Origin of the sequence: Shinella granuli, from assembly GCF_004341885.1 — a bacterium.
Lineage (GTDB): Bacteria > Pseudomonadota > Alphaproteobacteria > Rhizobiales > Rhizobiaceae > Shinella > Shinella granuli.
In genome coordinates this window covers 57672-108412 of record NZ_SLVX01000022.1, presented here as the reverse complement: position 1 = coordinate 108412, position 50741 = coordinate 57672, and the positions used below count along the sequence as shown (strand labels likewise).

The 50741-nt window shown below is 66.7% G+C and carries 48 protein-coding genes, 3 pseudogenes and 1 riboswitch (1 of these 52 only partly in view); of the genes and pseudogenes, 38 read left to right on the top strand and 13 right to left on the bottom strand.

The window, feature by feature from the left end:
* Nucleotides 1–119 precede the first annotated feature (119 nt).
* The 11 genes from EV665_RS25500 to EV665_RS25450 all read left to right on the top strand — a co-directional run bounded on the left by EV665_RS25500 (nt 120) and on the right by EV665_RS25450 (nt 11017).
* Complete coding sequence (locus EV665_RS25500; RefSeq protein WP_245507827.1) at nt 120–659, top strand: Gfo/Idh/MocA family oxidoreductase; 540 nt, start codon at nt 120–122, stop codon at nt 657–659.
* A gap of 15 nt (nt 660–674) precedes the next feature.
* Nucleotides 675–1769, top strand: coding sequence for a mannitol dehydrogenase family protein (locus EV665_RS25495; RefSeq protein WP_133036209.1), 1095 nt, complete (start codon nt 675–677; stop codon nt 1767–1769).
* Between the two features lie 232 nt (nt 1770–2001).
* Nucleotides 2002–2589 (top strand): thioredoxin family protein, encoded by a 588-nt coding sequence (locus EV665_RS25490; RefSeq protein WP_133036208.1) that lies wholly within the window; start codon nt 2002–2004, stop codon nt 2587–2589.
* Nucleotides 2590–2626: 37 nt separating this feature from the next.
* Complete coding sequence (locus tag EV665_RS25485) at nt 2627–4252, top strand: FAD-binding protein (protein ID WP_133036207.1); 1626 nt, start codon at nt 2627–2629, stop codon at nt 4250–4252.
* Nucleotides 4253–4254: 2 nt separating this feature from the next.
* Entirely contained in the window at nt 4255–4584 is a 330-nt protein-coding gene (locus tag EV665_RS25480; protein WP_133036206.1) for a 4Fe-4S dicluster domain-containing protein, read from the top strand.
* A gap of 13 nt (nt 4585–4597) precedes the next feature.
* Nucleotides 4598–5434: an ABC transporter ATP-binding protein gene (locus EV665_RS25475; RefSeq protein WP_133036205.1), complete on the top strand. Its 837-nt coding sequence runs from the start codon at nt 4598–4600 to the stop codon at nt 5432–5434.
* 11 nt (nt 5435–5445) lie between these two features.
* Nucleotides 5446–6309 carry an ABC transporter permease gene (locus EV665_RS25470; RefSeq protein ID WP_133036204.1) on the top strand — a complete coding sequence of 288 codons (864 nt, stop codon included), beginning with the start codon at nt 5446–5448 and terminating at the stop codon, nt 6307–6309.
* A 52-nt stretch (nt 6310–6361) separates the two neighbouring features.
* Nucleotides 6362–7396: an aliphatic sulfonate ABC transporter substrate-binding protein gene (locus EV665_RS25465; protein WP_133036203.1), complete on the top strand. Its 1035-nt coding sequence runs from the start codon at nt 6362–6364 to the stop codon at nt 7394–7396.
* 152 nt (nt 7397–7548) lie between these two features.
* On the top strand, nt 7549–8979 hold the full coding sequence (locus EV665_RS25460; protein WP_133036202.1) for an MFS transporter: 1431 nt from the start codon (nt 7549–7551) through the stop codon (nt 8977–8979).
* Between the two features lie 36 nt (nt 8980–9015).
* Nucleotides 9016–9106: riboswitch (glycine riboswitch) on the top strand.
* A 149-nt stretch (nt 9107–9255) separates the two neighbouring features.
* The gene (locus EV665_RS25455; RefSeq protein ID WP_133036201.1) at nt 9256–10497 is read left to right on the top strand and encodes a D-amino acid dehydrogenase; all 1242 of its coding nucleotides are present in this window, start codon (nt 9256–9258) and stop codon (nt 10495–10497) included.
* Nucleotides 10498–10585: 88 nt separating this feature from the next.
* On the top strand, nt 10586–11017 hold the full coding sequence (locus EV665_RS25450) for a GlcG/HbpS family heme-binding protein (protein WP_064334631.1): 432 nt from the start codon (nt 10586–10588) through the stop codon (nt 11015–11017).
* A gap of 85 nt (nt 11018–11102) precedes the next feature.
* Here the strand turns inward: EV665_RS25450 and EV665_RS25445 are convergent, their stop codons facing one another.
* Nucleotides 11103–12587, bottom strand: a complete 1485-nt coding sequence (locus tag EV665_RS25445) for an MFS transporter (protein ID WP_133036200.1) — start codon at nt 12585–12587, stop codon at nt 11103–11105.
* Nucleotides 12588–12674: 87 nt separating this feature from the next.
* Between EV665_RS25445 and EV665_RS25440 the strand changes: the two genes are divergently transcribed.
* Nucleotides 12675–13250 carry a TetR/AcrR family transcriptional regulator gene (locus tag EV665_RS25440; RefSeq protein WP_133036199.1) on the top strand — a complete coding sequence of 192 codons (576 nt, stop codon included), beginning with the start codon at nt 12675–12677 and terminating at the stop codon, nt 13248–13250.
* A gap of 66 nt (nt 13251–13316) precedes the next feature.
* Here EV665_RS25440 and EV665_RS25435 read toward each other — a convergent pair whose 3' ends face one another.
* From EV665_RS25435 to EV665_RS25410, 6 genes and pseudogenes are all read right to left on the bottom strand, one after another.
* The gene (locus EV665_RS25435; protein WP_133036198.1) at nt 13317–13649 is read right to left on the bottom strand and encodes a hypothetical protein; all 333 of its coding nucleotides are present in this window, start codon (nt 13647–13649) and stop codon (nt 13317–13319) included.
* Nucleotides 13646–14539, bottom strand: a pseudogene (locus tag EV665_RS25430) (NAD(P)-dependent oxidoreductase); the annotation flags it as partial. The gene EV665_RS25435 and the pseudogene EV665_RS25430, both read right to left, overlap by 4 nt.
* The gene (locus tag EV665_RS25425; RefSeq protein ID WP_162853159.1) at nt 14530–15012 is read right to left on the bottom strand and encodes a gluconokinase; all 483 of its coding nucleotides are present in this window, start codon (nt 15010–15012) and stop codon (nt 14530–14532) included. The pseudogene EV665_RS25430 and the gene EV665_RS25425, both read right to left, overlap by 10 nt.
* A gap of 22 nt (nt 15013–15034) precedes the next feature.
* Complete coding sequence (locus EV665_RS25420) at nt 15035–15790, bottom strand: SDR family oxidoreductase (RefSeq protein ID WP_133036195.1); 756 nt, start codon at nt 15788–15790, stop codon at nt 15035–15037.
* A gap of 67 nt (nt 15791–15857) precedes the next feature.
* Complete coding sequence (locus tag EV665_RS25415; protein ID WP_133036194.1) at nt 15858–16889, bottom strand: L-idonate 5-dehydrogenase; 1032 nt, start codon at nt 16887–16889, stop codon at nt 15858–15860.
* Between the two features lie 10 nt (nt 16890–16899).
* The gene (locus EV665_RS25410) at nt 16900–17847 is read right to left on the bottom strand and encodes a 2-hydroxyacid dehydrogenase (RefSeq protein ID WP_133036193.1); all 948 of its coding nucleotides are present in this window, start codon (nt 17845–17847) and stop codon (nt 16900–16902) included.
* Between the two features lie 167 nt (nt 17848–18014).
* Here EV665_RS25410 and EV665_RS25405 point away from each other — a divergent pair, with 167 nt between their 5' ends.
* The 6 genes from EV665_RS25405 (at nt 18015) to EV665_RS25380 (ending at nt 24312) form a co-directional block, all read left to right on the top strand.
* The gene (locus tag EV665_RS25405) at nt 18015–19511 is read left to right on the top strand and encodes a sugar ABC transporter ATP-binding protein (RefSeq protein ID WP_133036192.1); all 1497 of its coding nucleotides are present in this window, start codon (nt 18015–18017) and stop codon (nt 19509–19511) included.
* A gap of 17 nt (nt 19512–19528) precedes the next feature.
* A complete protein-coding gene (locus EV665_RS25400) occupies nt 19529–20578 on the top strand; it encodes an ABC transporter permease (RefSeq protein ID WP_133036191.1) in 1050 nt (349 codons plus the stop codon).
* Nucleotides 20579–20627: 49 nt separating this feature from the next.
* On the top strand, nt 20628–21728 hold the full coding sequence (locus tag EV665_RS25395; RefSeq protein WP_133036190.1) for an ABC transporter substrate-binding protein: 1101 nt from the start codon (nt 20628–20630) through the stop codon (nt 21726–21728).
* 132 nt (nt 21729–21860) lie between these two features.
* Nucleotides 21861–22766, top strand: coding sequence for an SMP-30/gluconolactonase/LRE family protein (locus EV665_RS25390; protein WP_133036189.1), 906 nt, complete (start codon nt 21861–21863; stop codon nt 22764–22766).
* Nucleotides 22767–22777: 11 nt separating this feature from the next.
* Complete coding sequence (locus EV665_RS25385) at nt 22778–23197, top strand: GlcG/HbpS family heme-binding protein (protein ID WP_133036188.1); 420 nt, start codon at nt 22778–22780, stop codon at nt 23195–23197.
* Between the two features lie 104 nt (nt 23198–23301).
* Nucleotides 23302–24312, top strand: coding sequence for a LacI family DNA-binding transcriptional regulator (locus tag EV665_RS25380; protein ID WP_064334620.1), 1011 nt, complete (start codon nt 23302–23304; stop codon nt 24310–24312).
* Here EV665_RS25380 and EV665_RS25375 read toward each other — a convergent pair.
* Nucleotides 24309–25148, bottom strand: a complete 840-nt coding sequence (locus EV665_RS25375) for a LysR family transcriptional regulator (protein WP_133036187.1) — start codon at nt 25146–25148, stop codon at nt 24309–24311. The genes EV665_RS25380 and EV665_RS25375 overlap by 4 nt on opposite strands.
* A 90-nt stretch (nt 25149–25238) precedes the next feature.
* On the opposite strand from EV665_RS25375, the gene EV665_RS25370 reads away from it, so the two are divergent.
* Both EV665_RS25370 and EV665_RS25365 read left to right on the top strand, forming a co-directional pair.
* Entirely contained in the window at nt 25239–25883 is a 645-nt protein-coding gene (locus EV665_RS25370; protein WP_133036186.1) for an FMN-dependent NADH-azoreductase, read from the top strand.
* Nucleotides 25880–26224 carry a DMT family transporter gene (locus EV665_RS25365; protein ID WP_133036185.1) on the top strand — a complete coding sequence of 115 codons (345 nt, stop codon included), beginning with the start codon at nt 25880–25882 and terminating at the stop codon, nt 26222–26224. Before EV665_RS25370 ends, EV665_RS25365 begins: the two co-directional genes overlap by 4 nt.
* A gap of 75 nt (nt 26225–26299) precedes the next feature.
* Here EV665_RS25365 and EV665_RS25360 read toward each other — a convergent pair whose 3' ends face one another.
* Nucleotides 26300–27298 carry an AraC family transcriptional regulator gene (locus EV665_RS25360; protein WP_133036184.1) on the bottom strand — a complete coding sequence of 333 codons (999 nt, stop codon included), beginning with the start codon at nt 27296–27298 and terminating at the stop codon, nt 26300–26302.
* Between the two features lie 192 nt (nt 27299–27490).
* On the opposite strand from EV665_RS25360, the gene EV665_RS25355 reads away from it, so the two are divergent.
* The 17 genes and pseudogenes from EV665_RS25355 to aztD all read left to right on the top strand — a co-directional run bounded on the left by EV665_RS25355 (nt 27491) and on the right by aztD (nt 46221).
* On the top strand, nt 27491–28258 hold the full coding sequence (locus EV665_RS25355; protein ID WP_133036183.1) for a 3-hydroxyacyl-CoA dehydrogenase: 768 nt from the start codon (nt 27491–27493) through the stop codon (nt 28256–28258).
* Nucleotides 28259–28276: 18 nt separating this feature from the next.
* Complete coding sequence (locus EV665_RS25350; RefSeq protein ID WP_133036182.1) at nt 28277–29464, top strand: acetyl-CoA C-acyltransferase; 1188 nt, start codon at nt 28277–28279, stop codon at nt 29462–29464.
* A gap of 23 nt (nt 29465–29487) precedes the next feature.
* Complete coding sequence (locus EV665_RS25345) at nt 29488–30615, top strand: acyl-CoA dehydrogenase family protein (protein ID WP_133036181.1); 1128 nt, start codon at nt 29488–29490, stop codon at nt 30613–30615.
* 64 nt (nt 30616–30679) lie between these two features.
* Nucleotides 30680–31912, top strand: coding sequence for a 3-methyl-2-oxobutanoate dehydrogenase (2-methylpropanoyl-transferring) subunit alpha (locus EV665_RS25340; protein WP_064334613.1), 1233 nt, complete (start codon nt 30680–30682; stop codon nt 31910–31912).
* 1 nt (nt 31913) lies between these two features.
* Nucleotides 31914–32927 (top strand): alpha-ketoacid dehydrogenase subunit beta, encoded by a 1014-nt coding sequence (locus tag EV665_RS25335; protein WP_133036180.1) that lies wholly within the window; start codon nt 31914–31916, stop codon nt 32925–32927.
* Nucleotides 32928–32929: 2 nt separating this feature from the next.
* A pseudogene (locus EV665_RS33315) lies at nt 32930–33181 on the top strand (biotin/lipoyl-containing protein); the annotation flags it as partial.
* Nucleotides 33182–33409: 228 nt separating this feature from the next.
* A pseudogene (locus EV665_RS33310) lies at nt 33410–34279 on the top strand (dihydrolipoamide acetyltransferase family protein); the annotation flags it as partial.
* Nucleotides 34280–34283: 4 nt separating this feature from the next.
* A complete protein-coding gene (gene lpdA, locus EV665_RS25325) occupies nt 34284–35672 on the top strand; it encodes a dihydrolipoyl dehydrogenase (RefSeq protein WP_133036178.1) in 1389 nt (462 codons plus the stop codon).
* Nucleotides 35656–36744, top strand: coding sequence for an enoyl-CoA hydratase/isomerase family protein (locus tag EV665_RS25320; protein WP_133036177.1), 1089 nt, complete (start codon nt 35656–35658; stop codon nt 36742–36744). The genes lpdA and EV665_RS25320 overlap by 17 nt, the downstream gene beginning before the upstream one ends.
* The gene (mmsB, locus tag EV665_RS25315; RefSeq protein WP_133036176.1) at nt 36741–37631 is read left to right on the top strand and encodes a 3-hydroxyisobutyrate dehydrogenase; all 891 of its coding nucleotides are present in this window, start codon (nt 36741–36743) and stop codon (nt 37629–37631) included. The genes EV665_RS25320 and mmsB overlap by 4 nt, the downstream gene beginning before the upstream one ends.
* Nucleotides 37632–37636: 5 nt before the next feature.
* Entirely contained in the window at nt 37637–38437 is an 801-nt protein-coding gene (locus EV665_RS25310; RefSeq protein ID WP_133036175.1) for an enoyl-CoA hydratase, read from the top strand.
* A 178-nt stretch (nt 38438–38615) separates the two neighbouring features.
* Nucleotides 38616–39641 carry a BMP family protein gene (locus EV665_RS25305; protein ID WP_133036174.1) on the top strand — a complete coding sequence of 342 codons (1026 nt, stop codon included), beginning with the start codon at nt 38616–38618 and terminating at the stop codon, nt 39639–39641.
* A gap of 124 nt (nt 39642–39765) precedes the next feature.
* Complete coding sequence (locus EV665_RS25300) at nt 39766–41292, top strand: ABC transporter ATP-binding protein (protein ID WP_133036173.1); 1527 nt, start codon at nt 39766–39768, stop codon at nt 41290–41292.
* Nucleotides 41282–42331 carry an ABC transporter permease gene (locus EV665_RS25295; protein WP_133036172.1) on the top strand — a complete coding sequence of 350 codons (1050 nt, stop codon included), beginning with the start codon at nt 41282–41284 and terminating at the stop codon, nt 42329–42331. Before EV665_RS25300 ends, EV665_RS25295 begins: the two co-directional genes overlap by 11 nt.
* 2 nt (nt 42332–42333) lie before the next feature.
* Nucleotides 42334–43275, top strand: a complete 942-nt coding sequence (locus tag EV665_RS25290; RefSeq protein WP_133036216.1) for an ABC transporter permease — start codon at nt 42334–42336, stop codon at nt 43273–43275.
* The gene (locus EV665_RS25285; protein ID WP_133036171.1) at nt 43272–44564 is read left to right on the top strand and encodes an amidohydrolase family protein; all 1293 of its coding nucleotides are present in this window, start codon (nt 43272–43274) and stop codon (nt 44562–44564) included. Before EV665_RS25290 ends, EV665_RS25285 begins: the two co-directional genes overlap by 4 nt.
* 427 nt (nt 44565–44991) lie before the next feature.
* On the top strand, nt 44992–46221 hold the full coding sequence (gene aztD, locus EV665_RS25280; protein ID WP_133036170.1) for a zinc metallochaperone AztD: 1230 nt from the start codon (nt 44992–44994) through the stop codon (nt 46219–46221).
* A 193-nt stretch (nt 46222–46414) separates the two neighbouring features.
* Here aztD and EV665_RS25275 read toward each other — a convergent pair whose 3' ends face one another.
* The 3 genes from EV665_RS25275 to EV665_RS25265 form a co-directional block, all read right to left on the bottom strand.
* A complete protein-coding gene (locus EV665_RS25275; protein ID WP_133036169.1) occupies nt 46415–46765 on the bottom strand; it encodes a DUF2200 domain-containing protein in 351 nt (116 codons plus the stop codon).
* Nucleotides 46766–46829: 64 nt separating this feature from the next.
* Entirely contained in the window at nt 46830–47828 is a 999-nt protein-coding gene (locus EV665_RS25270) for a DUF808 domain-containing protein (RefSeq protein ID WP_133036168.1), read from the bottom strand.
* A 133-nt stretch (nt 47829–47961) separates the two neighbouring features.
* Nucleotides 47962–49518: an MDR family MFS transporter gene (locus EV665_RS25265; RefSeq protein WP_133036167.1), complete on the bottom strand. Its 1557-nt coding sequence runs from the start codon at nt 49516–49518 to the stop codon at nt 47962–47964.
* Between the two features lie 125 nt (nt 49519–49643).
* Here EV665_RS25265 and EV665_RS25260 point away from each other — a divergent pair, with 125 nt between their 5' ends.
* Complete coding sequence (locus EV665_RS25260; protein ID WP_245507826.1) at nt 49644–50168, top strand: MarR family winged helix-turn-helix transcriptional regulator; 525 nt, start codon at nt 49644–49646, stop codon at nt 50166–50168.
* Between the two features lie 87 nt (nt 50169–50255).
* Here the strand turns inward: EV665_RS25260 and EV665_RS25255 are convergent, their stop codons facing one another.
* Nucleotides 50256–50741 carry the 3' portion of a pentapeptide repeat-containing protein gene (locus tag EV665_RS25255; RefSeq protein ID WP_133036214.1) on the bottom strand. 204 nt of this gene lie beyond the right edge of the window, so the window shows 486 of its 690 coding nt (coding positions 205–690); its start codon lies off the right edge, out of view — the gene reads right to left on this strand; its stop codon occupies nt 50256–50258.

The following is a 50741-nucleotide window of genomic DNA, read 5'->3' as shown; positions in this document are numbered from 1 at the left end:
TCAGGCCGCTACGGCGCGAAACATCCATCCTCGCAGCGTGATCACCATACGTTCTCAAAAGTCGGACAGATTCAACACTTTCGTGTCGTGACGCCGTCTACGGCCTCACCGGCTACTACATGACGGCGCCCGGCTATTTCGCCGGCAATGTCGATTATACCGGCTTCTTCCTGCACCATTGCGTGCACTACATGGACCTCGTCTCCTTCCTCGTCTCGCCGGTCACCAGGCTGACGGCCCGCAAGGTGGAGAAGGATCGCGGCAAGGTGCTCTTCCACGTGCATTTCGATTTCGAATGCGGCGCGATCGGCACGATCGCCATGGGCACGGCGCAATCGCGCGGCGCGCCGGTCGAGCGCCTGGAGATCATGGGCGACCATCAGCGCATCGAGGTCGACAACGTCATCGAAGTGCGCTGGAACCGCAACCCGCCCTTCAAGGTCGACGATCCGGCGGCAACGCTCGACGATGCGGTCGACACGCTGACCTGGAAACCCAACTTCACCGCCGCCGCCAACGAAGACCCGAAGGGCTATCATTCGCTGCTCGCCGACGTTGTCCCCGCGCTCACGGGCAGGCAAACGCCGGCACCGACCATCCGTGACGGCGTCGTCGCCATGGAGCGGCTGGAAACCCTGCGGCGCGAACTCGCGCTTTGACGATCGGATCGCACCATGAAGACGCCCGTCATCCAGTTCGGAACCAGCCGGTTTCTGCAGGCCCATGCCGATCTCTTCCTGTCGGAGGGAGAGCCGGAGCGGGCGATCACCGTCGTGCAGACTTCCGGCGACGCGGCACGCAGCCATCGGCTTGCCGCGCTCGCCGCACCGGAGGGATATCCGGTGCGGGTCCGGGGGCTCAAGGACGGCCGCCCCGTTGATGAGGTGATGACCGTCATCTCCGTCAGGCGCGGGCTTTCCGCCGCGCGTGACTGGCCGGAGGTGGTGCGGGTCTTCGTCGAGGAGGCGGCGTTCGTTCTCTCCAATACCGGCGATGCCGGCTACCAGGGCCGGCCGGAGGACGCATCGGCCACCTATCATCCATCGATGAGCTTCCCCGCGAAACTCTTCCACCTGCTCGCCGCCCGTCATGCCGCGGGCGGTGCATCGATCGTCATCCTGCCGATGGAGCTGGTCGTCGACAACGGCAAGGCGTTGAAGGCCGCCGTGCTGGCGGTGGCGCGCCGGCAGACAGGGGATGTTGGGCTGCTGTCCTATATCGAAAACGATGTGGTCTGGGTGAACAGCCTCGTTGATCGCATCGTGTCCGAGCCCATCGAACCGGCCGGGGCGGTCGCGGAACCCTATGCGCTCTGGGCGATCGAGAAGGGGCCGGGCGTCGTCGCACCGTGCCGGCATCCGGCCATCCAGCTGGTCGACGATCTGAAGCAGATCGAGCGACTGAAGCTGCATATCCTCAATCTCGGCCACACGGTTCTCGTCGATATCTGGCAGCAACAGGGGGGCGGCGGCGATCCGGTCGTGCGCGAATTCATCGCCCGGCCCGCGGTCGAGGAGGCTTTGACGGCGATCTACCGGCAGGAGGTGCTGCCGGTCTTTGCCCGGCTGCCGGGGGGTGACGGGGCGGAGGATTACCTTGCCATCACGCTCGAGCGTTTCGCCAATCCCTTCCTGAACCACAGGCTTGCCGATATCGCGCAGAACCACGTCCAGAAGGTGGAGCGCCGCATCGGTGCGTTCCTCGATCTTGCCAAGCCCTTCGGTCTGCCGCAGCCGCGCCTTGCGGCGATCGTGGCCGGGGCAGGCTGATCGGGGCCGGTCCTGCCGGTGTTGCGTGTGGGAATGCCGGAAACGACGATCCCGGCAGGCGGCGAACTCACGTCCGGTAATAGCGGCGGTCAAAGAGACGGAAAAAATTCCCGTATGCCGGGGATTGGACGCGAACAATATCTCCGCGGGCAGAGATTTATGGCAATCTATTGCCTATAAAATCTATATATTATGTCATCTAATGATCCTGTTGGCTTGCCAGGAGGATACCATGCCGAAAACCGAATCCAACCCCATCACGCTTGGAACCCGCGCGCCGGACTTCGTTCTGTCCGATGCGAACGGCGCCGAGTTCAGCCTCAAGGACTTCGCGGACAGTCCGGCGTTGCTTGTCGCCTTCATCTCGAACCGCTGCCCCTTCGTGGTGCTGATCCGCGAGGCGCTGGCGCAGTTCGCGCGCGACTATGCGGGGCAGGGACTTGCCGTCGTCGCGATCAACAGCAACGACGCGGAGGCCCATCCGGAAGAAACGCTCGAAAGGCTCGGCATCGAAGCGAAGACCTACGGCTACGATTTCCCCTATCTGAAGGATGAAACGCAGAACGTTGCCAAGGCCTATGGCGCGGCCTGCACGCCGGACTTCTTCCTTTACGACGGCGAGCGCCGGCTGGCCTATCACGGTCAGTTCGACGATGCCCGTCCGGGCAACGGCAAGGACGTGACCGGCGTGGACCTGCGCGCGGCCGTCGAGGCGGTGCTGAAGGGGAGCCCCGCGGCTGCGGCGCAGGTTCCCTCCATCGGCTGCAACATCAAGTGGACCGCCGGCAACGAGCCTTCCTGGTTCTCGACCGCCGCCTGAGCCGATACCCGCATCCCTCGCACGAAACCGGAGCATCATGGCATCGCATCGCAAGGAACGGCCCGCCGAAGAGGGGCGTCTTATCGAGACGGACGTGCTTGTCGTCGGCGGCGGTCCCGCCGCCGGCTGGGCGGCGCTGTCGGCCGCCGAGGCCGGCGCCCGCGTCGTCCTGGCCGACAAGGGCTATCATGGCACGAGCGGTGCCACGGCGCCGTCGAACACGGGGACCTGGTGCGTTCCGCCGGGCGAGGGGCGGGCGGCTTCCGTCGAGCAGCGTTTCAAGCGCACGGCCGGCCTTGCCGACCGCCGCTGGATGCTGCGCGCCGCCGACCAGGCCTACGAGAACCTCCAGAAGCTGGTGGAATGGGGCTATCCCTTCCCGAGCGAGGAGGATGGCAGCCTTTATATCGCCAATCTGCGCGGGCCGGATTACATGCGCTTCCTGCGCCAGCGCGTGCAGAAGGCCGGCGTCACGATCCTCGATCATCATCCCATCCTCGAACTGCTCGGCGACGACGACCGGGTCGCCGGCGCCGCAGGGCTTGCGCGCCGCAACGGGGCGAGCTTCCAGGTCCTGGCGGGGGCCGTGGTTCTGGCCACGGGCGGCTGCGCCTTTTTCGAACGCATCCTCGGCGGCACGGGGCTGACGGGCGATGGCTACCTCTTCGCCGCGGAGGCCGGCGCGTCGCTGTCCGGCATGGAGTTCACCGGCAAGTATACGCTCGCTCCCCATGGCTCGTCGCTGAACAAGGGCCTGCCCTTCCGCTGGGCCACCTTCTACGGCGCGGACGGCGAGGTGCTGCGCAACGCCCGCGGCGAGCCGGTGACGAACGGCATCGGCGGCGGCGAGCGACAGGTGGCGGAAGCGCTGCTGGCCGGCCCGGTCTATGCCCGGCTCGACCTTGCCGAACCCGCCATGCAGGACTGGCTGCGACGCGGCCAGCCGAACTGTTTCCAGCCCTATGAGCGCATGGGCATCAATCCCTTCACGGACCTCTTCCGTGTCGATCTCAAATATGAGGGCACGGTGCGCGGCACCGGCGGCATCCGCATCGTCTCCTCCGATTGCGGCACCGGCATTGCCGGCCTCTATGCCGCCGGTGACGCGGCGAGCCGCGAGTACGTGACCGGCGGCATTTCCGGCGGCGGCGCGATCAACGCCTCCTGGGCGATCGCCAGCGGCTGGTGGGCCGGCCACGGCGCGGCCCGGCACGCCCACCGCCGGCAGGGCCGCGATGGAAGCCGCCTGCGCCCGCTCGGCACGACGGGTCTTCGCGGCACGGCCGGTCCTGCCGTCGATCTTGCCGCCGCCGCCCGCACGGTGCACGACGAGATCGCACCGCTCGACAAGAGTTATTGGCGCACGTCGGCAACGCTTGAAGCGAGCGGCAGGGTGCTGGAAGACCTCTGGTCCCGGCTGAACGAGGCGCCGACAGCCACCGGCATCGAGCGCCTGCAGGCCCGCGAGGTCGCCGCCGTCACCGCCAGCGCCCGCTGGACGGTCGCCGCTGCGGCGCTGCGCACCGAAAGCCGCGGCGTGCATCGCCGGCGTGATTTCCCGGGCGAGAGCGACGCGCAGGCGAGCCGCATCATCGTTTCCGGCCTCGACCGGGTGACGGCGGTGCGCGAGACCCTTGCCCTCGAAACGGCGCAGGAGGGCTAAGCATGATCGAAGTCATCTCGGCCGACCGCTGCATCCGCTGCGACATCTGCGAGCGCATCTGTCCGGCCTTCGTCTTCGACCGGGACGAGACGGGGCTTCCCGTCATCGCCCGGCAGGACGACTGCCAGACCTGTTTCCTCTGCGAAATCTACTGCCCGACCGATGCGCTCTACGTCGCCGAACAGGCGGATGGCCCGACCGGCATCACCGAGCCCGACGTCCTCGAGCGCGACCTCTTCGGTGCCTATGCCCGCGCACTCGGCTGGAACCGCGGCCGCGCCGGGGGAACACGGAATGACCCGACCCGCCACATCCGCGTGGCGCAGGTCTGAAAAGGAGATATCCATGGAACGCATCGCCGTCAGCGCCGTGCGCAAGTCGTTCAACCTGAAGCCCGGCCAGACCGTGACCGTCGACGGCGTCACGTCCAGCCGCATTGCGGTGCTGGACGGCGTCGACCTCACCATTGACAGCGGCGAGTTCATCACGCTGGTCGGCCCGTCGGGCAGCGGCAAGTCGGTGCTGCTCGACGTGATCGCCGGGCTGACCGAGGCGACGTCGGGTGTCGCCCGCATCGACGGCGTCGAGGTCGTGAAGCCCCATGCCCGCACGGCCTATGTCTTCCAGCAATATGCGCTCTTTCCCTGGCGTACGGCCCTACAGAATGTCGAATACGCGCTGGAAGTGCGGGGCGTTCCCGCGACCGAGCGGCGCGAGCGGGCGAAGGATTTCCTGCATCTCTTCGGCCTCAAGGGCTTCGAGGACCGTTTCCCCTCGCAGCTTTCGGGCGGCATGCAGCAGCGCGTGGCGATCGCCCGGGCGCTTTCCACCGATCCGCAGGTCCTCCTGATGGACGAGCCCTTCGCCGCGCTCGACGCGCAGACGCGCGATATCCTGCAGAGCGAGCTCCTACGCATCTGGGAGCAGATCAAGACGACGGTTGTCTTCGTCACCCACTCCATCGACGAGGCGATCTATCTTGCCGACCGCGTCGTGGTGATGACCGCCCGGCCGGCGAGCGTGAAGGAGATCGTCAAGATCGACCTGCCGCGCCCGCGCGATCTCGAAATCCGCAACAGCGAGGCCTTCAACGCCTATCGCGGCCGCGTCTGGGAAAGCCTGCGCGACGAAGTCGGCAAGGCCCAGCGCGACTGGACCCTTGCTTCCACCTACGCCAATTGAGGGAGGATCCGATGAGCCTTATCGCCGACCGCAACCTGCCGCTCCGCAACACCTTTTCATTGCGCCGCAAGCGCACCCCTTCCAAGGCGCCGAGCGCTTTCAGCGAGACCGTCTCCACCATCACGCTCGGCCTGCCGGCGCTCGTCGCCTTCGCGCTGCTCTGGGAGATCGCGCCGCGCGCCGGCTGGATCAACGCGCTGTTCTTCCCGCCGCTGAGCCAGGTGCTCGCAGTGCTCTGGGAGATGATCGTCTCCGGCCAGCTTGCCGATCATATCGGCATCAGCCTGCAGCGCGCCGCGATCGGCTTCCTGCTTGCCGTCGTCACCGCCGTGCCGCTCGGCTTCCTGATGGGGCGCTATTCGCTGTTCGAGAAGGCCTCCGACTTCCTCGTCCAGACGCTGCGCAACACCTCGCAATTCGCGCTGCTGCCGGTCTTCATCCTGGTGCTCGGCATCGGCGAGGCCTCCAAGATCGCCATCACCTTCTATGCCGCGGTGTTCTTCCTGCTGATCAACACGATCGTCGGGGTGAAGTCCGTCGATCCGCTGCTCGTCAAGGCGGCGCGCTCCATGGGCACCTCGGACTGGGATCTCTTCAAGAAGGTGATCTTCCCCTCCGCCATTCCCTCGATCGTCGCCGGCGCCCGGCTCGGGGTGAAGACCTCGCTCTTCTCGGTGATCGCCGCCGAGATGCTCGCCGCCCAGTCCGGCATCGGCTACCTCATCCAGAATTCGTCGCTGATGCTGGAAACCGACCGCATGTATGCCGGCATCCTGACGCTGACGATCATCGGCCTCCTGCTCAACTACCTGCTCGTCGCCGGCGAACGGCGCGCGACGCACTGGCGCGGCAGCGGCGAAAGCGGCCCGAACTAATCCCGATCGCATTGCTTCCTCAATCAACGGCCTATTCCGAAAGGACCCATCCATGACATCGTTTTCCATCCGTCCGCTGCGCCGGACGCTCCTGAAAATCGCGCTCGCGCTGTCGATCCTGCCCGTTGCAGGCCTTGCGCCGGCCTCTGCCGACGAGGCGAAACCCGACGTCATCCGCATCGGCTCCACCGCGCCGGGCCACCTGAAGTTCATCCTCTACCGCAACAAGAAGCTGCTGGAGGACGAGTTCGCTAAGGACGGCATCAAGATCGAGCTGACCACCTTCGACGGCGGCTCGGCGGCGACCGTCGCCCTCGGCTCCGGCGCCATCGACTTCACCTATATCGGCAATAACCCTTCGCTGCGCCTTGCGGCCACCGGCGCCGATGTGAAGCTCGTCGGCCTGTCGAGCTGGAACCGTTCCAACGAGACGCAGATCGTCGTGAAGCCGGATTCGCCGATCCAGAAGATCGAGGACCTCAAGGGCAAGAAGGTCGCCTATCTCGCCGGCACGGTGCGCCACTCGACTTTCGCCAAGGCGCTGAAGACGGTGGGCCTCTCGATCAATGACGTGGAAAGCCTCAACCTCGGCATCGAGAGCTCCGGCCCGGCCCTTTCGCGCGGCGACGTCGATGCGGTGGTCGAAAGCACCGGCCCCGTGCAGAAGCTGGTCGAGGAAGGCGAGGCCCGGGTGATCTTCGATGCCGGCGTTTCCGGCAGCCCGGAATGGGCCGTGCCGCATCTCCTCAGCGTCAACGGCGATTTCGCCCGCAAATATCCCGACATCGTGACGCGTCTGCTGGCCGTCGATATCGCGGCGGCGCGCTGGACCGATGCCAATCCGGAGGAGACGATCGCGATTTTCGTCAAGGAAACCGGCAACAGCGACAATGCGGTGCGCGCGACCTATCCGGACGGCAAGTTCTTCCAGGATCCGCAGATCACCGATGAGGCGGTGCGTGCGCTTCAGGGCGAGGAGGCCTTCATGGCCGATGCCGGCCTCCTGAAGGGCAAGGTGAACTACGACACCTGGATCGACCGCTCCTTCTACGACGCGGCCATCAAAAAGGTGGATGCCAGCAACTGATTTTCGGGCGTTTCCGCTTTCTCCGGATCGCGGAAACGCTCTGTCCTTTCATCTCAGCGTAAATCCGGCAAAACCGCTTCGCGCTTTTGCCGGATTTGCTCTATAGGACGGGACGGCGGCGTTCGAACGTCGTCGCCCGTTTTGCGATTGCGATGTCTTCCATTCCCTCTCCGCCGATACCGCTTCACCGTACCCGCATCGTCCCGGCCGTCGTCGCCGTGGCCTTCTTCATGCAGATGCTGGACAGCACGATCATCGCGACGTCGCTGCCGGCGATGGCGCAGGCCTTCTCGACGGATGTCGTGGCGCTCAACATCGGCTTCACGGCCTATCTGCTCGCCATGGCCGTGTTCATACCGCCGGCCGGCTGGCTTGCCGACCGGTTCGGCGCACGCGAGGTCTTCCTGACGGCGATCGTGCTTTTCACGCTTTCCTCCGTCGCTTGCGGCTTTTCCGGCTCGCTTGCCGAGTTCACCACGGCGCGGCTCCTCCAGGGCGCATCCGCCGCGCTGATGACGCCCGTCGGGCGCCAGCTCGTGCTGCGCGGCGCGCCGAAGGCGGAGCTGGTGCGCGCGATCGCCACCATCACCTGGCCGGCGCTGATCGCGCCGGTGGTCGGGCCGCTGATCGGCGCCTGGGTCACCACCCATGCCGGCTGGGAATGGAATTTCTTCATCAACCTGCCGCTCGGCCTGGTCGGCGTGCTGCTCGTCCTGTTCTTCGTGCCGCAGGCGCCGGCCGAGGGGGCTCGACCCTTCGACCTGAAGGGGTTCCTGCTGACGGGAAGCGCGCTCGCGCTGACGCTTGCCGGCCTGGAACTCTCCAGCGCGCCGACGGGCGGCGCCGGCACGCTCGCCGTCCTTGCCATCGGCCTTGCCGCCGGCTGGGTCGCCATCCGCCATCTGAGGCGCGCGCCGCATGCCCTGCTCGACATGGCCGTACTCAAGGTGCCGACCTTCGCCTTCGCGACGCTCTCGGCCGGCACTGCCGGCCGGCTTGCGGTCAATGCCACGCCCTTCCTGCTGCCGCTCCTGTTCCAGGTCGGCCTCGGCCTCGATGCCGTCGAGACCGGCTCGCTCGTCCTCGTCTATTTCCTCGGCAACCTGATGATGAAGAGCGTGACGACGCCGGCACTCCGCCTGTTCGGCTTCCGCACGCTGCTCGTCGTCAACGGCATTGTCGCCGCGCTGACGATCGGCGCCTTCGCCCTTGTCGACGGCGATACGCCGCGTCTCCTGCTCTTCGGGCTGCTGATCGCCTGCGGATTGTCCCGCTCGATGCAGTTCACCGCGCTGACGACGATCGCCTTTGCCGATGTCACGCCTACTCAGCGAAGCGCGGCGACGACGATCTCGGCCATGCTGCAGCAACTCGCGCAGCTTCTCGGCGTCGCCGTGGCCGCCGCCGTCATCCGCCTCTCGGCCGCCCTTTTCCCCGAGGCCGCCGGCGGCAGCATGCTGACGGACATCCGCGCCGCCTTCCTGTGCATCGCCGCCATCGGCCTCGTCTCGGCCCTGCGCTTCCTCGCGCTGCCCGCCGGCGCCGGGGCGGAAGTTTCGGGACACCGGCGCTTCCCCTCTTGATTCTCTTCAATATTGCGGTAGCCTGCGCGCGTTCGACAAGACTGCATGGGAGAGATCGGCCGGAAGGCCGGCGCCGACGGAGCAACCCCCCAGGAAACTCTCAGGCACCAGTGACCGTGCAGTTGAACGATCTGGAGAGAGGCGCTGCGAGCGTCCACCGAAGGGGAAAGCCGCCGCGGCCGGGCCGTGACGGGTAAACTCTCAGGTACCGTGACAGATTGGGGAAAACGCGGGCTCCGGCCCGTACCCTGATGTCATACGGAGCGAGAGACTTATATGCCCCATATCGCCGTTATCGGCGCCGGTATCACCGGCGTCACCACTGCCTATGCCCTCCTGGAACGCGGCTTCGACGTGACCGTGCTGGAAAGCCAGCGTTACGCCGCCATGGAAACCTCCTTTGCCAATGGCGGCCAGCTTTCCGCCAGCAATGCCGAGGTCTGGAACCATTGGTCCACCCTGTTCAAGGGCGTCAAATGGATGATGCGGAACGACGCGCCGCTGCTGATGAACCCGCGGCCGACCTGGCACAAATATTCCTGGCTCGCCGAGTTCGTCTCGAACATCATGCGCTATCGCGACAACACGGTGGAGACGACGCGGCTGGCGATCGCTGCCCGGCAGCATCTCTTCTCCATCGCCGAGCGCGAGAACATCGATTTCGACCATGTGCGCCGCGGGATCCTGCACATCTACTGGGACAAGGCGAGCTTCGACCATGCCGCGAAGGTCAATGCCCTGCTGACCGAGGGCGGGCTCGACCGCCGGGCGGTGACGGCCGAGGAGGTCAAGTCGATCGAGCCGACGTTGCACGGAGCCTTCCACGGCGGCTTCTACACGCCTTCGGATTCGACCGGCGACATCCACAAGTTCACCTCGGGCCTTGCGAAGGCCTGCCAGCGCCGGGGCGCCCGATTCCTCTTCGATGCCCGCGTCACGGCCATCGGCAGGAACGGCGCGTTCCGCATCGGCTATGCGACGGGCGAGGGTGCGGAACACCAGGTCGAGGCGGATGGCGTCGTCGTCTGCGCCGGCACGGCCAGCCGCCAGATCGCTGCCATGCTCGGCGACCGGGTCAACATCTATCCCGTGAAGGGCTATTCGATCACCGTCCATCTCGATGACGAGCGCAGCCAGGCGGCGGCGCCCTGGGTGAGCCTGCTCGACGACCGGGCGAAGATCGTGACCAGCCGCCTCGGCCCGGGCCGCTTCCGCGTCGCCGGCACGGCCGAGTTCAACGGCATGAACCGCGACATCCGCCACGATCGCGTCAAGCCGCTCGTCGACTGGACGCGCATGCTGTTTCCCGAGGTGGATACCAATCGTGTCGTGCCCTGGGCGGGCCTGCGCCCGATGATGCCCAACATGATGCCGCGGGTCGGCAGGGGGCGCCAGCCCGGCGTGTTCTACAATACCGGGCACGGCCATCTCGGCTGGACGCTTTCGGCGGCGACCGCGCAGATGGTGACGGACACGATTGCCGGCGAGATGGCAGCAGACCGCGCCATCGCCGCCTGATAGAAGAACGACGAACCTTTCGACACTTCAGGTCCCGGCGGCAGGCCGCCGGGACCTTATGGAAAACCGCAACCCTACGAGGACAGACATGGCCGAACTCACCCTTGCCGCCGCCAACAGCATCATCGCCGCCGCCCTGGAGGCTGGCGCTGAAGCCGGCTTCAAGCCGCTCACCGTGGCGGTGCTCGATGCCGGAGGGCACCTGAAGGCCTTCCAGAAGCAGGACGGCGCCTCCATGCTGCGCTACGAGATCGCCTTCGGCAAAGCCTACGGCTCGCTCGCCGTCGGCATGGGCTCGCGCTGGCTGGACAAGAACGCGAAGGAACGTCCGCATTTCATCGAGGGCCTGACCGCCGTTTCGGGCGGCAGGATCGTCGCCGTTCCCGGCGGCGTGCTGATCCGCGATGCGGCCGGAACGCTGCTCGGCGCGGTCGGCGTCACCGGGGATACCTCCGACAATGACGAGATCTGCGCGGTCGCCGGCATCAAGGCCGCAGGCCTCGTCGCTCAGGTCGACTGAGGGCCGACGTCCGTCGGCTTCCTGCCGGTCGAGAGCGAAAACCGCGCGCAGATTCCTGTCGGCCGGCCGAGGCGTTGCCTGATGGTCAAGCGCGACGGCGCGGGCTCAGTTTCCAATAGAGCGTGAAGGCGACCGCAATCAGCATCGCCACGGCGGCGCCGACGACACCGACGAAGGCGTGGTCGAAGGCGGACTGGGCGAGGGCGATCACCTGTTGCGCCTGGTCCGGCTTGAGGCCATCGGCAAGGATCAGCGCCTCGTCGATGCTGTCGCGGGCCTCGTCGGCGAGCACCACGCCCTGCGGCACGATCATCGCCTGCGAATAGAGGGCGGACATCAGGCTCCCGAGCAGGGCGATGCCCAGTGCTCCGCCCAGTTCGAACGAGACCTCCTCCACCGAGGCGGCCATGCCGGCCTGCTCTTCGGGCGCCGAGAGCATGATGACGGTCGACGCCGCCGTCATGGAGGCGCCGGCGCCGAAGCCCATCGCCGCGAGCGCCGCGATCCAGTAGACTGTCGGACCCTGGTGGGTGGCGAGGAAGGCGGCGAGCGCAAGGCCGGACAGCAGCAGCGCGGCCCAGAGCACCCGTTCGCCGCCAAGGCGCGGCAAGGCGAGCCCGGTAAGCGGCCCGGCGAAGAAGGCGGCCGCGGGGATCGGCAGGATGAGCAGGCCGGCCTCCAGCGGGGAATAGCCGAGCACGAGCTGCAGCCGCTGGCTGAAGACCAGCTCCACGCCGATAAGGGCGGCGGAGGCGACGAGCGCGGTGGCGACGCCCGCGGTAAAGCGTGGATCGGCAAAAAGCGCGAAATCGATCAACGGCGCCGCGCTGCAGCGCTGGCGGCGAATGAACACCGCCATGGCCGCAAGGCCGATGACAAGCGCGATGACCGCGCTTTCCCAGGAGGGATCGCGCTTTCCCGCTTCCTTCACGGCATAGGTGAGGCCGACGAGGCCGAACATCACCTGCACGGAACCGAGGAGATCCCAGGGGCGGCTGCGGTCTCCCGCGCGGCGGGTGAGCAGCACGGCGCTTGCCGCCAGCGCGACGAGCACGACCGGAACGTTGATCAGGAAGACGGAGCCCCACCAGAAATATTCAAGCAGCAGCCCACCGACGACCGGGCCGAGCGCCGCCCCGCCCGAGGCGACCGCGGCCCAGATGCCGATCGCAAAGGCCCGTTCCTTCTCATCCGTGAAGGTGAGGCGGATGAGCGACAGCGTGGCAGGCATCATCATCGCCGCCCCGGCGGCCAGGGCGACGCGCGCGGCAATCAGCAAGGCGGGCGAGGGGGCGAAGGCCGCACCGAGGGAGGCGAGGCCGAACACGATGAGGCCGGCCATGAACATCTGCTTGTGGCCCAGCCGGTCGCCTAGCGTGCCGAGGCCCGGCAGGAAGCCGGCAACGACGAGGGGATAGGCGTTGACGATCCAGAGCTTTTCGGCCGCGGTGGCGGAAAGCGCGTGCGTCAGTTTGGGCAGGGCCGTATAGAGCACCGTCATGTCGATGACGATCAGGAAGAGGGCGCTGGAGACGACGGCGAGGACGAGCCAGCGTTTACCACGGGACATCGGTATGATCCTTGGGCATGGTGTTTCGCGGTTGCATGCGCGTGGGGCGCTATATAAATACATTCGTATTGAAATGGAAGAGGTGAGATGGCAGGACGACCGCGCAGCATAGATCGCGACCGCGTTCTGGACGCCGCCGAGGCCATCGTGGCCGCCGACGGCGCGGCGGGCCTGACCTTCGATGCCGTTGCGCGCGCCGCCGGCATCACGAAGGGCGGCGTGCAATATTGCTTCGGCACGAAGGAGAACCTGATCCGCTCGATGATCGAGCGCTGGGGCAGCACGTTCGAGGCGGAGGTGATGGCGCATGCGGGAAACGACCGCTCGCCGCAATCCGTCATCCGCGGGCACCTGCTGGCGACCCGCGACAGCGACGAGGCGGAATATTCACGCTCCGCCGTGATGATGACGGCGCTCTTGCAAAGCCCCGAACAGGTTGCGGCGAGCCGCGTCTGGTACACGCATCGCCTGGCGGGGCTGGACATGGATAAGGCGGAGGACAGGCAGGCCGCGCTCGCCTTCCTCGCCGGCGAAGGTGCCTTCCTGCTGAAGGCCTTCGGCCTCATCGATATCACCGAGGCCCAGTGGGCGGCCCTGTTCGCCGACATGCTCACCCTTGCGGGCGAGCGTGAGGACGGAAAAAGGGACGGGGAAAAGGGTTAGGGCAGGTCCGGCGCCGACGCGATGCCACTTCGGCCGAAAACATTCCGGATGCGAGGGAGGCGGGGCTCAGAGCCTGTATTCGCTGGCGAGCGTCACATGGTGGTGGATGCGGCCTTCGAAGAATTCGGCCAGAACCGACTCGGTCGCCGCGCGGGCTTCGGCGCGCACCGGGCTTGCCAACGCCTCCTCGACGGCCGCAAGGCTCGGATAGTTGGTGGCGAGGATCATCGGCAGTTCCGGCGCACCTTCGTCGCGGGCCTCGGCAAACGAGACGCGCACGTCGGTGGCATGTGGAAACTGCCGCCATTTCGGCAGGATGCGCTCGATGACGGCCTTGCGGAAGGCGTCGGTCCGGCCCTCCTTCACCTTGCCCTCGAACAGCGCGTAGCGGGTGATCATTCGAAGTTCTCCTTGTTCGGCCCCCGGAAGAATTCCATCAGCGCCGCCTGGTCCTCGCCGCCGAGGCCGGCGGCCGTCAGCATGCGGTGGATCTCGGCACAGGCCGCCGTCAGCGGCATGGCGGTGTTGGTGCGGCGGGCAAGGTCCTGTGCGCCGGAAAGGTCCTTCACCATGTTGTCGATGCGGCCCGTGCGGCGGTAGTCCTTCGCCACGAAGCGCGGCATGTATTCCTGCAGGATGGCGCTGTCGGCCCGCCCGCCCTTCAGCGCCTGCGGGATCTTTGCCGCGTCCACGCCGGTATCGAGCGCCAGCTGCGTCGCCTCGGCGACGGCGAGGAAGCCGAGGCCGCACAGGACCTGGTTGATCAGCTTGGTCGTCTGGCCGGCGCCGACCGGGCCCATATGGGTGTAGTTGCTGGCGAGGTGTCGCAGGACCGTGTGCGCATCCGCCACGTCGTCCGCCGTTCCGCCGGCCATCAGCGTGAGCTGGCCGTTCAGCGCCTTCGGTGCCCCGCCGGACAGCGGGCTGTCCACCCAGCGCAGGCCCTTTTCCGCCGCATCGGCGGCAAGCTGTTTCGTGGCGTCCGGGTCGATCGAGGACATGTCGATGATGAGCGTGCCGGCGCGTGCACCGGCGGCGATGCCGGCCTCGCCGAAGACGGCGCGGCGCACGATGGCCGGCGAATTGAGGCTGAGGATCACATAGTCGCTGGCCGCGGCGGCCGCGGCGGCCGTGGGCGCCGCAGTCGCGCCCCTGTCGACAAGCACCTGCACCTTTTCCGGGTTCGGATCGAAGACGGTCAGGCGGTTGCCGGTTTCGGCAAGCCGCGTGCCGATGGCGCCGCCCATGGCGCCCGCGCCGATCAGCGCGACGGTGTTCGTCATGACGGGGTCTCCTCCAGTTTCGCGGCGATACGGTCGACGATGCTTTCGAGCGTGTCGTCGATATCGACGGTCATGGCATTCTCGTCTTGCGCCGGCGGCTCGAGGGCGGCGAACTGGCTGTCGATGAGGCTTGTCGGCATGAAGTGGCCGGCGCGTGCGGCCATGCGGGCGGCGATCAGCTCCTTCGTGCCGGAGAGATGGACGAAGGTGACGGGGCCTCGTGCCTCGCGGGCGATGTGGTCGCGGTAGCGGCGCTTGAGGGCCGAGCAGCCGATGATCAGGGTGCCGCCCGGCTGCGCGAGCGTGCGGCCGACCAGGGTCAGCCAGGGCCAGCGGTCCTCGTCGGTCAGCGGCTCGCCGCGGCTCATCTTCTCGATGTTTGCCGGCGGGTGCAGGTCGTCGCCATCGAGATAGTTCGCGCCGATACGGCCGGCAAGTGCCGCGCCGACGGCGGACTTGCCGCAGCCGGCAACGCCCATCAGGACGATACGCCTGTTTTCCTCAGAGCGAGGCCGTGATGCCGCCGTCGACATAGAGCGTGTGTCCGTTCACGAAGGAGGAAGCGTCGGAGGAAAGGAAGATGCAGGCGCCGACCAGCTCCTCCACCTTGCCCCAGCGGCCGGCGGGCGTCCGTTTTTCGAGCCAGGCGGAGAAGGCGGGATCGGCGACGAGCGCGGCGTTCAGCGGCGTGTCGAAATAGCCGGGCGCGATCGCGTTGCATTGCAGGCCGTATTTCGCCCAGTCCGTCGCCATGCCCTTGGTGAGGTTGCCGACGGCGCCCTTGGTGGCGGTGTAGGGGGCGATGCCGGGGCGGGCGAGCGCCGTCTGGACGCTGGCGATGTTGATGATCTTGCCCGCGCCGCGGCCGATCATGTGGCGGGCGATGGCCTGTCCGACATTGAAGACGGTGGAGACATTGGTCTTCAGGAGCCGCTCGAAGGCGTCGGCGGGAAAGTCCTCCAGCGGTGTACGGTGCTGCATGCCGGCATTGTTGACGAGGATGTCGATGGCGCCGACCTCCGCCTCGAAGGCATCGATTGCCGCGCGCACGGCTGCGTGGTCGGTGGCGTCGAAGGCGAGCGTGTGTTTCGCGCCGAGTTCCTTTGCCGCGGCCGCCAGCTTGCCCGCGTCGCGGCCATTGAGGATGACCTCTGCGCCGGCATCGGCAAGGCCTTTGGCGAGCGCAAGGCCGATGCCCTGCGAGGAGCCGGTGACGAGGGCGCGCTTGCCAGTAAGGTCGAAGAGTTGCGTGCTCATGGATCCTTTGTCTCTTTGTTCCCGCAAGGGCGGATGAAAGCCGTCTTACGCTTTCCTGCCATTGCCGTCAGGCAAAAGCGATCTGCGTCTTCATCGATTGCCCCTTGTCCGAGGCGATCTCGAAGGCCTTCAGGGCGTCGGCGAGCGCCAGCGTATGGGTGATCAGCGGTTTCACGTCGATCAGCCCGCCCTGCATCAGCTTCACCGCCACGGCGAATTCCTCATGGAAGCGGAAAGAGCCGCGCAGGTCCAGTTCCTTGGCCGTGATCGCCATCATCGGCAGGCTCATTTCGCCGCCGAGGCCGAGCTGCACGATGACGCCGCGCGGGCGCAGCGCCTGGATGCCCGCGACGAGCGCCGGCTGCGCGCCGGAGCATTCGTAGAGCACGTCGAAATATCCTTTGTTCTCGCTGAACGGAACAAGGCCGTCACGGTCTTCCGACAGGTTGACCGTACGGTCCGCGCCGACCGCGCGGGCAAAGCCGAGCGCCCGTTCGGAGAGGTCGGCTGCGACGATCTCGGCCGCACCCGCGCGCCTTGCGGCGAGGATCGACAAGGTGCCGATCGGCCCGCAGCCGGTGACGAGCACGCGCTTGCCCAGCATTTCGCCGGCCCGGCGCGTGGCGTGCAGCGTGACCGAAAGCGGTTCGGCCATCGCGGCCTCCCCGGCGGAGAGGCCGTCGGCCTTCACGCACTGGCTGGCCTTGGCGACCAGCCGCTCGCGGAAAGCGCCCTGGATATGCGGGAAGGGCATGGCCGAGCCGTAGAAGCGCATGTTGAAGCAATGGTTCGGCAGGCCCTTGAGGCAATAGTCGCAAGCCCCGCAGGGCCGCGAGGGCGAGACGGCGACGAGATCGCCGATGGCAAGGCCGGAGACGCCCTCGCCGAGCGCGGCGACATGGCCGGCCACTTCATGGCCGAGGATCATCGGCTCTTTCAGCCGCACCGTGCCGAAACCGCCGTGGTTGTAGTAGTGCAGATCCGAGCCGCAGATGCCGCCGGCGGCAAGGCGGATCTCCACTTCGCCGGGGCCGGGCGCCTCAACGGCGCTCTCCTCGATGCGCAGGTCCTTCGCCGCGTGGATGACGATCGACTTCATGGTCTCTTCCTCACAGGACCGGGGTCGGCAGCGGGCGGCCGTCGAAATGGGCCGACAGGTTGTCGAAGACGAGCTGGCCCATCGCCTTGCGCGTCTCGACCGTGCCGGAGGCCATGTGCGGCTGGAGCAGGACGTTGTCGAGCGCAAGGAAGCGCGGATCGAGGTTCGGCTCGCCCTCGAAGACGTCGAGCGCAGCCGAGCCGAGCGCCTTGCTTTCGAGCGCATCGAGAAGGGCGTCCTCGTCGATGTTGGAGGCGCGGGAGATGTTGATCAGCATGCCCTCCGGCCCGAGTGCCGCGATGACCTTGCGGCCGACGATGTGGCGCGTCTCGGCGGAGGCGGCCAGCGTGACGAAGAGGAAGTCGGAGCGGGCGGCCAGTTCCACCGGGTCGGCGATGAAGGTCCAGTCCCCGGCAAAATCCTTCGGGCCGGTATCGCTGTAGGCGATGCCCATGTCGAAGCCGGCAAGGCGCTTGGCGACCTCGTAGCCGATGCGGCCGAGGCCGAGAATGCCGGCGCGCTTGCCGTGCACGCGGCGCTTCAGCGGGTAGAGGCCTTTTTTCGCCCAGTCGCCGCTTTTGACCCATGTCTCGCCACCGATGACGCCGCGCGCCTCGGCGAGCATCATCGCCACGCCGAGGTCGGCGACGTCCTTGGTCAGCACGTCGGGCGTGTTGGTGACGCGGATGCCGCGCTCGCGGGCGGCGGCAAGGTCGACCGCGTCGAAGCCGACGCCGTAGACGGAGATGACCTCCAGCTTCGGCAGCGCCTCGACCATCGCCCGGTTCGCCCCAAGCTCGCCGCGCGTGGCGATGCCGCGGATGTTGGCGCCGTGCGCGGCCAGGAATGCCGCCTTGTCGGCCGCCTCGAAATAGCGGTGCATGGTGAAGTTGGCGTTCAGGCGCTCTTCGTCCCACGCTGGGTACGGCCCAACCTGCAACAGCTCGATCTTGCTCACGGGATTCCTCCGACATGCGTTTTGTTATCGATAACATATCGAGCCGAAGGGAATTGTCCAGCCCCATTTCGAAAAGCTATGGGGGGAGTCGAAGAGGCTTATGCAGTGCCCTTGACAGCTATGTTATCGATACCATACGATCATCCCATCGGCTTTGGGAGGAGCAGGTGGAAACGCAGAAACTTCTGGAATTTCGTGCCGTTTCGAAGGAATTCGGTGGCACGAAAGCGCTGACGAACGTGTCGCTCGACCTCAGGAGCGGCGAGATCCTCGCGCTTCTCGGCGAAAACGGCGCCGGCAAGTCGACCCTCATCAAGACGCTCGCCGGCATCTACCGGCCGGACGGCGGGGACATCCTGTTTCGCGGCGAGCCCTATCACCATCGCCCGCCGAGGCCGAACGAACGCCAATCGGTCGCCTTCATCCACCAGGACCTCGGCCTCATCGAATGGATGACGGTGGCCGAGAATGTCGGCCTGGCGCAGGGCTTTTCGCTGCGCCGCAAGCTGATCGACTGGAACGCCACGGCGCGGCGCACCGCCGAGGCGCTGAAGCTGGTCGGCTGCGATTTCGATCCCTCCACCCGCGTGCAGAGCCTGACGCGCACCGAAAAGTCGCTGGTCGCCATCGCCCGGGCGCTCGCCGTCGAGGCCGACGTGCTCGTTCTCGACGAACCGACCGCGAGCCTTCCGGCCGACGAGGTGGAGCGCCTGTTCGATGCGATCCGGCCGCTCAGGGAACGCGGCGTGGCGATGATTTATGTCTCGCACCGCCTCGACGAGATCTTCCGCATCGCCGACCGCGTCGCCGTGCTGCGCGATGGGCATCTCGTCGGAGAGACGGCCGTCGCCGACACCAATCCGGACGAGCTGATTCGCATGATCGTCGGCCGCAAGGCGGACCAGCTCTTTGCCAAGGCTCATTCGACACCTGGTCCGGTGCTAGTATCGGTCGGCGATCTTGCCTGCCGTGGTGCCGGCCCCGTCTCCCTCGAGCTCAGGCAGGGCGAGCTTCTCGGCCTTGTCGGACTGCGCGGCGCGGGGCAGGAGCTGATCGGCCGCGCCCTCTTCGGCGCCGAACCCGCGACGGGCACGGTGACCATCCGCGGTGCGGCGCCCGATCTTTCCAGCCCGGAAACGGCGATCGCCTCCGGCATCGGGCTGATCGCCCGCGACCGGACGGAGGAATCGGTCGCCATGTCACTCACGCTGCGGGAAAACACCTTCTTCAATCCCGGCGCGTCCGGGCGCGGGCTTGCCACCTTCCTGTCGCCGGCCCGCGAAGCCGACATGGCCGCGGCCATCGGCGAGAAGGTTGGGCTGCGCCCCAACGACCAGGCGCTCGCCATCGAGGCGCTGTCGGGCGGCAACCAGCAGAAGGTGGTGGTCGGGCGCTGGCTTGCGACCGGCCGCAGGCTGCTGATCGCCGAGGACCCGACGGCCGGCGTCGATGTCGGTGCCAAGGCCGACATCTACCGCCTCATCGCGGCGGCGGTTGAGGAGGGGCTCGCCGTCCTCGTGATCTCCACCGACTTCGAGGAGATCGCGCATATCTGCCACCGGGCGCTCGTGTTCTCGCGCGGGCGCATCGTTCGCGAACTGTCCGGCGCCGACCTCACCACCTCCGCCGTCATCGCTGCGGCCTCCGCCTCCGAGGCGGCCTGATTTCCGGGAGAAAGACGATGCAATCCATCCAGTCCAACGCGCTCGAGCCGACGCCCGCCGAACTGAAGGGGCTGTCGACCGGCGAGAGGCTGAAGCGCCTCCTGCCGGTCTATGGCCTCGTCATCCTGACGGTCCTGCTCATCCTCGTCTTCTCGGTCCTGCTGTCGGATACGTTCCCGACGCTGCTCAACCTGCGCTCGATCATCGCCATCCTGTCGCTGGCCGCGATGATCCCCATGGCCTGCGGACGCATCGACCTGACCATCGGCTACGGCATCGTGCTCTGGCATATCCTGGCGATCAGCCTGCAGACCATGCTGGGCCTGCCCTGGCCGCTGGCGGTCGCCGTCGTTCTGGTGATCGGCGCGTTGACCGGCCTCCTGAACGGCCTGCTGGTCGAGGTGGCCAAGATCGACAGCTTCATCGCGACCCTCGGCACCGGCACGGTCATCTATGCCATCGCGCTCTGGCATACGGGCGGCCGGCAGGTGGTCGGCGTCTTGCCGGACGGGTTTCTCGCGCTGAACGGCACCATGCTCTTCGGCCTGCCGATCACCGGCTTATACGTGCTGGCGCTGGCGATCGTGCTCTGGATCGTGCTCGAATACCTGCCGATCGGCCGCTATGTCTATGCCATCGGCGCCAATCCGAAGGCCGCCGCGCTGAACGGCATTCCGGTCCGCCGTTTCGTCATCGGCGCCTTCATCGCCTCGGGCGTCCTCTCGGCCGTCGCCGGCGTGCTGCTCGCCTCGCGGCTGCGCATCGGCCAGGCGAGCGTCGGCCTCGAATACCTACTGCCGGCGCTCGTCGGCGCCTTCCTCGGCTCCACCACCATCAAGCCGGGCCGCGTCAATGTCTGGGGCACGATGATCGGCGTCATCATCCTTGCCGTCGGCATTGCCGGCATCCAGCAGTTCGGCGGCTCCTTCTTCGTCGAGCCGCTGTTCAACGGCGTCACGCTGCTCGTCGCCATCGGCATTGCCGGCTATGCCCAGCGCCGCCGCGGCGCGGCGGGCGTCATCAAGCCGAAGGGCGCGCCGGGGGAAGCGGCCGGCAAGCCATCCTGAACCTTCGTTCCATCGTCGCATGTCTCACGTCCAAAGGGAGGACACTATCGTGAAACGCAGAGATTTCCTGGCCACCACGGCCGCCGCCGCCTTCGGCCTGATGCTCGCAAGCCCGGCCTTCGCGGATGCCATGGCGGATGCGAAGGCCGTCGTCGAGAAATATGCCAGCAAGGTCGAGAAATGGGACGGCCCGACGAGCGGTCCGAAGGCGGCGGAGGGCAAGACCGTCGTCGTGGTCGCTGCCGACATGAAGAACGGCGGCATCCTCGGCGTCGTCAACGGCATCGAGGAGGCAGCGGCCGCCATCGGCTGGAAGGTGACGGTGCTCGACAGCGCCGGCTCGATCGAGGGCCGCACCGCCTCCTTCGGCCAGGCGCTGACGCTGAAGCCGGGCGGCATCATCATCACCGGGTTCGATGCCATCGAGCAGCGCCCTTCCATGGAAGAGGCCAAGAAGGCAGGCATCCCGATGGTCGCCTGGCATGCCGCCCCGGCGGTCGGCCCCGTCGAGGATGTCGGCGTTTTCGCCAACGTGACGACGGATGCCATGGAAGTCTCCAAGGCGGCGGCCGACTATGCCTTCGTCGATGCCGGCGGCAAGCCCGGCGTGATCATCTTCACCGATTCGACCTATGCCATCGCTATCGCCAAGGCCGACAAGATGAAGGAGGAGATCGAAGCGCTCGGCGGCACCGTGCTGGAATATGTCGATACGCCGATCGCCGAAACCTCGCAGCGCATGCCGCAGCTTACCACCTCGCTGCTCCAGCGCCATGGCGATCAGTGGACGCATGCGCTGGCGATCAACGACATCTATTTCGATTTCATGGGCCCGTCGCTTGCCGCGGCCGGCATTGCGGGCGATGGCGCGCCGAAGAGCGTTGCGGCCGGCGACGGTTCGGAAAGCGCCTATCAGCGCATCCGCGCCAGGCAGTACCAGTCCGTCACCGTGGCCGAGCCGCTCAACCTGCAGGGCTGGCAGCTCGTCGACGAGCTGAACCGAGCCTTTGCGGGCGAGCAATGGTCGGGCTACGTCTCGCCGCTCCATGTCGTGACGGTGGACAATGTCGAGTTCGATGGCGGGCCGAAGAACAGCTTCGACCCCGACAACGGCTATCGCGACGAATACAAGAGGATCTGGGGCAAATAGGCCTCCTTCCGGCGCCCGGGGGTGGGAAGACCCGCCCCCGGGCGCGATCAAAGCCCGGTCTCCATCGCCCTTGCCCGGGGCGGCATGATCGGTATCTTGCGCGGGCGTGTATTGTGAAGGAAGAGGAGCGCCATGTCGTTTTTCGAGGCCGAGGATCCGCTGTTCTCAACCTTCGTGCTGGGAAATGCGCCGCTGAAGACGCTGGCCGGCGGGTTCGACTGGGTCGAGGGCCCGGTCTGGTTCGGCGATCATGATTGCCTGCTGTTCTCCGACATTCCCAACAACCGCATCCTGCGCTGGAGCCCGACGCTCGGTATGAGCACGTTCCGCGAGCCCGCCAATTTCTCCAACGGCAACACGCGTGACCGGGAAGGCCGGCTCGTCACCTGCGAGCACGGCACGCGCCGCGTCACCCGTACCGAGCATGACGGCTCGATCACCGTCATCGCCGACCGCTACGAGGGAAAACGGCTGAACTCGCCGAACGATGTCGTCGTCGCCTCGGACGGTGCCGTGTGGTTCACCGATCCGCATTACGGCATCGCCTCCGACTACGAGGGCACGCGCGCCGAGCAGGAGCTGCCCTGCAATGTCTACCGGGTCGATCCGCTTTCGGGGGAGATCCGGGCGGTGCTCACCGATTTCCAGGGCCCGAACGGCCTTGCCTTCAGTCCGGACGAGACGCGGCTTTACGTTGCCGATACGGGCCGCATGTTCTCCAGCGATCCGCGCCATATCCGCGTCTTCGATGTCGGCAAGGGCTGGTCGCTCACCGGGGGCGACGTCTTCCACGTCGTCGGTCCCGGCTGCGCGGACGGCATGCGCGTCGATGCGGCCGGTAATCTGTGGACCTCGGCCGGCGACGGGGTGCACTGCATCGCGCCGGACGGCCGCCGGCTCGGGAAAATCCTCGTGCCGGAGACCGTCTCGAACATCTGCTTCGGCGGCCGGCATGGCCACCGGCTCTTCATCACCGCCTCCACCTCCCTCTATGCCGTCTCGCTCGCCATCCGCGGCGCGGTCCGGACCTCGCGATAGGAACGACAGACATGCCATTCACGGAAACGACCGCGAAGCTGACGGACGAGGGCGTGCTTGCCATGCTGAAGGGCGCCATCGAGGCCGCGAAGGCCTCGGGCCAGCCGCAATGCATCGTCATCGTCGACCAGAGCGGCGTGGTGCTCGGCTCCTTCCGCATAGGCGGCTCGCGTTATCTCTCGCTGAAGAGCGCGACGGCCAAGGCCCGCACCGCCGCCTCCATCGGCGCCCCGAGCCACAGCCTGCCCGACCATGCGAAGCTGCCGCTTGCGGCGGCCACCCAGGGCGAGGTGACGGGCCTTCGCGGCGGCTTGCCGATCCGCTCGGCCGGCGTGCTCCTCGGTGGCGTCGGCGTCGGTTCGGGCTCTGGGGAGCAGGACGAGGACGTCGCCCGTGCGGCACTGGCGGCGATCGGCGCGGACGCGGCGTGACCGGCCTTTGCGCGCGTGGGGATAACGGAACGCTCCGCTGTCGCCCGGCTTGCGGCATGGAAGGCCGGCGCGCTACGGTGTGGTAACGATAACGGAGCACGGGAATGCGCAACGACAAGGCACCGACCATGGCGGACATCGCCCGCAAGACGGGTGTCTCCCCGATGACCGTATCGCGCGCGTTCAAGTCCGGCAGCCTGATCAGCAAGGACACGCGCGACGCGATCCTGAAGGCGGCGGAAGAGCTCGGCTATGTCTTCGATTCCACCGCCTCGAACCTGCGCTCGCAGAAGACGGATTTCATCGCCGTCACCATCCCGTCGATCAACAATGCGAACTTCGCCGATACGGTCGGCGGCCTTTCCGAAACGCTGAGTGCCCGCGGCTTCCAGATCCTGCTCGGCTATACGAACTACGATGTCGAGGAAGAGGAGCGGCTGATTGAGCAGCTCTTGCGCCGCAAGCCGCAGGCCATCGTCGTGACCGGCGGAAAACACACGCCGCGGGCGCGGAGGCTGCTGGAGAACGCCAGCGTGCCCGTCATCGAGACGTGGGACGTGCCGGCCGAGCCGATCGGTCATTTCGTCGGCTTTTCCAATGCCGACGCCGTGCGCAGCATGGTCGATCATTTCGTGGCGGCCGGTTATCGCCGCATCGCCTTCATCGGTGGCGATGCGAGCCGCGACACCCGCGGCAGCGACCGCCGCCTCGGCTTCATCGCCGCGCTCGCCAACCACGGCCTCGACGCCTCGCGCCTCATCGATGCCGGCGTGCCGCCGATCTCGATGCGGGAAGGCGCCAATGCCATGGCGCGGCTGCTGGCGGAATTCCCCGATACGGAGGCGGTGATCTGCGTGTCCGACCTTTCGGCCTTCGGGGCGCTGACGGAGTGCCAGCGCCGCGGCGTGCCCGTGCCCGGCCGCATCGCCATCGGCGGCTTCGGCGACTACGAGATCGGCGGCATCTGCGTGCCGGCGCTGACGACCATCGACGCCCAGGCGCGGCAGATCGGCGAGCGCACCGGCCGCCTCATCCTCGATCTTCTCGACGACCGGCCGGACGTGCCGCATGTCACCATCGAGCCGCGGCTGATCGTGCGCGATAGTAGCCGCTAGGCCTTCAGCTGTGCCCGGAGCCTGCCGGCGGCAAGATCCATGAAGGCCTGGATGCGCGGCGTGCGGCGCAGGTCCGGATGGACGAGGAGCCAGACTTCCGATTCCAGCGCGCCGATGAAATCGCCCTGCCGGTCGAGATCGAACGACCGGTGGAGATAATCCGGCAGAAGCGCTCTTCCGAGGCCGGCTGCGGCGGCCTGGGCGGCGGCCCACATGCTGTTCACCCGCAGCACGATCTCCTCTTGCGCCACATGGGCGGCCAGCCAGCGGGCGGCGGGAATGGCCGAAAGGCTATCGTCGAGCGCAATCCATGGCAGGTCTTCCCTGGTTCCGCTTTTCGCATAGATCGCATAGCGGAATGCGCCCGCCCGCTGGCCGACCAGCGTTTCCGGCGGGGAGCGGGTGGGGCGGATGGCCACTTCGGCCTCGTAGCGCGCCATGTCTGCAAAGGTGTTGGAGACCACGAGATCGAAGCGGATGCCGGCATGTTTCCGGCGTACCGGCGGGAGCAGCGTGGAAACCAGCGGAACCAGGGAATCAGGCGTCGTGAGGGTGATGCGACCCGCAAGCCGCTGCTCACCGCCCGCCAGTTGTCGCCGCGCCTCGGCAAGGTTTGCCTCCATGGCTGTCGCGGCGCGGACGAGTTCGCTGCCGAGCGGGGTCGGGACGTATTGCCCGCCGAGCCGCTGAAACAGCGGCGCCCCGGCCTCCTGCTCCAATTCCTTCAACCGGCGATAGACGGTCGCAAGATGCACGTTGAGACGGGTCGCCGCGGGGACGGGCTTTCCGCTGCGTGCCAGGGCTGCGATCAGAAGAAGGTCGTCGGTCGACAGCATTTTCGCACCTTTGCGAACTGGTTTCGCAATTCATGCAGAAGAATTCGCGACGGTGCAAATTTATATGTCGATCCAGCAAAGGAGATCGACATGACCGAACTGTTGCACATCAAGGCTTCGCCCCGTGCGGACCTCTCCCATTCCGGCAAGGCGGCGGCGGGTTTCATCGCCGCGCTTGAAAAGCATCGCCCCGGCCTCCGGGTCCGCGAGATCGACGTCTGGAAGGCGGACCTGCCGGCCTTCGACGGCCCCTTGCTTGCGGCGAAATATGCGCGTCTCGCCGGCCGCCCCTTCACGCCGCAGGAGGCCGAAAGCTGGGCGGCGATCGAGGAACTGGTGCAAAGGCTCGACGCGGCGGAGGCCATCCTCATTTCCACGCCGATGTGGAACCTCTCCATTCCCTACCGGCTCAAGCATTATATCGACCTCGTGACCCAGCCGGGCCTCAGCTTCCGCTTCGATCCGCAGACCGGCTACACGCCACTTATGCGGCCGCGCCCGGTCGTTGCGATCCTCGCAAGCTCCGGCGATTTTTCCGAGGGCCCGTCCTGGGGCCGGCCCGATCTTGCGACGCCGTATCTGCGGCAGGCCCTGAAGTTCATCGGCCTTCGCGATGTGGACATCGTCCCCGTCGGCCCGACTGTCGGCAAGCCGGATGACGTGCTGGCTGCGGCGGAAAAGGCACAGGCGCAACTGGCCGCCCTTGCGGCACGGCTTGCGCGGGTGAACGCATGAGCGCGGCGACGGGTTGGATCTTCCTGGTCCTGTCCGGCGTGCTGGATGTCTTCTGGGCCCTGGCGACCAAGAAATCGAACGGCATGACCCATTGGGGCTGGAGTCTCCTTTCCCTCCTCCTGCTGGCGGCTTTCGTGTTCTCGCTCGCCAGGGCCTTGTCCGTCCTGCCGCTCGGCATGGCCTATGCGGTCTGGACGGGCATCGGAGCCGTCGGTTCTGTCCTCGTCGGCGCCATCGTGTTCGGCGAACCGCTGGGCGCCCAGCGCATCGCCTATGTGGCGATCATCGTGATCGCGATCGTCGGTCTGCATCTCGGCACAGGGAAGGAGGGTGCTGGCTGAGCGGGGTGGGGCCGGCCCCTGTTTGGCGACGGGACCGTCCGGCAACCCTCGCAGGCCTGCCCGGCCGGGCATCGTCTATGTCGGTGTCTCCCGGCGAAAACCGGCCGGGCTCTTCGCCGTCCATTTGCGGAAGGCGCGGTGGAAGGCACTGGGCTCGGAGAAGCCGAGCCGGGTGGCGATCTCCCCGACCCCGAGCGTCGTTGTCTGCAGCATCTCGATGGCGAGATCCCGCCGGATTTCATCGCGGATGGTCGCGTAGTTCTGGCCTTCCGCATGGAGGCGATGCCGGAGGGTCGAGGGGGACATGCGCATCTGCGCGGCGAGATCGTCGAAGGCGCCCCACGAGGTGGGGGGCACCTGACGAAGCCGCTTGCGGACGTTCGCCGCGAGGCCGGCATCGTAGCGGTAGCGCACCAGGATGTTGGCAGGGGCATTGCGCAGGAACTGTTTCAAGGCTTGCTCGCTGCGGGCGACCGGCAGCTTCAGCACGGAGGCATCGAAGGCGAGCCGGCTGACCGGCTGCAGGAAGCGTACGGGCGCGGCGAAGAACAGCCGATAGTCGGCGCCGTGATCCGGTTCGGCACAACAAAAATCGACCATGCGCAGCGGAATGCGTCGTCCGACGAGCCAGCACGTGATGCCGTGCAGCAGGATCCAGTACGTCCGGTAGGCGAAGGCGGAGCGCGGGCCTGCAAGATCTTGGAGCACGATCTGGGCCAGCCCGTCGGAAATGTCGAGATGGCCTTGCGGGTCCTCCAGCATGGCGTTCAGGAAGCGCAGCGCGCGCCGCAATGCCTGGTCGAGGGTCTTGGCATGCAGGATGCAATGGCACAGCAGGGTGAAGCTGCCGCTGCGCATCGGCCTGCCGCCCATGCCGAAGAACTCGTCGTCCATCTCGGCCGCGATCGCCAGCCACAGGGCACCATAGCTTTCGGCGGAGATCGGTGCGTCGATCCGGGCGGGCAGGCCGACGGAGGCCAGCACCTTTCCAGGTGCCTTTCCCTGCCGTTTCAGGCAGTCGATCGCCTCTTCCACGAAGAAGGGTGATATCATCCGCCGTCCGGTTTCCGTCATCGTCATGCCCTGCGGAATATGGTAAAACTGGCCGAAAGTTCGAGACGCTTTGGTCATCGCATGCAATACCGCGCCATCGTAGAGTGAGGCAAGATGGATGGGCGGGCGCCTGTCGAAGCTGTGCGACTCTGCAAGGCTCACGACACTTCGCGCCGGCCCTACGGACATGAACTGTGCTGAGGGAGAGCAGCCATGTTGATCCGCGCAAAGACCTTCGTCGTCACCGGCGGCGGTTCGGGCCTCGGTGCCGCCGTGGCGCGCATGCTGGTGGGCGAGGGTGCGAATGTCGTGATCGCCGATGTCAACGCGGAGGCCGGCGCGGCCACAGTCGACGCGTTGGGAGGCAGCACCGCTTTCATCCGGACGGACGTGACGCAGGAGAAGGATGCGGAGGCCGCTATCGACCTCGCGCTGGCCCGCTTCGGCCATCTGCACGGGCTGGTGAACTGCGCCGGCGTCGCGCCCGGCGAGAAGGTGATCGGCCGCGACGGGCCGCACCGGCTCGACAGCTTCGCCCGCACCGTCGGCATCAATCTCATCGGCACGTTCAACATGATCCGGCTCGCCGCCGCGGCCATCGCCCGGCAGGAGCCGGAGGCGGACGGCGAGCGTGGCGTCATCGTCAACACGGCCTCGGTCGCCGCCTTCGACGGGCAGGTCGGCCAGGCAGCCTATGCGGCCTCCAAGGGGGGCGTCGCGGCCATGACGCTGCCGATCGCCCGGGAACTGGCGCGCTCCGGCATACGGGTGGTCTCCATCGCGCCGGGCATTTTCGAGACGCCTATGATGGCGGGCATGCCGCAGGAGGTGCAGGATTCGCTGGGGCGCAGCGTGCCCTTTCCGCCGCGTCTCGGCAAGCCGGTGGAATTCGCGGCCCTGGTGCGCCACATCTTGGAGAACGTCATGCTGAATGGCGAGGTCATCCGCCTCGACGGCGCGTTGCGCATGGCGCCGCGCTGAGGCTGGTTCGGGAGGTTTATGATGTTGCAGGATCCCATCGTCATCGTCGGCTCCGCCCGCACCCCTATGGGCGGCTTCCAGGGCGACCTCAAGGAGGCCACCGCGCCGGAACTCGGCGCTGCCGCGATCCGCGCGGCGCTGGAGCGCAGCGGCGTCAGCCCCGATAGCGTCGAGGAGACGGTGTTCGGCTGCGTGCTGCCGGCAGGCCAGGGGCAGGCGCCCGCCCGGCAGGCGGCCATCGGCGCGGGCCTGCCGTTTGCCGCCGGGGCCACCACCGTCAACAAGATGTGCGGCTCGGGCATGAAGGCCGTCATGCTGGCGCATGACCTCATCGCCGCCGGCAGCGCCTCGATTGCGGTCGCCGGCGGCATGGAGAGCATGACCAATGCACCCTACCTGCTTGACCGGGCGCGCGGCGGCTACCGGCTCGGCCATGGCCGGGTCATCGACCACATGTTCCTCGACGGGCTGGAAGACGCCTATGACAAGGGCCGCCTGATGGGCACCTTTGCCGAGGATTGCGCCGAGGCCTACCAGTTCACCCGCCCCGCCCAGGACGATTACGCCGTCAGCTCGCTCACCCGCGCCCGAAATGCCATCGAGAGCGGCGCCTTCGACGCCGAGATCGTTCCGGTGACCGTGAAGGCAGGGCGGTGGGAAACGGTCGTCAGCCGAGACGAGCAGCCCGGCAAGGCGAAGCTGGAGAAGATCCCGACGCTGAAGCCGGCCTTCCGCGAGGGCGGCACGGTGACGGCGGCAAATGCCTCCTCCATTTCGGACGGTGCGGCGGCGCTGGTGCTGATGCGCCGCTCCCAGGCGGACCGCGAGGGTTTTCGCCCGCTCGCCACCATCGTCGGCCACGCCACGCACGCCCAGGCGCCCAATCTCTTCGCCACCGCGCCCATCGGGGCGCTTAAAAAGCTCGGCGAACGCACCGGCTGGGCGCTTGGCGATGTCGACCTGTTCGAGATCAACGAGGCTTTCGCCGTCGTCGCCATGGCGGCGATGCGCGACCTCGACCTGCCGCATGACAAGGTGAATGTGCATGGCGGCGCCTGCGCTCTCGGCCACCCCATCGGTGCTTCCGGTGCGCGCGTGCTCGTCACGCTGCTGGCCGCGCTGGAGCGCTACGACCTGAAGCGCGGCATGGCGACGCTCTGCATCGGTGGCGGCGAGGCGACGGCGGTGGCCATCGAACGGCACTGAGCGGTTTCGGGAGGAGGCCGGACATGATCCTGACGGAACAGCAGACCCAGATCCGCGACATGGCGCGCGATTTCGCCCGCGAGCGGCTGGCGCCGGGCGCGGCCGGGCGTGACACGGAGAGCCGCTTCCCGCGCGAGGAACTGAAGGAGATGGGTGAACTCGGCTTTCTCGGCATGCTGGTGCCGGAAGCCTATGGTGGCTCGGAGACGGGTGCGGTCGCCTATGCCGTGGCGCTCGAAGAGATCGCCGCGGGCGACGGCCCGTGCTCGACCATCATGAGCGTGCACAGTTCCGTCGGCTGCGTGCCCATCCTGAAATACGGCACGGAGGAGCAGAAAGAACGCTTCCTGCCGAAGCTCGCCTCTGGCGAATGGATCGGCGGCTTTGCGCTGACCGAGCCGCAGGCCGGCTCCGACGCCTCGAACCTGAAAACCCGCGCCCGCCGCGACGGCGATCATTATGTCCTCGACGGCGCAAAACAGTTCATCACCTCGGGCAAGAACGGCAACCTCATCATCGTCTTTGCCGTCACGGATCCCGATGCCGGCAAGAAGGGCATTTCCGCCTTCCTCGTGCCGACCGATACGCCCGGCTACGAGGTCGTGCGCGTGGAAGAGAAGCTGGGCCTGCATTCCTCCGACACCTGCCAGATCGCCTTCAACGCCATGCGTATTCCCGCCGAGAACAGGCTCGGCGCAGAGGGCGAAGGCTACCGGATCGCGCTTTCGAACCTCGAAGGCGGGCGTATCGGCATCGCATCGCAATCCGTCGGCATGGCGCGGGCGGCCTTCGAGGCGGCGCGTGACTATGCCCGCGAGCGCACCGCCTTCGGTGTGCCGATCATCGACCATCAGGCCGTCGCCTTCCGCCTTGCCGACATGGCGACGCAGATCGAGGTGGCCCGTCAGATGGTGCTGCACGCTGCCCAGTTGAAGGAGGAGGGCCTGCCCTGCCTCACCGAAGCCTCGATGGCAAAGCTGTTCGCATCGGAAATGGCGGAAAAGGTCTGCTCCGACGCGATCCAGATCCATGGCGGCTACGGCTATATGGCGGATTATCCGGTCGAGCGCATCTACCGCGATGTGCGCATCTGCCAGATCTACGAGGGAACGAGCGACGTCCAGCGCATCGTCATCGCGCGCAATCTGTAGTGTTTGGGCCGTGCCCGCCGCGGGGAGAGCGGTGGGTGTGGTCGATAGGGAGGTATGACAGGGCATGACCGAGGTTCCGCATCTGAGCCTGCACGTCCCCGAGCCGGCGGTCCGGCCGGGCGGCGAGCCGGATTTCTCCAACGTCAAGATCGCCAAGGCCGGGTCGGTGCCGCGCCCGCCGGTCGACGCGGCGCCGGAGGACATCCGCGATCTCGCCTATTCGATCATCCGCGTGCTCAACCGCGATGGCGAGGCGGTCGGTCCCTGGGCCGGGCTGCTGTCCGACGAGGAGCTGCTGACGGGCCTGCGCAACATGATGAAGCTGCGCGCCTTCGACGCCCGCATGCTGATGGCGCAGCGGCAGGGAAAGACCTCCTTCTACATGCAGCATCTCGGCGAGGAGGCGGTCTCCTCCGCCTTCCGCAAGGCGCTTGACAAGGGCGACATGAACTTCCCGACCTACCGGCAGGCGGGGCTGCTCATCGCCGACGACTACCCGATGGTCGAGATGATGAACCAGATCTACTCGAACGAGGCCGATCCGCTGCGCGGCCGGCAATTGCCGATCATGTATTCCTCCAAGGCGCACGGCTTCTTCACCATCTCCGGCAACCTCGCCACGCAATATGTGCAGGCCGTCGGCTGGGCCATGGCGTCCGCCATCAAGAAGGACACGAAGATCGCGGCCGCCTGGATCGGTGACGGCTCGACCGCCGAATCCGACTTCCATTCCGCCCTTGTCTTCGCCTCCACCTACAAGGCCCCCGTCATCCTCAATATCGTCAATAACCAGTGGGCCATCTCGACCTTCCAGGGCATCGCCCGCGGCGGCTCGGGCACCTTTGCCGCTCGCGGCCTCGGCTTCGGCATCCCGGCGCTGCGCGTCGACGGCAACGATTACCTCGCGGTCTACGCCGTCGCCAAATGGGCGGCCGAGCGGGCGCGGCGCAATCTCGGCCCGACGCTGATCGAATATGTCACCTACCGCGTCGGCGCGCACTCCACGTCGGACGATCCGAGCGCCTATCGCCCGAAGACCGAATCCGAAGCCTGGCCGCTCGGCGATCCCGTCCTCAGGCTGAAGAAGCACCTGATCGTGCGCGGCGTCTGGTCGGAGGAGCGCCATACCCAGGCCGAGGCCGAGATTCTCGACGAGGTGATCCAGGCGCAAAAACAGGCCGAAAGCCACGGCACGCTGCATGCCGGCGGAAAACCCTCAGTGCGCGATATCTTCGAGGGCGTCTATGCGGAGATGCCCGCCCATATCCGCCGCCAGAGGCAGAAGGCAGGATACTGACATGGCAAGAATGACGATGATCGAGGCCGTGCGTAGCGCCATGGACGTCTCGATGGGACGCGACGACGACGTGGTCGTCTTCGGGGAGGATGTCGGCTATTTCGGCGGCGTTTTCCGCGCGACGCAGGGCTTGCAGGCGAAGTACGGCAAGACGCGCTGCTTCGACGCGCCGATCAACGAATCCGGCATCCTCGGCACGGCCATCGGCATGGCGGCCTATGGCCTGAAACCCTGCGTCGAAATTCAGTTCGCCGATTACATGTATCCGGCCTATGACCAGATCACCCAGGAGGCGGCGCGCATCCGCTACCGCTCCAACGGCGATTTCACCTGCCCCATCGTCGTGCGCATGCCGACCGGCGGCGGCATTTTCGGTGGCCAGACCCACAGCCAGAGCCCGGAAGCGCTCTTCACCCATGTCTGCGGGCTTAAGGTGGTCGTGCCCTCCAACCCCTATGACGCCAAGGGCCTGTTGATCGCCGCCATCGAGGACCCGGACCCGGTGATGTTCCTCGAACCGAAACGCCTCTACAACGGTCCCTTCGACGGCCATCACGAAAGGCCGGTCACGCCCTGGTCGAAGCACGACCTCGGCGAGGTGCCGGAGGGGCACTACACGATCCCCATCGGCAAGGCCGAGATCCGCCGGTCCGGCAGTGCCGTCACCGTCGTTGCCTATGGCACGATGGTGCATGTGGCGCTCGCGGCGGCCGAGGAGACGGGGATCGACGCCGAGGTGATCGACCTGCGCAGCCTGTTGCCGCTCGATCTCGACACCATCGTCCAGTCGGTGAAGAAGACCGGCCGCTGCGTCGTCGTGCACGAGGCGACGCTGACCTCCGGCTTCGGCGCGGAAGTCGTGTCTCTGGTGCAGGAGCACTGCTTCTACAGCCTGGAAGCGCCGGTGGTGCGCGTGACGGGCTGGGACACGCCCTATCCGCATGCGCAGGAATGGGACTATTTTCCGGGACCCGCCCGCGTCGGCCGGGCGCTGAAAGAAGTGATGGAGGGCTGAGGATGGGCGAGTTCGTCATCAAGATGCCCGATGTGGGCGAAGGGGTGGCCGAGGCCGAGCTGGTCGAATGGCATGTCAAGCCGGGCGATCCGGTGCGCGAGGACATGGTGCTCGCCGCCGTGATGACCGACAAGGCGACGGTGGAGATTCCCTCGCCGGTCAACGGTACCGTGCTCTGGCTCGGCGCCGAGATCGGCGATACGGTGGCCGTCAAGGCGCCGCTGCTGCGCATCGAAGTTGCGGGCGAAGGTGGGGGCGACAGTGAGAGCGTGACGGAGGAGGAGCGGCAGCCTCTCTCTTCCCTCCAGCGGGGAGAAGGTCTCGCCGGAGGCGAGCCCGATGACAGGCTTCGGGCGGATGAGGGGGTTTCTCCGCCCTCTCGGAAGGAGCCGCCCGCACCGAAGGAACCATCCCCCTCATCCGGCCCTTCAGGCCACCTTCTCCCCGAGAGGGAGAAGGGGAAAGCCTCGATGGCGGAGACAAGACCGCTTGCCTCGCCCGCCGTGCGGCTGCGCGCGCAGGAGGCCGGCGTCGATCTCAGGCAGGTGGCGGGCAGCGGCCCGGCCGGCCGCATCACCCATGACGACCTCGACCAGTTCATTTCGCGCGGCGCCCAGCCTGTCGCCGTTGCAGCGGGCCTTGCCCGCAAGACCGCCACCGAGGAGATCAAGGTCACGGGCCTGCGCCGTCGCATCGCGGAAAAGATGCGGCTCGCCGCCACGCGCATTCCCCACATCACCTATGTCGAGGAGGTGGATGTCACCGATCTCGAAGACCTGCGCGCGACGATGAATGCCGGCCGCAAGCCCGACCAGCCGAAACTGACCATCCTGCCCTTCCTGATGCGGGCGCTGGTCAAGACGCTCGGTGAGCAGCCCGGCGTCAACGCCACCTTCGATGACGATGCCGGCATCGTCACCCGCCATAGCGCCGTCCATATCGGCATTGCCACGCAGACGCCGGCCGGCCTGACGGTGCCGGTCGTGCGGCATGCCGAGGCGCGCTCGATCTGGGACAGCGCCGCCGAACTCACGCGCCTCGCCGATGCCGCCCGCAACGGCACGGCCGCGCGTGAAGAACTGTCCGGCTCCACCATCACCATCACCTCGCTCGGTGCGCTCGGGGGCATTGTCACGACGCCGATCATCAACCATCCGGAAGTGGCGATCGTCGGCGTCAACAAGATCATGACGCGGCCGGTCTGGGACGGCACCCAGTTCATCCCGCGCAAGATGATGAACCTGTCGTCGAGCTTCGACCACCGGATCGTCGACGGCTGGGATGCGGCGGTGTTTGTCCAGCGCATCAAGGCCCTGCTCGAAACCCCCGCCCTGATCTTCATCGAAGGCTGATGACATGAAAGAGATCGTCTGCAAGCTCCTCGTCATCGGCGCCGGTCCCGGCGGCTACATTTGTGCCATCCGCGCCGGACAGCTCGGCGTCGATACGGTCATCGTCGAGAAGGCAAAGGCCGGCGGCACCTGCCTCAATGTCGGCTGCATCCCCTCCAAGGCGCTGATTCATGCCGCGGAGGAGTTCGACACGGTGCGCCATATGACAGGCCCCAACGCGCTCGGCATCACGGTCGAGGCGCCAAAACTGGACCTTGCCCAGACCATCCGCTGGAAGGACGGTATCGTCGGCCGACTGAACAGCGGCGTGCTCGGCCTCTTGCGCAAGGCCAAGGTGAAGATCGTGCATGGTGATGCGCGGTTCCGCGACGGCAAGACCGTGGAGGTGGAGACGGAGACCGGCACCCAGCTCATCCGCGCCGAGACGGTCGTCATCGCCACCGGCTCCGAACCGGTCGAGCTGCCGGCGCTGCCCTTCGGCGGCGCGATCCTCTCCTCCACCGAGGCGCTGTCGCTGCAAAGCGTGCCGCAAAAACTCGCCGTCGTCGGCGGCGGCTATATCGGCCTCGAACTCGGCACCGCCTTCGCCAAGCTGGGCTCGGAGGTGACGGTGGTCGAGGCCATGCCGCAGATCCTGCCGCAGTATGACGCCGAACTCGTCAAGCCGGTCGCAAAACGCCTCGCCGACCTCGGCGTCAGCGTGCTGACCGGCGTCAAGGCGAAGGGCTATTCCGGCGAAGCGCTGGTGATCGAGACCGCGTCCGGCGCGGAAAAGCGCATTGCCGCGGACAAGGTGCTCGTCACCGTCGGCCGCAGGCCGCGCACCGAAGGCTGGGGCCTCGAAGAGCTCGATCTCGACCGTGCCGGCCGCTTCATCCGCATCGACGAGCGCTGCCGTACCTCCATGCGCGGTGTCTACGCCATCGGCGACGTCACCGGCGAGCCGATGCTGGCGCATCGCGCCATGGCGCAGGGCGAGATGGTCGCGGAGATCGTCGCCGGCCGCAAGCGCACCTGGGACAAGCGCGCCATTCCCGCCGTCTGCTTCACCGATCCCGAGATCGTCACCGCCGGCCTATCGCCGGACGAGGCCCGGGCGCACGGCTACGAGATCCGCGTCGGCCTCTTCCCCTTCAATGCCAACGGCCGCGCCATGACGACCCAGTCGGAAGACGGCTTTGTCCGCGCCGTGGCGCGCGCGGATACGAACCTGGTGCTCGGCCTGCAGGCGGTCGGGGCCGGTGTGTCGGAGCTTTCCAGCGCCTTCTCGCTGGCGCTCGAAATGGGCGCGCGGCTGGAGGACATCGCCGGCACCATCCACGCCCACCCGACCCGCAGCGAAGGCTTGCAGGAAGCCGCATTGAAAGCCCTCGGCCATGCCCTCCACATCTGACCCGCAGACCCTGATCGACCGCACCGGCACGCTCGGCCGCATCCGGCTCAACCGGCCGAAGGCGCTCAACAGCCTGACCCTCTCGATGGTCCGCGACATCGAGAAGGCGCTGGACACGTTCGAAGCCGATCCCGGGATCGCCGCGGTGCTCATCACCGGCGAGGGCGAACGCGGGCTTTGCGCCGGTGGCGATATCCGCATGATCTATGACGGCGGCAAGGCGGGCTCCCGGGAGCCCGTCGATTTCTGGCGCGAGGAATACCGCCTGAACGCGCGCCTGAACCGGCTGCAAAAACCCTTCGTCGCCTTCATGGACGGCATCGTCATGGGCGGCGGCGTCGGCATTTCGGTCTATGCCAGCCACCGCATCGTCACCGAGCGCACGCGGCTTGCCATGCCCGAGACGGGCATCGGCTTCTTCCCGGATGTCGGTGCGTCGTGGTTCCTCACGCGCCGGAAGAACGAACTCGGCACCTATGCCGGATTGACGGGCGAACCGCTTGCGGCCGCCGACGCCATCGCCTTCGGCCTTGCCGACAGCCATGTGCCTTCGGATCGACTGGCGGACCTGGCCGAAAGGCTGTCCCGCCTGCCGGCTTCCGCCACGCGGGCCGATGTCTCGGCGGCGGTTGGCGCCTTTGCGGTTGCGCCGCCACCGGCGCAGGTGGCGGGACAAAAGCCATTAATCGACCGCCTCTTCGCCTTCGACACGATCGAGGAAATTCTGGATGCGCTCGCGCGGGACGGGTCGGAGTTCGCCGAGAGGACACGCGGTGTTCTGCGGACGAAATCGCCGCTCAGCCTGAAGGTGACATTGCGCCTGCTCCGTCTCGGACGCGCGGAGGCGTCGCTCGAAGCCTGCCTGGAACGGGAGTTCGCCGCCACGGCGGCCGTGCTGCGCAGCCATGATTTCTACGAGGGTGTCCGGGCCGCGGTCGTCGACAAGGATCGCAATCCGCAATGGCGCCCGGCGCGGCTGGACGAGGTCACTGCCGAGGATGTTGCCGTCTTCTTCGAGCCGTCGGCAGACCCGCTCTTTGCCGCGGATGCAGGGAAAGGAGAACGCTTATGAGCCCCGTCGCATTCATCGGCCTCGGCCATATGGGCGGCCCGATGGCCGCAAACCTCGTGAAAGCCGGCTACAGCGTGCGCGGGTTCGACCTTGCGACCGCCTCGCTGGAACTGGCCCGGGAGAACGGGGTCTCGACCGCTGCCTCGGTCGCGGAGGCCGTTTCCGGCGCCGGCATCGTGATCACCATGCTGCCGGCCGGCGCCCATGTGCTTTCCGTCTGGCAGGAACTGGTCGCCATCGTTCCCTCGGGCACGCTGCTCATCGACTGCTCGACGATCGACATGGCCAGCGCCCGCAAGGCGCATGCGCTGGCCGAGGCACATGGCTGCCCGGCGCTCGACGCGCCCGTCTCCGGCGGGACGGGCGGCGCTTCGGCCGGTACGCTCACCTTCATGGTGGGCGGCGATGCCGATGTCTTTGCCGGTGCGAAAGCCGTCTTTGAAGCGATGGGCAGGAAGATCATCCATTGCGGCGGCGCCTCCGCTGGCCAGGCGGCGAAGATCTGCAACAACATGATCCTCGGCATCAGCATGATCGCCGTGGGCGAGGCCTTCGTGCTCGGCGAACGGCTCGGCCTCACGCATCAGGCGCTGTTCGACGTCGCTTCCGTCTCGTCGGGCCAATGCTGGTCGCTGACGACCTATTGCCCGGTGCCGGGGCCTGTCCCGACCTCGCCGGCCAATCACGAATACGAACCCGGCTTCGCCGCGGCGCTGATGCTGAAGGACCTGAAGCTTTCGCAGGCCGCGGCGGCGGATGCCGGCGCGATGACGCCGCTCGGCGCCAGGGCGGCAGCGCTCTATCAGCGCTTTGCCGACGACGGGTTCGGCGACAAGGATTTTTCCGCCATCATCACCATGTTGCGGAACAAGACGGACACGGAATAGCCGGCATGGCATCGATCATCGAGGGAGTGGCTGCGGTGGAACAACCTGTTATCGTCGAGCGGCAGGGCCGCGTCGTCATCGTCACGCTGAACCGGCCGGCGGCTCGCAACGCGCTGAATACCGAAATCATGCTGGCCTTGGCCGATGACCTTGCCGTGCTCGACCGCGACCCCGGCGTCGGCTGCTTCGTCGTCCGCGGCTCAAAAAAGGCCTTTGCCGCCGGTGCCGACATCAAGGAGATGGCGGACAAGACCTTTGCCGAGATGTACAGCGAGGACTTCTTCGCCGCCTGGGAGCGTTTCGCCGCGCTGCGCACGCCGAAGATCGCCGCGGTCTCCGGTTATGCGCTCGGCGGCGGCTGCGAGCTTGCCATGATGTGCGACATGATCTTCGCCGCCGACACCGCCATGTTCGGCCAACCCGAGATCAAGCTCGGCGTGATCCCCGGCATGGGCGGCACGCAGCGGCTGACGAAACTCGTCGGCAAGGCGAAGGCGATGGATCTCATCCTCACCGGCCGGATGATGGATGCGGCGGAAGCGGAACGCGCGGGCCTCGTTTCCCGCGTGATCGCGGCCGACAGGCTGATGGAGGAGACGCTCGCCGCCGCCGCGACGATCGCCACCTATGGAAAGGCGGCGGTGATGGCCGCCCGCGAGGCCGTGGACCGCGCGCTCGAAACGGGCCTGCGCGACGGGATCGCCTTCGAGCGGCGGCTCTTCCACGCCCTGTTCGCAACGGCGGACCAGAAGGAGGGCATGGCCGCCTTCATCGAGAAACGCACGCCGACCTTCACCGGAAAATAAGCGGATCGCCGCCAGCCTGAACGTATATTCGCTCCCAACTCGACGGGTGCGCCGGAACACGCGCCCGTGAACTTTCGGCCGCGCCCGATTGCCGCAGCGAGCGATTTCCCCTATGTTGACCAAGTGGTAAAAAAAGACGCTTTTCAATGAATTGCGCGATAAGCCAGAGGGGAATCGAATGCATCGCAATCCGTTCAATTTCGGCATTTCCAGAAGAACCCTGATCAAGGCCGCCGGCGCGTCTGCTGCGGTCGCCGCCGCGGGCCTGCCGGGCCGCGTGCTCGCCGCCGACCCGCTCAAGGTCGCGGCCATCTATACCGTGCCGGTCGAGCAGCAGTGGGTCAGCCGCATCCACAAGGCGGCCAATGCCGCCAAGGAGCGCGGGGACATCGAATATGTCTATTCGGAGAACACCGCCAACAACGACTACGAGCGCGTCATGCGCGAATATTGCGAGGCCGGCCACAAGCTGATCCTGGGAGAGGTCTTCGGCGTGGAGGACGCCGCCCGCGCCGTCGCCAAGGATTATCCCGACGTCGCCTTCCTGATGGGCTCGAGCTTCAAGCCCGATGCCGCCGTGCCGAACTTCTCGGTCTTCGACAACTATATCCAGGATGCCTCCTATCTTTCCGGCCTCGTCGCCGGCGCGATGACCAAGTCGAAGAATATCGGCATGGTCGGCGGCTATCCGATCCCGGAGGTCAACCGCCTGATGAACGCCTTCATGGCCGGCGTGAAGGAAGTGTCCCCGGACGCCAAGTTCCAGATCGCCTTCATCGGCTCGTGGTTCGATCCGCCCAAGGCCAAGGAAACCGCCTTCGCCCAGATCGATGGCGGTGCGGACCTGCTCTATGCCGAACGTTTCGGCGTGTCCGATGCGGCGAAGGAAAAGAACGTCCTGGCCATCGGCAATGTCATCGATACCCAGGCGGACTATCCGGAGACCGTGGTCGCCTCCGCGCTGTGGCATTTCGAGCCGACGCTGGACAAGGCAATCGCGGAAGTGAAGGCCGGCGCCTTCAAGGCGGACGACTATGGCGTCTATTCCTTCATGAAGAACGGCGGCTGTTCGCTCGCGCCGCTCGGCACCTTCGACAGCAAGGTTCCCGACGACGTGAAGGCCAGGATCGCCGAGAAGGAAAAGGCGATCAAGGACGGTTCGTTCACCGTCGAGATCAACGACGCAGAGCCGAAATCGAGCTAGCCTTCCGCGTTCTGACGATCGCGGGGAGAAATGGCTGGCGGCATGAGGATATTTCCCTTGCCGCGGCCGCTTCTCCCTGCGAGCAGAACAACCCTGCCCTCAAAGTCCTTTCCCGGTCGCCAACGTGTCCGATACACCCGTCCTCCGTCTTTCCGGTATCAGCAAGCGTTTCGGTCCGCTGAGGGCCAACGACGACATTTCCTTCGACCTGAAGCGCGGCGAGGTCATTGCGCTGCTCGGAGAGAACGGCGCCGGCAAGACGACGCTGATGAACATTCTCTTCGGCCACTATGTCGCCGACGCGGGAACCGTGGAGGCCTTTGGCGAGCCGCTGCCGCCGGGCGATCCGCGTGCCGCGCTCGATGCCGGCATCGGCATGGTGCACCAGCATTTCACCCTGGCCGACAACATGACGGTGCAGGAGAACATCGCGCTGGGCACGCAAAGCCTCTGGCGCGCCCGGCTCGACAGGACGCTGGCGCGGCAGCGCATTGCGCAGCTCTCCGCCGACTTCGGCCTGGCCGTCGATCCCGCGGCCACCGTTTCCACGCTTTCGGTCGGCGAACGCCAGCGTGTCGAGATCCTCAAGGCGCTCTATCGCGACGCCGGCATCCTGATCCTCGACGAGCCGACCGCCGTTCTGACCCCGGCCGAGACCGATGCGCTGTTTCGAACGTTGAAGCTGCTTGTCGCCAAGGGCCTGTCGATCATCTTCATCTCCCACAAGCTGCACGAGGTGATGGCCGTCAGCGATCGCGTGCTGGTGCTGCGCGCGGGCCGGCTTGCCGGCGAACGCGAAACGGCATCGACCGATCGCAAGGAACTGGCCGCCCTCATGGTCGGCCAGGAGGTGAAGCCGGCGGAGGTCAGTCCGGCCACTGTCGGGGCGCCGCTCTTGGAGCTCGAAGGCGTCTCCACCGCACCCTATAACGGGGCTGCACTCGACGACGTGTCGCTCACCCTCAGGGCCGGCGAGATCACCGGCCTTGCGGGTGTTTCCGGCAATGGCCAGGCGGCCCTTGCCGCGCTTATCGCCGGCACCCAGCGCGCCACCGGCGGCCGCATTTCCGTCGCCGGGCGGGAGGTTGCCGGCTGGTCGCCACGCGTCGCGCTCGACCACGGCGTGGCGCGCATACCGGAAGACCGCCATGCCGTCGGCACCATCGGCGACATGAGCGTCACCGAGAATGTGATCGCCGAGCGCTACGGCAGCCCGCGCTTCAGCCGCATGGGTTTTCTCGACTGGAAGGCCGCCCGTCGCTTCGCCGAGAAGATCATCGCCGACTATGATGTGAAGTGTCCCTCGCCCGAGGCGCGCATACGCCTGTTGTCGGGCGGCAACATGCAGAAGCTCATCCTGGGCCGTGCGCTTGATCCGGAGCCGGCTGTCATTCTCGCCAGCCAGCCGACGCGCGGCCTTGATGTCGGCGCCGTCGCCTATGTCCATCGCATGCTGCTCGCAGCGCGGGAACGGGGCGCGGCCGTGCTGCTGATCTCGGAAGACCTTGAGGAAATCCTGGCCTTGTCCGACCGCATCATCGTCATGTCCAAGGGACGCCTGTCGACCCCCTCCGCGCGCGGCGAACGCAGCATTCGCGAACTGGGGGAACTGATGGCCGGCCACAGCGGGGAGCGCAGCGATGCGGCTTGAGCCGAAACCCGCGCCGACGCTGGCGGTCACCCTCCTGTTCCCGCTGGCGGCCGTCGTCGCCACGCTGCTGTTGGTCTCGCTTCTGGTCCTGGCGGCCGGCGCCTCGCCGCTCTCGGTCTTCTATCTCGTCGCCAGGGGTGCGGCCGGCTCGCAATTCGCTCTGCTGGAAACCTTGACCCGCGCGACGCCGCTGATCTTCACGGGCCTTGCCGTCGCGGTCGCCTTCCGCGCCAAGCTCTGGAACATCGGCGCCGAGGCGCAGCTCTATATCGGCGGCGTGGTCACCGTGGTGCTCGGAACCGGTGCCCTGCCCCTGCCCTCGGTCATCCTGATCCCCGTGCTGATGGCCGCGGCGATGGCGGCCGGGGCGCTGTTGCTGCTCGGCCCCGCCGTGCTGAAGACGCGCTTCGGCGTCGACGAGGTGGTCACCACGCTGCTCTTGAACTTCATCGTCCTGCTCTTCGTGTCGATGCTGCTCGAGGGCGTGCTGAAGGATCCGATGGGGCTGGGCTGGCCGCAATCCCAGAAGGTCGTCGCGGAGGCGCAACTGCCGCGCCTCATCCAGGGCAAGCGCCTGCATCTCGGCTTCGTCATCGCAATCATCGCGGCCATCGTGGTGTGGATCATCACGAAGAAGACCAAGCTCGGCTACGAGATGCGCGCCGTCGGCCACAATCCCGAAGGCGCGCGTTTCGTCGGCATCCCGGTCAACCTCGTGCTGATGAAGACGGCGTTGCTCTCCGGCGGGCTGGCCGCGCTTGCGGGCTTTTCCGAAGTCTCCGGCCTCAAGGGCAACCTGACGCTCGATCTGTCGGCCGGTTATGGCTATACCGGCATTGTCGTCGCCATGCTGGCGATGCTCAATCCGCTCGGCGTCATCGCCTCGGCCATCTTCGTCGCGGGCATCTTCGTCGGCGCCGATGCGATGAGCCGCGCCGCCAAGGTTCCGAGCTACATCGCCGACGTCATGGTGGCCACCTCGCTGTTGACCATGGTGGTGGCGATCCTTCTGACGCGCTACAGGATCAGGTGGAGGTGATGATGGACGCGTTTGAAATCCTCTTCACCGCCTCCTTCTGGGTCGCCGTCATCCGCATCGCCTCGCCGCTGATCTTCGCGACCATGGGTGAGCTGATCTGCGAGCGGGCCGGCGTGCTCAATCTCGGCATCGAGGGCATCATGACCGTCGGCGCCTTCGCCGGCTGGTTCACCGTCTATAGCGGCGGCGACCTGTGGGCCGGCGTGCTGGTGGCCGCCCTTGCCGGTGCGTTGTTCGGCCTGCTGCACGCCACGCTTACCGTGCCGCTCGGCCTGTCGCAGCATGTCGTCGGCATCGGCGTCACGCTGCTGGCGACCAGCCTCACCTATTTCACCTATCGCCTCGTGCTGCCGGAAGTGACGTCGCCGCCGAAGATCGAGTCGTTCCAGCCGCTGGCGATCCCGGGCCTCTCGAATATCCCCGTGCTCGGCGAGGCGCTGTTCACGCAGACGCCGCTGACCTACCTCGCCTTCCTGACCGTCGTGCTCGTTACCTGGGTGCTCTATCGCACGCCCGTCGGCCTTGCCGTGCGTGCGGCGGGCGAAAACCCGTCCGCCGTGGAAGCGCAGGGCATCTCGGTCACCGGCATCCGCATGGGCGCCGTCGTCGTCGGCAGTGCGCTGATGGCGGTCGGTGGCGCCTTCCTCACCATGTCGGCATTCAACTCGTTCTTCTTCCAGATGATCAATGGTCGCGGCTGGATCTGCATCGCGCTCGTCGTCTTCGGTTCGTGGCGGCCGGGCAAGGCGCTGGTCGGCGCCATCCTGTTCGCCGCCTTCGATGCCTATCAGATCCGCCTGCAGCAGATATCGGGCGGCATCGTGCCCTACCAGGTCTTCCTGATGATGCCCTATGCGCTGTCGATCCTGGCGCTGATCCTGGTGGCGCGCCGCGCCAGCTATCCCAAGGCTTTGATGATACCGTACCAGAAAGGCGAAAGATGAGCTTCGACCTGATCGTCAAGGGCGGCACGCTGCCCGATGGAACCGTCGCCGATATCGGCATCAAGGGCGAGACGATCGCCGCGATCGAGCCGCGCCTCGACGCTGCCGCCGGCCGTGTCGTCGATGCGTCGGGCAACCTTGTCAGCCAGCCCTTCGTCGATCCGCATTTCCATATGGATGCGACGCTCTCCTACGGCCTGCCGCGCATCAACGCCTCGGGCACGCTGCTCGAAGGCATTGCGCTCTGGGGCGAGCTCAAGCCGCTCCTGACGCATGAGGCCGTCAGGGAGCGCGCACTTGCCTATTGCGACTGGGCGGTTTCCATGGGCCTGCTCGCCATCCGCACCCATGTCGATACCTGCGACGATCGCCTGCTGGCGGTGGAAGCCCTGCTCGAGGTGAAGAAGGAGATCGCCCCCTATATCGACCTCCAGCTCGTCGCCTTCCCGCAGGATGGCCTCTACCGCTCGCCCAATGCCCGCGAGAACACCATTCGTGCCCTCGACATGGGTGTCGATGTCGTCGGCGGCATCCCGCATTTTGAGCGCACCATGGCGGACGGCACGCGGTCGGTCACCGAGCTTTGCGAGATCGCGGCCGAGCGCGGCCTGATGGTCGACCTGCACTGCGACGAGACGGACGATCCGCTGTCCCGCCATATCGAGCAACTGGCCTACGAGACCCAGCGACTCGGCCTGCAGGGCCGGGTGGCGGGCTCGCATCTCACCTCGATGCATTCGATGGACAATTACTACGTCTCCAAGCTGCTGCCGCTGATTGCCGAGGCGGGCGTGTCGGCGATCCCCAACCCGCTCATCAACATCATGCTGCAGGGCCGCCACGACACCTATCCGAAACGCCGCGGCATGACGCGCGTTCCCGAGATGCTGAAGGCCGGCATCCGTGTCGGCTGGGGCCAGGACTGCGTGCTCGACCCCTGGTACTCGCTCGGCACCGCCGACATGCTGGATGTCGCCTTCATGGGGCTGCACGTCGCCCAGATGTCCTCGCCTGCGGACATGCGCGCCTGCTTCGACATGGTGACGCGGGTCAATGCCGAGATCATGGGCCTCGACCATCTCGGCCTCGCCGTCGGCAAATCGGCAAGCCTCGTCGTGCTCGACGCGGGCAATCCCATCGAGGCAGTGCGCCTGCGCGCCGAACGACTCTGCGTCGTCTCGAAGGGCAAGGTCGTGGCCGAGCGCGAAAAGCGCGAGACCGCTCTCTCGATCGAGGGCCGCCCGGCAAGCATCAACCGCCGCCACGTCGTGCCGCCGCAGGCGCGCTAAGCCCGCTCCCGCCACGACCCGCAGCAAGAGGCAGACAAGGGCCGCGGCGGATGGTTGCCGGGTGGACTGCCCGATTCCCCTGCGGACATTCGCGGCGATCTGCCGTCTGGTGGCCATGGCCGCTGGTGTCGGTCGTCTTCCGGAGGATCGCGGCCCGGCTCTGCCGGCACAGCCTGCCGGCCAACTGCATTCGGCTGCGCACGCTCTGGTGATACGCCGCCTGCTGCTCCACTCAACGATCCCGGTCGCTCGATCCCTCGCCTGCCGCCTGCTGGAGCATATCGCGGCCGGATGAGACCTGCAGGGCCGCAACTCAAGCGGCCGCTGGACTGGCAGGAGCCTTCCTGATGCCGCCGCGGACGCTGGACAATCGAAATGTAACGCTATAACAAAACTATGTTACGTTATTACATTAATAGGAGATCATATGCCCCGCTCCGGTTCCGGCGTCCTTCTCGCCACCACCATCCTCGCGACCCTCGCCCTTCCACTGGCCGTCCATGCGGACGAGGAGCCGCGTGCGACATGGCGGCTGTTCGTCGCCGATCACACGCAGCCCGTGGTTCGCGCCATCGATCTGGGCACGGATAAGGAAATCGGCCGCTTTGACCTGAAGGGCTATGCGGCCCTTTCCCTGAGTGAGACGGGACGCACCGTCTTCGCTGTCCAGGGCGATCAGAATGTGATCCACGTGATCGATACCGGCATTGCGCTTTCGGACCATGGCGAACATCGCGATATCGAGGTCAGGGAGCCAAGACTCCTTGCCACGACCATCAGCGGCGAGAAGCCCGGCCATGTGGTGGCCCATGGCGATGATCTCGCGATCTTCTACGACCGCGGCGGCAAGTTCGATCTCGTCAAGGAAAGCGCGCTTCTGGAGGGCAAGGCGGACCTGAAACCCTATGACACGATAGCAGCGCACCACGGCGTCGCCGTCCCGATGGGCAATCATCTGCTCGTTTCCGTGCCGGACATGGAAGCGGCGGTGAAGGAGGGCGAACTGCCGCTCCGTCTTGGCCTGCGCGTGCTGGACGGGGACGGAAAGCAGGTGGGCGACGTCGCGACCTGCACGGGGCTGCACGGCGAAGCGACCTCGGCGCGCCTGGTGGCTTTCGGCTGCGCGGAGGGCGTGCTTGTCGCCCGCCCGGGCGGCCTGGACGGTCCGAAGCTCGACATGCTCGCCTATGGCGACACGCTGCCGGAGGGCAAGGTCTCCACCCTGCTCGGCGGCACGTCCATGCAGTTCTTCCTGGGGAACTACGGCGAAGACAAGGTCGTGCTCATCGACGCGGACGCCAGGGAGCCCTACCGCCTGGTCGAACTGCCGCTGCGGCGGGTCGATTTCATCCTCGATCCCGCCAGGCCGCGCAACGGCTATATCCTGACGGAAGACGGCAAGCTCCATCTGCTGGACGTCGTGGACGGCGCGATCACCAAGTCCGAAACCGTCACCGAACCCTACAGCAAGGACGGGCATTGGCGAGACCCGCGCCCGCGTCTGGCGGTTGCCGGCGATCACATTGCCGTCACCGACCCGCGCAAGGGTCTCGTGCGTCTCGTCGATCCGGAGACGTTGAAGGAGACGCGCATCATCGCCGTCGAGGGTCAGCCCTTTGCGATCGTTGCCGCCGGCGGATCGGGCGCCACCCACTGAGGCCGTTTCGCCGAGGAATGCCGGCTTGCCGGCATTCCCTTCTCCGCCTGGACTTGCTCGGCAGGGGTCTGTCGAAAGCCGGCGCGGCGGAGGCGGACCACCGGGGCGAGCTTTGGGACGGCGCCTTCAGGAAAAGCTTCGCCTTCCCGCTGGGCGGCCTCGCCCCGAGAGGATGAGCGGCCGGCGCCACAGATCAGGCCCGCAGGATCTTTTCCATCGCCTTGCCTTTCGCAAGTTCGTCGATCAGCTTGTCGAGATAGCGGATCTCCCGCATGGTCGGCTCCTCGATCTCCTCGACGCGGACGCCGCAGACCGTGCCCTTTATCGCGGATCGCGCCGGGTTCATTGCGGGTGCCCGGGCAAAAAAGTCCTCGAAGCTGGTTTTCCGTGCCAGTTGATCGTTGAAGGCCGCGAGGCTGTATCCGGTCAACCAGCAGATGATCTCGTCGACCTCCGCCTTCGTGCGGCCTTTCTTCTCGGCCTTCGCGACATAGTGGGGATAAACGCTGGCGACGCTGATGGAATAAATGCGGTGTCCTGCCATGGTGTCCTCCTGATCGAGCCCCGCTCCGGTCTCCACTGGCAGTGGGGCGGGAATGCGAGGGCCGTCAGGCCGCGCGCAACTTGCGGAGCCGGCGGCTCAGCCAGCGCCAGCCCGGCGCAACGGCCATGCTGACGACGGGGATCAAAACGGCGCCGACGACAAGCCCGATGACCCCAGAGCCGGCGGCCTGAACCAGCCAGGAGACGAGGCCACCGAGGGCGGGAACGGCGTGCGCGGCGGCCTCGCCGGCATCGTGCAGCATGTGGGCGGGTGCAGAGAAGCCGAATATCTCCGCGCCGTGCACCAGGATTCCGCCGCCGACCCAGATCATCGCCGCCGTACCGACCGCGCCGAGCAGTTTCAGGAGATAGGGCATGCCCTTGACGAGACCATGGCCGAGGAGGCGAAGGGCTGTATCGACCGGCGAGCGCGAGGGGCGGCCGGCAAGCCAGAGGCCCACATCGTCCGCCTTCACGATCAGCGCGACGACGCCATAGACGCCGGCGGTGATGACGATGCCGACAAGCGCGAGGATCAGCGCCTGCATGACGGGGCCGGCATCGGGCACCGAGGCGAGCGTGATCGCCATGATCTCGGCGGAGAGGATGAAATCGGTGCGGATGGCACCGGCGACTTTGCCGTCCTCGAAGGCTTTCGCATCGGCGCCTGCCGGATCGAGCTGCTCCTCATGGTGATGGGCGCCATGGGGCGAGATGAGTTCGTAGATCTTTTCGGCGCCTTCGTAGCAAAGGAAGAGGCCGCCGGCCATCAGCAGCGGCGTGATCGCCTGGGGCGCGACGAGGCTGAGCGCGATGGCGGCGGGCAGCAGGAAGAGAAGCTTGTTCTTCAGCGAGCCGAGCGCGATCTTGCCGATGATCGGCAGTTCCCGCGCGGGTGAAAAACCGGTGACGTAGCGCGGCGTCACGGCCGCATCGTCGATGACGACGCCCGCCGCCTTGGCGCCGGCCTTGCCGGCCTGTGCGGCGACGTCATCCAGCGAGGCCGCCGCCGCCTTGGCAAGTGCCGCGACATCATCGAGAAGGGCAATCAGGCCGACGCTCACGAAAACCTCCATCTTTGACGGGACTGGTCGGATCGAGCAATAGCGCCTTCGCGGGGCCGGAAAAAGCACAAATACGCCGACGGTCGCAGGCGCGGCGCGACCGTCGGCTTGCCCATGGCATCGATCCCGCCGATCAGGGGGCTGTTCCGCTTCCCATGCTATTCGGCTTTGCTGGGGTCGCCTGAAGCCGGACGTTCTTCAAGGAAAGCGCGGCCAGCAGGCCCAGCGCGATCATGCCGGCCATGCTGAGGAACACGGGCCGGAAGGCGTCCGTATAGACGGCCGCGACCAGCGCGCGGACCTGTTCGGGCAGTGCGGCGAGTTCCGCCGGGGTCAGCCCTTCGATGCTGGTGACGCCGGGAATGCTGTGCCCCTGCCCGGAGACGAAGGCGGCGAGCATGGCGCCGTAGATGCTGATGGCGATCGAGGCTCCTGCCATGCGGGTCAGCGTGACGGCGCCGGTGGCGGCGCCGAGATCGGCCGCATTGGCGGCATTCTGCACCCCGATCACCGGGACCTGCTGGCCGAAACCGACGCTGAGGCCCTGCAGGAGCATCAAGAGGCCGATCAGGTAGACCGGCGTGCCGGGATGGACGGTGGCGAACAGGAGGAAGGTCACCAGCCCGCCGGCCGTGCTGACGACGGAAAAGACCTTGTATCGGCCCGTCAGCGAGATCAGCCGCCCGGCTGTCAGGGAACCGGCGGCGATGCCGGCCGTCAGCGCCATGAACAGGAGGCCGGCCTGCGAAGGGGAAAGGCCGGTGGTGGTCTGCAGGAAGAGGGCGATATAGTTGATCGAACCGATGCCGATCGCTCCGCTCACCAGCGAGACGACCAGGAGAAGGTTGACGGTCTGGTTGCGGAACAGGCCGAGCGGAACGATCGGCTCGGGAACGCGGCGCTCGACACGGACCCACGCGACCAGGCAGACCGCGCCGAAGGCGACGACGGCAAGGCTTCCGGCGGAGACGAGCGAACCGAAGATCTCCCGGCTGTCGGCCCACAGCACCACGCTCGACACCACGGCGGCAAGCAGGATTGCCCCGGTAAAATCGATCTTCGGCCGGCGGCTCGGCTTGCGATAGGGCAGGATCAGGGCAAGGCCCGTGAGCACGACGATGCCGATGGGCAGGTTGACGAGAAAGATCGAGCGCCAGCCGAAGAGGTCGGAGAGCACGCCGCCCAGCGTGGGGCCGACCGCGCCGGCCGCCATCAGCATCAGGCTCGAATAACTCTGGTAGCGCGCCCGCACGCGCGGTTCGAAAAGATCGGCATTGATCGAGAAGATCGAGACCATGATGCCGCCGCCGCCCAGCCCCTGCAGCACGCGGGCGACAATGAGCGTATTCATCGAAACGGCAAGGCCGCAGGCAAGCGAGCCCAGCGCGAAGATGAAGATCGCGGTCATCATCACATATTTGCGGCCGAAGAGGTCGCCCAGCTTGCCATAGACCGGCATCACGGCGCTGGTCGCCAGCAGATAGGCCGAGCCCACCCAGCCGAACCGCTCCAGCTCGCCGAATTCGCCGACGATGGTCGGCAGTGCGGTCGAGACGATCTGGTTGTCCAGCGCCGCCATGAAGATGCCCGTCATCAGCAGGCAGACGACCAGCATCCGGCGGCGCGGGTCGGGTACGAGCGATGCATAGGCTGTTTCGTTGTCTTTGTCGGGGCGCGGACGGGCATCCATGGCGGCAACTCGGTCTCTGTCTTTCCTGGGGTGAGGGTTTGTGTGCCTTTATCACATATATGTCAATCGCACATATGTGATAAAGGCACAAATATGTTTTGACGCCGGCGGAAATCTGCTAACCCATGGACATGAGCAGCGATGACGAACAGAAGACCGGCGCCGCCGGCACCAGCGCCTTCGCCCGCATCGGCGCGGCAATGGGACGGATGCGGATCATGACCGGCCGGCGCTATATCGGGCGCCTCGCCATTTCGCGCGTCGGCGCGGGATTGGAGCTTTCGCATCTCGACGCCCTGTCCCTGGTCCGGCGCCTCGGCCTCGAACAGGAGGTCACGGTCGGTGCGCTCGCCGAGCAGTTGCGGATCGACCATTCGCGCGCGAGCCGCATCGTCGCGGATCTCGTCAAGCGCGGCGTCGTGCGCCGCGCGGCGTCCCAGGAGGACGGGCGGCGCACCATCGTCACGCTGACGAAGGCCGGCATGCACTGGCTCGACCAGGTGAACGGCGTCAAGGAAGAGGTGTTGTCAAAGGTCCTGTGCGACTGGACGGAGGAGGAGATGGCGACCTTCGCAGATCTCTATACCCGCTTCATCGAGCGGCTCGAAGCACAGGCGAAGGATTTCGACACCGGGAGCGCCGGCAAATAGAGCCGGCCCCGGCAACGCCATTCGGGGACAAGGTTTTTCCGAAACGCGAAGCGTAGGAGATGTGCCGCGATGACGGAGAGAAACGTCTCAGTCCCTCGGGCACGGCCAGCTTGCCGGCGCCGCGAGGCCCTCCGGAAGCCTGGTCTTGGCATCGCCGCAGGCCATGTCGATCTGGGACTGGTCGAGACCGGTCGCGCGGGAAAGATCGAGCCCTTCGATCCGCGTCAACAGCATGAAGGCCCTGTCGAGGCCGATCGTTCCCGCGACGCTTGCCTTGCTCAGATCGGCGCGGGAAAGGTTCGCATAGGCAAAGCTTGCGCCCGAAAGCACCGTCTCGTCGAAGGACGCGCGGCTGAGATCGGCCTTCTCGAAGCTCGCATAACTGAGGTCGGCGCCGTCGAATGCCGCGCGCTGGAGTTCGGCGGATGCAAACGAGGCCCCCTTCGCAACGACCTTCTGAAAGCTGGAGCGATAGGCTTCCACCCGTGCGAAGTTCGCCTTTTCCATACGCGCGCCGGTGAACCAGGTCCGGATCATCGTCGCCTTTTCCAGGACGGCCGCCGTCAGGTTCGT

Coding starts and splice junctions, on each gene's coding strand:
- EV665_RS25365 (WP_133036185.1), top strand. CDS start 25,880: ATGAGCGCGGCGACGGGTTGGATCTTCCTGGTCCTGTCCGGCGTGCTG.
- EV665_RS25480 (WP_133036206.1), top strand. CDS start 4,255: ATGATCGAAGTCATCTCGGCCGACCGCTGCATCCGCTGCGACATCTGC.
- EV665_RS25485 (WP_133036207.1), top strand. CDS start 2,627: ATGGCATCGCATCGCAAGGAACGGCCCGCCGAAGAGGGGCGTCTTATC.
- EV665_RS25400 (WP_133036191.1), top strand. CDS start 19,529: ATGCAATCCATCCAGTCCAACGCGCTCGAGCCGACGCCCGCCGAACTG.
- aztD (WP_133036170.1), top strand. CDS start 44,992: ATGCCCCGCTCCGGTTCCGGCGTCCTTCTCGCCACCACCATCCTCGCG.
- EV665_RS25355 (WP_133036183.1), top strand. CDS start 27,491: ATGTTGATCCGCGCAAAGACCTTCGTCGTCACCGGCGGCGGTTCGGGC.
- EV665_RS25265 (WP_133036167.1), bottom strand. CDS start 49,518: ATGGATGCCCGTCCGCGCCCCGACAAAGACAACGAAACAGCCTATGCA.
- EV665_RS25370 (WP_133036186.1), top strand. CDS start 25,239: ATGACCGAACTGTTGCACATCAAGGCTTCGCCCCGTGCGGACCTCTCC.
- EV665_RS25390 (WP_133036189.1), top strand. CDS start 21,861: ATGTCGTTTTTCGAGGCCGAGGATCCGCTGTTCTCAACCTTCGTGCTG.
- EV665_RS25375 (WP_133036187.1), bottom strand. CDS start 25,148: ATGCTGTCGACCGACGACCTTCTTCTGATCGCAGCCCTGGCACGCAGC.
- EV665_RS25360 (WP_133036184.1), bottom strand. CDS start 27,298: ATGACGGAAACCGGACGGCGGATGATATCACCCTTCTTCGTGGAAGAG.
- EV665_RS25470 (WP_133036204.1), top strand. CDS start 5,446: ATGAGCCTTATCGCCGACCGCAACCTGCCGCTCCGCAACACCTTTTCA.
- EV665_RS25465 (WP_133036203.1), top strand. CDS start 6,362: ATGACATCGTTTTCCATCCGTCCGCTGCGCCGGACGCTCCTGAAAATC.
- EV665_RS25335 (WP_133036180.1), top strand. CDS start 31,914: ATGGCAAGAATGACGATGATCGAGGCCGTGCGTAGCGCCATGGACGTC.
- EV665_RS25380 (WP_064334620.1), top strand. CDS start 23,302: ATGCGCAACGACAAGGCACCGACCATGGCGGACATCGCCCGCAAGACG.
- EV665_RS25455 (WP_133036201.1), top strand. CDS start 9,256: ATGCCCCATATCGCCGTTATCGGCGCCGGTATCACCGGCGTCACCACT.
- mmsB (WP_133036176.1), top strand. CDS start 36,741: ATGAGCCCCGTCGCATTCATCGGCCTCGGCCATATGGGCGGCCCGATG.
- EV665_RS25290 (WP_133036216.1), top strand. CDS start 42,334: ATGGACGCGTTTGAAATCCTCTTCACCGCCTCCTTCTGGGTCGCCGTC.
- EV665_RS25345 (WP_133036181.1), top strand. CDS start 29,488: ATGATCCTGACGGAACAGCAGACCCAGATCCGCGACATGGCGCGCGAT.
- EV665_RS25350 (WP_133036182.1), top strand. CDS start 28,277: ATGATGTTGCAGGATCCCATCGTCATCGTCGGCTCCGCCCGCACCCCT.
- EV665_RS25420 (WP_133036195.1), bottom strand. CDS start 15,790: ATGAGCACGCAACTCTTCGACCTTACTGGCAAGCGCGCCCTCGTCACC.
- EV665_RS25305 (WP_133036174.1), top strand. CDS start 38,616: ATGCATCGCAATCCGTTCAATTTCGGCATTTCCAGAAGAACCCTGATC.
- EV665_RS25435 (WP_133036198.1), bottom strand. CDS start 13,649: ATGATCACCCGCTACGCGCTGTTCGAGGGCAAGGTGAAGGAGGGCCGG.
- EV665_RS25500 (WP_245507827.1), top strand. CDS start 120: ATGACGGCGCCCGGCTATTTCGCCGGCAATGTCGATTATACCGGCTTC.
- EV665_RS25445 (WP_133036200.1), bottom strand. CDS start 12,587: ATGTCCCGTGGTAAACGCTGGCTCGTCCTCGCCGTCGTCTCCAGCGCC.
- lpdA (WP_133036178.1), top strand. CDS start 34,284: ATGAAAGAGATCGTCTGCAAGCTCCTCGTCATCGGCGCCGGTCCCGGC.
- EV665_RS25425 (WP_162853159.1), bottom strand. CDS start 15,012: ATGGGCGTTGCCGGCTGCGGCAAGTCCGCCGTCGGCGCGGCACTTGCC.
- EV665_RS25295 (WP_133036172.1), top strand. CDS start 41,282: ATGCGGCTTGAGCCGAAACCCGCGCCGACGCTGGCGGTCACCCTCCTG.
- EV665_RS25415 (WP_133036194.1), bottom strand. CDS start 16,889: ATGAAGTCGATCGTCATCCACGCGGCGAAGGACCTGCGCATCGAGGAG.
- EV665_RS25310 (WP_133036175.1), top strand. CDS start 37,637: ATGGCATCGATCATCGAGGGAGTGGCTGCGGTGGAACAACCTGTTATC.
- EV665_RS25475 (WP_133036205.1), top strand. CDS start 4,598: ATGGAACGCATCGCCGTCAGCGCCGTGCGCAAGTCGTTCAACCTGAAG.
- EV665_RS25450 (WP_064334631.1), top strand. CDS start 10,586: ATGGCCGAACTCACCCTTGCCGCCGCCAACAGCATCATCGCCGCCGCC.
- EV665_RS25260 (WP_245507826.1), top strand. CDS start 49,644: ATGGACATGAGCAGCGATGACGAACAGAAGACCGGCGCCGCCGGCACC.
- EV665_RS25385 (WP_133036188.1), top strand. CDS start 22,778: ATGCCATTCACGGAAACGACCGCGAAGCTGACGGACGAGGGCGTGCTT.
- EV665_RS25495 (WP_133036209.1), top strand. CDS start 675: ATGAAGACGCCCGTCATCCAGTTCGGAACCAGCCGGTTTCTGCAGGCC.
- EV665_RS25320 (WP_133036177.1), top strand. CDS start 35,656: ATGCCCTCCACATCTGACCCGCAGACCCTGATCGACCGCACCGGCACG.
- EV665_RS25275 (WP_133036169.1), bottom strand. CDS start 46,765: ATGGCAGGACACCGCATTTATTCCATCAGCGTCGCCAGCGTTTATCCC.
- EV665_RS25285 (WP_133036171.1), top strand. CDS start 43,272: ATGAGCTTCGACCTGATCGTCAAGGGCGGCACGCTGCCCGATGGAACC.
- EV665_RS25490 (WP_133036208.1), top strand. CDS start 2,002: ATGCCGAAAACCGAATCCAACCCCATCACGCTTGGAACCCGCGCGCCG.
- EV665_RS25460 (WP_133036202.1), top strand. CDS start 7,549: ATGTCTTCCATTCCCTCTCCGCCGATACCGCTTCACCGTACCCGCATC.
- EV665_RS25440 (WP_133036199.1), top strand. CDS start 12,675: ATGGCAGGACGACCGCGCAGCATAGATCGCGACCGCGTTCTGGACGCC.
- EV665_RS25340 (WP_064334613.1), top strand. CDS start 30,680: ATGACCGAGGTTCCGCATCTGAGCCTGCACGTCCCCGAGCCGGCGGTC.